Raw genomic sequence first — 57671 nt, 5'->3', positions numbered from 1 at the left:
ACGCTAGTCCGGTTGTCGCGATGGCGGTAGCGATTGCGAGGATCCGCATAAGGGCGATAAACGTCAGCCGACTGGTTTGCGAAATACTTTGCCCGCGCAGCGAATTGGAATTTCAGCTCGCGGGTGTGGCTTGTTTGTGCGTCACGCGACGACGCGAGCGCAGATAACGTCCGTGCACGACGCCGAAAAAGTCACCGACGGCGTCGGCCGTCAGCCGGGACCGGACGGTCCCGACGATATCGAACGCGTGGTGGGCATTTGGCAGCTCGGCATAGCACACGGTGCGGGCGCCGGCGTCGCGCAGTGCAGCGCAAAATGTTTGCGCCTGCGCGCGGGGAATGAGCGAATCGTTGGCGCCGTGCAGCACGAAAAATGGTGGAGCTTCGCTGTGCGCGTGCGATATCGGCGACGCGAATTCGAACAACCCGGGATCATCGACGTAGCGCTTTTGCATCACGAAGCGCTCCAAAAATGGCAGCATCAGCTCGTGCATTTTTTCGGCATCGGTGAAGTCGTAGACCCCGTAATACGGCGCGGCCGCCTGCACCGTGGTGTCGGCGTCTTCGAAGCCGGGCTGTAGCCGCGGGTCGTTGGCGGTGAGCGCCGCCAACGAGGCCAGGTGCGCGCCCGCCGAACCTCCGGTGACCGCGACGAAATGCGGGTCGCCGCCGTAGTCCGCGATGTTCTCGCGCACCCACGCGATGGCCCGTTTGACGTCGACGATGTGCGTCGGCCACGCCTTGCCCGGACTCTTGCTGTAGTCGATCGACACGCAGATCCAGCCGAGTTCGACCATCCGGCCCAGCAGTGGGTAGGCCTGGCCCCGTTTGCCGTTGAGGGTCCAGGCGCCGCCCGGGATTTGCACCAGCACCGGGGCCCGGCAGCCTTCGGACAAGTCCGGACGACGCCAGATGTCGAGCAGGTTGTCCCGCCCCGCCGGCCCGTAGGAGATGTCCGAGGTCTGCGACGCGTACCGACGGCGGTGGCCCGCAGCGTGCAGCAGTCCGCCGCGGCGCGCGCACTCGGCCTGATCGGTGACCGGATGCGACACCCGGTCGCGGTAGTTGGCGCCGAAAGATTCCTCGAGCGCCGCGGACAGGATGCGGTCTGCGCGTTGCGCCGCCCACGTCGTGGCGACCCGGCCCACCGACAGCGGAGTCACCCCCGACAGCGCATGCGCGGTGAGCACCTGCGGCGAAAACTCGGCGGACAGCCATCCCGCGAACCAGGCGGCCGCGAACGGCGAACCCTGCAGCAGCAGGGCAGCGGCGCGATAGGTGTCGACCGCCTCGGCGGCCAGTTGCGCGCCGTGGCGCAGCGCCAGGGCGCCGGCCCGCGAGCACTTCGTGGTCACGCTCATCGCCATGCTCATGGCAACGCCACTCCTTGACGTCGGCCCACACGTCGCCGGTCAGCGTACGTGTGTCGCGCGTCACAGGTTAGCGAATCACTAATCCCGCCAAGGGGATTTCGATCGGCGTTGCGCGTCGGGACTTGGCGTGTCGCGGCGTTGGATACACTGACCTGCGCGTAAGTCTTTCCGGCCCCCGTAGCTCAGCTGGACAGAGCGCATGACTTCTAATCTTGTGGTCGCAGGTTCGAGTCCTGCCGGGGGCACTCGTCAGGCTGATCACTGTTCGCCGTCGACGGCGAACGCGCGCGGCACCGGTTCACCCGCCAGTTTGAGTATCTCGTCGAAACCCTCACGCAGGCACCGGGCAAACAATTCCTGTTCCCGGATGGCGGCTCTGTCGTAGTTGACGGTGACGGTGCACCGGTCGCCGGCAGACAACAGCACCACGACCATTCCCACGCCGGGCACCGACGCGAGACCATGCTGCCGTAGCACTTTCGCTCCCGCGAGGTAGATATCGCCGCGGTACGAAGGCACATTGCTGGCCACCACATCGACGAATCCCCCGCTGCTCATCGCGGTCAGCAGGGCCGCCGGCAAAACGCTCACCAGGCGTGCAATCGAGTGGCTGACGTCGCGCGCGGGCTCGTTTCGGCGCTGTGTCATCTGTGCACGGATCTTGCCCATGCGAGTGACGGGATCGTCCTCGCCGACCGGGGCTGCCAGCATGACGCTACTGACCTGGTTGGCGGCGGTGAGGTCCGCTTCACCGCGCACGTTCACCGGCACCGCCATCGGCAGCGCGTCGATCGGCGCGCCAAGCGCCCGGTGATAGCGCCCCAGCGCGCCGCACAGGGCGGCCAGATAGGCGTCGTTCAAAGAACCGCCGCCGGCTTTGGCGGCGCTGTGCAGGGCGGAGAGACCGATGTCGAGCGCTTCGCTGCGGCGTACCGAGCCGCGCTGGCGCAGCAACGGTGACGGCTCGACGGGCCGGCTCATCACTCGCACCGCCGACCGGGCGTAGCCCACGCCGCCTACCAGCGCCGACACCGGATTGCGCATCAACCGGCCAACCGCGCGCAATGCGCCCCACAGCGCGCGCCGGACTCCCTCGACGAGGGCTCGGGGCTGGCGTCTGATGCCCTCCCACATCAGGTCGTCGGGGGACAGATTCTGCGGAATCGGTGCCGGAGGTGGCGACTCGCCCGGCGGATCGCGCTCCAGAGTGGGGACCTGCGCGAACATCTCGAGGGCGCCGATCCCGTCGGTGAGCGCATGGCCGATGCGGAAAAGCAGCGCAGACGTACCGTCGGCAAGGCCCTCGACCAACGTGGCGATCCACAGCGGTCGCGACGTGTCCATCGGTGACCGCAGCAGCTCGTCGGCCAGGTCGAAGACTTCCCGCGGAGTGCCAGGCTCAGGAACACGCATCCGACGCACGTGAAAGTTCACGTCGAAGTCCGGATCCACCACCCAGCGCGGTGCGGTCGTCGGGAGGGTGGGCACGACTACTTTCTGCCGCAGCCGCGGCACCCGACGGGAGGCACCTTCGAAATGGGCGCGAAACCGGTTCCAGTCCGGCACGGCGTCGAGGAAAACGACTCCCATGCTGCCCAACCGTGCATGGCTATGGGCTTCGCGCCGATGCATCAAATAGTCGGCGGGTCCCAGCTCGCTGGGCATTTCGGCGGCGTCAACCATCGTCGCGACTCCGCCCCGGTCCAATGACCTTTCTCGCCGACCACGTCACCGCCGCCGCCGCACCTTTCAACAGCGTTGGGCCGCTGCCAAGCTCAAGCTAAACCGGCCGAAGCGCGGACGGAGCTAATTGTGCGAATTTGCTGAATGGTTGAACGGATCGCCCGCTGGCCTACGACCTACATTGGAAATATGTCGAATAGCGGCCGCGGTCCGCGGTTCGGCTCGCCGGCGACACTTGCATGGCAATGAAACATGCTCCTCGACGGCGCGCTGAGCGCGGGTCGCCGATGGCAATCCTACTACTCTGAGCTCGCCTGGCCGGATGTTTAGCTCGCGGAGGTGGCACATGGCCCAGCCCGATCTGGTTCTCTACCGCGCCGATGACCGCGTCGCGCTGATCACCGTCAACGATCCGGAACGGCGTAACGCCGTCACCGCCGCGATGTCGGCCCAGTTGCGGGCCGCGGTCGAGCGGGCCGAGGCAGATCCGGACGTGCACGCCGTCGTGGTCACCGGGGCCGGCAAGGCGTTCTGCGCAGGTGCCGACCTCAGCGCCCTGGGCGAAGCCGCCGAGGAAGGGCTGCTGGCCCTCTACGACGGGTTCATGGCCGTCGGCAAGTGCACGCTGCCGACGATCGCGGCGGTCAACGGCGCGGCGGTCGGCGCCGGGCTGAACCTGGCGCTGGCCGCCGATGTGCGCATCGCCGGGCCGGCCGCGTTGTTCGACGCCCGCTTCCAGAAGCTTGGCCTGCACCCCGGCGGCGGTGCGACGTGGATGCTGCAGCGCGCCGTGGGTCCGCAAGTCGCCCGCGCCACCTTGCTGTTCGGTATGCGCTTCGACGCGGAATCCGCTGTGCGCCATGGCCTTGCGCTGTCCGTTGCCGACGACCCGGTGGCCGCTGCGCTGGAACTAGCGGCCGGGCCCGCTGCGGCGCCGCGGGAGGTGGTGCTGGCGACCAAGGCCACCATGCGCGCCACCGCCAGCCCCGGATCGCTCGACGACGAGCAGCATGAACTGGCCAAGGACACCGAGCTGGGCCCGCAGGCCGCGTCGATCCGCTCACCGGAGTTCGCGGCCCGGCTGGCCGCCGCCCGGGGCAACAACGCCTAAAGGTCCAGCAGCGCCGTCTCCGGTGACTCGAGGAGGCCCCGTAGCTCGCCCAGGAACGCGGCGACCTGCGCGCCGTCGGCAACGCGGTGGTCGAATGCGCAGGTCAAGGTCATCTGGGGGCGCACGACGACCTGGTCGTCGAGGGCCATCGGCCGCGGCTTGAGCGAGCCCATGCCCAGGATGGCCGCCTCCGGATAGTTGATCACCGGCACGCCCTCGTCGAGTCCGAGCGCGCCGAAGTTCGACACGGTGAACGTGGAGCCTCTCAGCTGCGCGGGCTTCAGCGTGCCGGCGCGCGCCTGTTCGGTCAGCCGGGCCACCGTGTCGGCGAGCTGCCTGGTGGTCATCTGCTGCGCGTCGGCGACGACGGGCACCAGCAGACCCCGGGGTGCGGCGACCGCGAAACCCAGATGCACCGCGTGGTGACTGCGCACCTGCGGGCCGTCGGGCCCGTCGACCCAGGTGGAGTTGAGGATCGTGTGGTGCTGCAGCGCGAGGGCCACGAACCGCAGGGTGAGCGCGAACGGCGTGACCTGCAGTCGCTCGTGCAGCCGCACCAGATTGGTGCAGTCGGCCTGCACGCTGGCATGGGCGTCGGGAATCTGGCTGCGGGCCAACGTCATTCGTTGGGCCATCTCGGCCTGCACGCCGCGCACCGGCAACACGTCGTAGGCGACGTCCGTGTGTTCGGCCGCCGCGAGTACGGCCTCGCGACTGATCAGGCCGTCGGGACCGGGCGGCACGCGGGCCAGGTCGACACCCAGCTCGGCGGCCAGTTTGCGCACCGGCGGCTTGGCTTTCGGGCGCCTGCTCGCGTCGAGCGTGTGATCGGCGCCGTATCCCACGAGCACCGGTGTGCGCGTGGGTGATTCACCGTTCGATGCGGTATCAGACAGGGTGTCGATCCGCACCAGCAGCGCGCCGACCGGCAGCACGTCGCCTTCGGCGCCATGCGTTTCGACGATTCGGCCCGCGTACGGGCTCGGGATTTCGACTTCTGCCTTGGCAGTCTCCACCGAGCACAGCGGCTGGTTGATTTCGACGTCGTCACCGACGGCGACGTTCCAGCTCGACAGCGTCACCTCCTCGAGCCCTTCGCCGAGATCCGGGACGACGAACGGTTTGACGCTCACGGAAGCTCCAGGGCTCGCTCGACGCAGTCCATCAGCCGGTCGGGCCCGGGCAGCCACAGCTTCTCGAGCCGCGCCGGCGGGTAGGGGGTGTCAAACCCGCACGCGCGCAACACCGGAGCCTCCAATTCGTAAAACATCTCCTCTTGGATGCGGGCAGCCAGCCCGGCGCCATAACCCAGGCTTCGCGGTCCCTCGTGCAGTACCACGCAGCGCCCGGTGCGGCGGATCGACGCGGCCACGGTGTCGAAGTCCAGCGGCACCAGCGACCGCAGGTCGACCACTTCCAGACTCCAACCCCGTTGGGCCGCAGCCATTTCCGCGGTGGACAACGCCGTGGCCACCAAACCGCCGTACGTCAGCACGGTGACGTCGGTGCCGTCACGGCGCACCACCGCCTGCCCGATCGGTGGCCCGGGCTGCTGGGTGTCGACGACCTCGCGGCCCCAGTAGCGCCGCTTGGGCTCTAAGAACATCACCGGGTCCGGACAGTTGATGGCATGGCGCAAAAGCCAATACGCGTCCGACGGCGACGACGGGACCACGACCTTCAAGCCGGCGGTGTGCGCCCAGTACGACTCGGTGGACTCCGAATGGTGTTCGACCGCACCGATTCCGCCGAACGACGGGATCCGCACGGTGACCGGCATGTCGATTTCGCCGCGGGTGCGGGTGCGGTACTTGGCCAGATGGCTGACTATCTGGTCGAACGCCGGGTAGGCGAAGCCGTCGAACTGGATCTCCGGCACGGGCTTGAATCCGCGCAGCGCCAGGCCCACCGCGATGCCGATCACCGCGGACTCCGCCAGCGGGGTGTCGAAGCAGCGGTCGGAAGCGAACGTCTCGGCCAGCCCCTCCGTGACCCGGAACACGCCGCCCTGGGCCGCGACGTCCTCCCCGAACACCAGCACCCGATCGTCGGCGGCCATCGCGTCGTGCAGCGCGCGGTTGAGCGCGGCCACCATGGTCAGCGTCTGCTCGGCACCTGGCAATGTCGCGGCGCGAGTGGGCGGTTCGACGATCTGCGTCATCGCGGCTCCTCCCCCAGTTCCACCCGCAGATCTCGGCGCTGCGCCTCCAACGCGGGCGTCATCTCCGCGTAGACCGTGGTGAACACCTCGTCGATGTCGACGTCGGACGCGCCGAACAGCGTGTCGCGCAACTCGGCACACAGCCGCCGGGACCGCGCCGCCACCCGATCGGCAAGCCGCTCCGACCACAGCCCCCGGCCCTCAAGATAGGCCCGGTAACGCGGAATCGGGTCCAGCGCCAGCCAGTGCTCGAGTTCGTCACGGCTGCGGTAGCGCGTCGGGTCGTCGGATGTGGTGTGCGGGCCGAGCCGATAGGTGACCGCCTCGATCAGTGTCGGACCGCCGCCGGCCCGGGCCCGGGCGGACGCCTCGGCCATCAGCGCATAGCAGGCCAGCACGTCATTGCCGTCCACCCGAATGCCCGGCATCCCATAGCCGATCGCCTTGTGCGCGATCGACGGCGCAATGGTCTGCCGGCACAGCGGCACCGAGATCGCCCACTGGTTGTTCTGCACGTAGAACACACACGGCGCACCGAAGACAGCCGCGACGTTTAACGCCTCGTGCACGTCGCCCTCGCTGGTGGCGCCGTCGCCGAGGAAGGCGACCGTCATGGAATCCTCGCCGAGGCGCTGCGCGGCCATCGCCGCCCCGACGGCGTGCAACGCGTGTGTGCCGACCGGAATCGAGATCGGAGCGCAACATTTTTTGATGAATTCCAGGCCGCCGTGCCACGTTCCGCGCCACATGGCGCCGACGTGGCTGGCCGGGATGCCGCGCACCAGGAACGCACCCAACTCGCGATACTGCGGGAACAGCCAGTCCGACTTACGTAGACAGGCCGTCGCCCCCACCTGCGCCGCCTCCTGGCCGCGGCATGGCGCATACAAAGCCAATTCACCCTGGCGCTGCAAGTTGACCAGCTCGGTGTCCAGATCGCGGGTGACCACCATCATCTCGTAGAGCCAGCACAGGGTTTCGTCCGGAAGCTCACGGCTGTAACGGTCTTCAGCGGTCGGCGTCCCATCCGGCGCGACGAGTTGCACCGGATCGAGGTCGACAGTCATCGGGCTCTGGGCAAGCTCGGCCACACCGCCTCCTTCCCGCGGTCACGCGGGTGCGCGGCGGGTCAGAGCAAACCCGGACGACCGGGACTGCTACGAGCCGGAGTCAGTCGCCAGCTGCACGATTCGCTCGGCTCGCCGCAACACTGGCGCATCTACCATTATGCCTTCAAATGCGAAGACACCGCGTTCATCGGCGGCCGCGGCGAGCACGTGTCGCGCCCACTGCACTTGGTCCGGCGTCGGGGCGTAGCCGGCCCGGATCACCGGCACCTGGCTGGGATGGATAGCAACCTTCGCGTCGAACCCGACCGCCACCGCGTCGTCGACCTCGGCGCGCAGCCCGTCGAGATCCTTGATGTCGAGGTAGACCGAATCCAGCGCCAGACGGCCGTAGGCCTTGGCGGCGAGCAGCGACTGCGACCGGACGTGGCGGGCCACCTCCCGGTAGGTGCCGTCCGGGTAGCGGTTGGCGGTGCCGCCCAGCACGGCGAACAGGTCCTCCGCTCCCCACATCGCCGCGACGGCGTTGTCGGCACGGACGTTGTCGGTGACGGTCAGCGCGCCCAGCGGCGACTCGACGAGCACGACGACGTCCAGCGGTGCCAGCGCGGTGACCTGTTCGGGCGCTTCGCATTTGGGAAGCATCACGGTGTCGTAGCTTGTGCGGGACAGGGCGTCGAGGTCTTTGGCTTGGTCGTCCGTGCCGAACGGGTTGACGCGCACCACGGTGCGGGCCGGGTCGAGAGCAACGTCGACAAGGGCTTTGCGCGCGGCCGCCCGATCTGCGGCAGCACATCCATCTTCCAGGTCGAGTATCACGACATCGGCTGCAGCAGCTGCCTTTTCGAACCGCTCCGGCCGATCGGCCGGGCAGAACAGCCACGCCGGGCCCGGGTTGTCAAGCGTCATCGGCCGGCCTCATGCGCACCAGGGTTTTGCGTGTCGCGGTGGCGACGACGTCGCCGTGCTGGTTGCGCCCAGTGTGGGCGAACGTGAGGATGCCCTCCCCTGGGCGGCTCTTGGATTCCCGTTTGCCGGTGATCACGGTCTCGGCGTACAGTGTGTCGCCGTGGAAAAGTGGCTTGGGGAAGGCGATTTCGGAGAATCCGAGGTTGGCGACGATGGTGCCCTGGGTCAGTTGCGCGACGGACAACCCGACCAGTGTCGACAGCGTGAACATCGAGTTGACCAGCCGCTGGTGGAACGGTGGCAGCGCGTCGGAAAACGCGGCGTCCAGGTGCAGCGCTTGGGTGTTCATCGTCAACGTGGTGAACAACACGTTGTCGGCCTCGGTGATCGTGCGGCCGGGGCGGTGCAGATAGCGCACCCCGATCTCGAATTCCTCGAACCACAGCCCGCGCTGGACTACGGCGCGCTGCTCCTCCGTCACAATCCCACCTCTCTGGCGATCACCATCAGTTGCACTTCGCTGGTCCCTTCACCGATTTCCAGGATCTTGCTGTCCCGGTAATGCCGAGCGACCGGGAACTCGTTGATGAACCCGTAGCCGCCGTGGATCTGGGTGGCGTCGCGGGCGTTGTCCATGGCGGCCTCGCTGGCCACCAACTTGGCGATCGCTGCCTGCTTCTTGAAGGGCTTACCGGCCAGCATCAGAGCCGCGGCGTCGTAGTAGGCGGTGCGGGCCGTGTGCGCACGGGCCTCCATCCGGGCGATGGTGAACTCGATGGCCTGATAGCGGGCGATCGGTTGACCGAATGCCTCACGCTCGCGGGCATACTTGATGCTCTCGTCCACGCAGCCCTGCGCGGCGCCGGTGGACAGCGCGGCGATCGCGATTCGGCCCTCGTCGAGGATGCGCAGGAAGTTGGCATAGCCGCGGCCGCGTTCGCCGAGCAGGTTTTCCTGCGGCACTCGCACGTCTTCGAACGTCAGCGGATGGGTGTCGGAAGCCTTCCAGCCCACCTTGTCGTAGGCCGGTTCGACGGTGAAACCCGGTGTGGGCACCGGTACCAGGATCGACGAGATCTCCTTGCGGCCACCCTGTTCACCGGTGACGGCGGTGACGGTGACCAGCTTCGTGATGTCCGTGCCGGAGTTGGTGATGAACTGCTTGGATCCGTTGATCACCCAGTGCCCGTCGTCGAGGCGGGCGGTGGTCTTGGTGGCGCCGGCGTCGCTGCCACCGCCCGCCTCGGTCAGCCCGAACGCGCCGAGCGCGCGGCCACTGGCCAACTGCGGCAACCACTCTCGCTTCTGCTCTTCGGTGCCGAACCGGTAAATCGGCATGGCACCCAGCGACACCCCGGCCTCCAGCGTGATCGCCACGCTTTGGTCCACCTTGCCCAGTTCCTCGAGCGCCAGGCACAACGCGAAGTAGTCGCCGCCCATGCCGCCCCACTCTTCGGGGAACGGCAGGCCGAACAGCCCCATCTCGGCCATGCCGGCCACCACCTCGTAGGGGAAAGAGTGCTCGGCGTCGTGGCGGGCAGCGACCGGCGCGACCACGCTCTGCGCGAAGTCGCGGACCGTCTTGGCCAACTGCTGGTACTCGTCGGGAAGCGTCCCGGTGGCAATAAAGTCAGGCACAGCTTAGCCTTTCGTGTTCGCCTTGATCCGGGCCAGCGGCTGGCCTACCTTGACCTGGTCGCCGACCGCGACGAGAAGCTCCACGACGCCGTCGACGGGCGCCGTCAGCGCATGTTCCATCTTCATCGCCTCGACGGTGACAATCATCGCCCCGGTCTGCACGTCGACGCCGTCGTCGACCCCTACTGCGACGACCGATCCCGGCATCGGGCTGGTCAATTCGGCGTCGCCGCTGTGCGCGTCGTCGGGGCGCACCGGCGCTTCCCGCACCTCCTCGAGCACGGCGGTGGTCCCGGCACCGTGCAGCCAGATCTGGTGCTCCGCCGACGCGACGGCGTACTCCGTTCGCACGCCGTCGAGTGTCAGCACCAGCCGCCCGTCCGCCAGATGTGCTTGCAGCGAATGGTTTTCGTCGTCTTCGATGCGAGCAGCCGCGTCGGCGGGGGTGCCGGTGATGTACACGTGGTCGGTGCGTTCGCCGGCCCGCAGCCGCACACTGACGGGTGCGGCGGCGCCGACGCGCCAGCCGGACGGCACCTGCCACAGGTCGGCGCCGGGCGCCGGCCACAGCCGCAGCCACCGGTAGGCTGCCGCGGCGATGAAGTGTTCGTCTGACGGCGGCGCCGCGACGAAATCGCCGGCCCTCCGGTCCAGCAGCCCGGTGTCCAACCGCCCGGCGACGACGTCGGGATCGGTCAGCAGGAACCGGGCGAACTCCACATTGGTCACCACACCGAGCACTGCGGTGTCGGCCAGCGCCCGGTCCAGCGCTCTCAGCGCGGCGGGACGGTCGGCGGCGTGGGCGATCACCTTGGCCAGCATCGGATCGTACTGGCTGCCGACCACCATCCCGGCCGACAGACCCGAATCCACCCGCACCCCAGGGCCTTTCGGCTCCACCTGCGTCAGCACGTCGCCGCCGGTCGGCAGGAATCCGCGGGCCGGGTCCTCGGCGTAGATCCGGGCTTCGATCGCATGACCGTGCAGGGTGATGTCGGATTGGGTAGCGGTCAGCTTCTCCCCCGCGGCGATGCGGACCTGCCACTCGACCAGGTCCCAGCCCGTGACCATCTCGGTGACCGGGTGCTCGACCTGCAAGCGGGTGTTCATCTCCATGAAGAAGAACTCCTCCGGCTTGTCGGCGGAGACAATGAATTCGACCGTGCCGGCCCCGGTGTAGTCCACACTGCGCGCGGTGTCACAGGCGGCGGCGCCGATCCGGGCCCTCGTCGTCGCGTCCAGCAGCGGCGACGGCGCCTCCTCGACGACCTTCTGGTGCCGCCGCTGCAGGCTGCACTCCCGTTCGCCGAGGTGTACCACGTTGCCGTAGGTATCGGCCAGCACCTGGACCTCGATGTGTCTGGGCCGCAGCACGAATCGTTCCAGGAACAGTGTGTCGTCGCCGAAGGCGGCGGCTGATTCGCGGCGGGCACTGGTCAGTGCGGCGGGCAGGTCCGCGGCCCGTTCGACCAGCCGCATGCCCTTGCCGCCGCCGCCGGCCGACGGCTTGACCAGCACCGGGTAGCCGACCTCCTCGGCGGCGGCGATCAGTTCGGCGTCGGTCAACCCGGGCCGGGCAATGCCGGGCACTACCGGAACCCCGAACTCCGACACCGTCGCTTTGGCGGCGATCTTGTCGCCCATCGTCTGGATCGCTGTGGTGGGCGGGCCGATGAAGGTCAACCCGGCGGACGCCAACGCCGAAGCGAAATCCGCGTTCTCCGAGAGGAAGCCGTATCCGGGGTGTACCGCCTGCGCCCCGGTGCGCACCGCAGCGTCGACGACCGCGGCGATGTTGAGATAGCTGTCGCGGGCGGGTGGCGGCCCGATGCGTACCGCGACGTCCGCCTCGGCGACGTGACGTGCGTTGGCGTCGGCGTCGCTGTACACCGCGACCGATCGGATGCCCATCGCCTTCAACGTGCGGATCACCCGGACGGCGATCTCCCCGCGGTTGGCGACCAGAACCGTGTCGAAGCCCATCACCCTCACATCCTGAACACGCCGTAAGAGACCGGCTCGACGGGCGCGTTGGCGACGACCGAAAGAGCAAGGCCTACAACGGTCCTGGTGTCGGCAGGGTCGATCACGCCGTCGTCCCACAGCCGGGCCGTCGAGTAGTACGGGTTGCCCTGGTGTTCGTATTGCGCACGGATGGGCGCCTTGAACGCCTCTTCCTGTTCGGCCGTCATCTCCCCGCGCACCGTCGCCAGCACCGATGCGGCCTGCTCGCCGCCCATCACCGAGATCCGCGCGTTCGGCCACATCCACAGGAATCGCGGCGAATACGCCCGCCCGCACATGGAATAGTTACCCGCCCCGTAGGAGCCGCCGATCACCACTGTCAGCTTGGGCACCCGCGCGCAGGCCACCGCGGTGACCATCTTGGCGCCGTGTTTGGCGATACCGCCGGCCTCGTAGTCGCGGCCCACCATGAAGCCGGAGATGTTCTGCAGAAACAGCAGCGGCACCATCCGCTTGTCGCAGAGTTCGATGAAATGTGCGCCTTTCAAAGCTGATTCGCCGAACAGCACGCCGTTGTTGGCGACGATCCCGACCGGGTGGCCGTGGATGCGGGCGAATCCGGTGACCAGCGTGGTGCCGTATTCGGCTTTGAATTCGCCGAATTCGCCGCCGTCGACGATGCGGGTGATCACCTGGTGTACGTCGTAGGGAATCCGGGGGTCGACGGGCACCACGTCGTAGAGCTCGGTCTGCTCGGCGATGGGGTCGACGGTCGGCAAGACGTCCCATGCCCGCGGCTGGCCGGGGCCCAGGGTTGCGACGATGCGCCGGATGATGCTCAGCGCGTCGCGGTCGTCGTGGGCGAGATGGTCGGTGACGCCGGAGGTTTTGGAGTGCAGGTCGCCGCCGCCGAGCTCCTCGGCGGTGACCACCTCTCCGGTGGCGGCCTTCACCAGCGGCGGGCCGCCGAGGAAGATCGTGCCCTGGTTGCGCACGATCACGGCCTCGTCGCTCATCGCCGGAACGTACGCCCCACCGGCAGTACACGATCCGAGCACGGCGGCAATCTGCGGAATGCCCTCGGCGCTCAGCTTGGCCTGGTTGTAGAAGATCCGGCCGAAATGCTCACGGTCGGGAAACACCTCGTCCTGTCGCGGCAGGAACGCGCCGCCGGAGTCGACCAGGTAGATGCAGGGTAGCCGGTTCTGGCCCGCGATCTCCTGTGCCCGTAGGTGTTTCTTGACCGTGATCGGGTAGTAGGTGCCGCCTTTGACCGTGGCGTCATTGGCCACGATCATGCATTCGCGGCCGGAGACCCTGCCGATGCCGGTGATGATGCCCGCGCCGGGACACTCGTCGTCGTACATGCCGTTGGCGGCCAGCGGCGCCACCTCCAGCAGTGGGCTGCCGGGATCGAGCAGTCCGTCGACCCGGTCGCGCGGCAGCAGCTTGCCGCGGCCCACGTGACGCTCGCGGGCGCGTTCCGGCCCGCCCAGCGCGGCCGCGGCCAGCTTCTCGCGAAGCTGCGCCACCAATGCTTGGTGCGCATCGCGATTCGCCGCTGAAGAAGTCACCCGCTGCCCGCCGAATTTCGGTTAATGACGACTAACTCATGCTATGTTAGTGGAGATTAACCGAGCTGTCCAGGAGGCCGTTCATGACACCGTCTGCTCCAGCTGACAACCGCCGCAGTCGGCTGAAGTCCGACCGGCGGGCGCAGCTGCTGGTTGCAGCCGAGCGGCTGTTCGCCGAGCGCGGGTTTTTGGCGGTGCGGCTGGAGGACATCGGCGCGGCCGCCGGCGTCAGCGGTCCGGCCATCTATCGGCACTTCCCGAACAAAGAGTCTCTGCTGGTCGAGTTGCTGGTGGGCATCAGCACCCGGCTGCTGGTCGGCGCCCGAGAGGTGAAGTCCCGCAGCGCTGACCCCGCCGAGGCTCTCGACGGCCTGATCGACTTCCATCTCGAATTCGCCTTGGGTGAACCCGATTTGATCCGCATCCAGGACCGCGACCTCGCGCATCTGCCCGCTGCCGCCGAGCGCCAGGTGCGACGCGCGCAGCGACAGTACGTCGAGGTGTGGGTGGATGTGCTGCGCGAGCTGGAACCCGGCCTCGCCGAGGCCGACGCCCGGCTGATGGCGCACGCCGTGTTCGGGTTGCTGAACTCGACCCCGCACAGCCTCAAGCGCGCCGAGAGCAGGGCCGCGCGGTCGCGCACGGTGATGCGGGCGATGACCGTCGCCGCGTTGACCGCCAGGGCAGGTACCCTGCCAGGGTGAGGTGGGCATGAACGATCCGCGTCGATCCGAGTACACCCGTCCGGCTCGGCCCGGCGGCGAACCGACCGAACGGCTCCGTCAGCCCTACCCGCCGTACAGCGACCCGGCCTACGCCGGTCAACCGCCCTACGGACCGCCCCCCTACCAGGGTCTTCCGCCGCGTCCCGGACCGACCGAGACCAACCCGACCGAGAAGTTGCCGCAGTATTGGCTGCAGGACCAGACGCCGGATCAGCCGACCACGCCTCCGGCCGGGCGGCCGAGGCCACCTCGCTGGTTGTGGGTCGCCGCGGCGGCAGCGGCGTTGCTGGTCGCCGCGCTCGTCATCGCACTGGTGATCGCCAACGGCGCCGCCAGAAAACAGACCACGGTCGCACCGCTGCCCGCGATGCCGGGTTCCAAGACCTCCGGGTCGGCGGCGTCGCCGTCGACAACCACATCGGCGCCCGGCGCCACCACCTCGACGTCCGAGCCTCCGGAATCGAGCGAGACCACCAGTGCCGCCGGCGAAGAGGCCGTCGTCTACAACGTCAGCGGGGAGGGCCGGGCGATCAGCATCACCTATGTCGACACCGGCGGCGTGATGCAGACCGAGTTCAACGTGGCGCTGCCGTGGAGCAAACAAGTCAGCCTGCCCAAGTCCGGCGATCGCAAGGCCAACGTCACGATCATCAACATCGGCAACAAGGTCACGTGCACGGTCACCGTGGCCGGTGTCCAGGTGCGCGAGCACACCGGCTCGGGTTTGACCGTCTGCGACGCTCCCTCTTAACCGGCGCTTTGCGGCACGACGGCGGCGCGGCGCGGTGCGCGCACCATCACCATGGCCGCCAGCCCGATGCCGAGGACCAGGCACAGCCCGCCCATCCCGGCGCGGACCGCGCCGAACACGTCGACGAAGACCGAAAACAGCCACGGCGCAAGGAAAGACACCGCCCGCCCGGTCATCGTGTAGAGCCCGAACGCCACACCTTCCTTGCCGTGTTTGGACATTCGCAGCAGCAGCGTGCGCGCCGAAGCCTGCGCCGGCCCGATGAACAGGCACAGCAGAAGCCCGCACGCCCAGAACGCGCGTGGACCCGACAACGTCATCAAGACGAGCCCCATCGTGATGATCGCGGCCAGTGACCCCACGATGACGGTCTTGGAGCCGAGCCGGTCGTCGACCAGCCCGCCCAGCACCGCGCCGAATGCGGCGACCACGCTGGCGGCCACTCCGAAGATCAGCACGTTGGCCTGCGAGATGCCGTACACATTCACGCCGAGGACAGCACCGAAGGTGAACACCCCGGCCAGACCGTCCCGAAAGACGGCGCTGGCCAGCAGGAAGTACACCAGGTTATGGTCGCGCCGCCATTCGGCGGTCAGGTCGGCCCACAGTCTGCGGTAGCCGCCCAGTACGCCGGCGACGGGCGGCACGGTCTCGGTGGATGCCGGCAGCCGGTGGGCGGTCAGCAGCAGCGGCAGGGCCAGCAGCGCCAGCCACGCGGCGGCGAGCAGCATCGCGGCGCGCACGTTCATGCCGTCGACGCTGGGCAGGTGCAGCAGACCGTGGGCGTCGCCTTTGCCGGAGATGAAGCCCAGGTAGACGACCAGCAGCAGCACGACGCTGCCGACATAGCCGGCGGCCCAGCCGAACCCGGAGATCCGTCCGGAGGTCTGCGGGGTGGACAGCTGACGCAGCATCGCGTTGTACGGGACGCTGGCGAGGTCGCCGCAGGCAGCGGTGCCGGCCAGCAGCGCCAGGCCGGGCCACAGGTAGGCGGGTTGGTCGCGGATGAGGCTCATTGCGCTGGTCAGGACGACGGCGAGCACGGTCATCAGCATCAGTGCCGTGCGCCGGCGGCGCGGGGATTCCACCCAGACGCCGATGACCGGTGCGAGCAGCGCGATGGTCAGCCCGGCGACGGCCAGTGCGCGTCCCAGCCAGCTGGCCGGTGAGCTGCCGCCGGGCATGCCCTCGCCAACGGTGCTGGTCAGATACACCGAGAACACGAAGGTCACCACGATCGCGCTCACGCCGGTGGCACCGCAGTCCCACAGTGCCCACGCCAGCACCCCGGATCGCCCGGGTGCGTGCCCGCCCGGCTCCGGGTTGCTCATGCTGGGAGGGTAACCGCTGGTAGCGACCCGCATGCTTACGATGGGCCGCATGCCTGTACCCGCTCCCAGCCCCGATGCGCGGGCCGTTGTCACCGGCGCGTCGCAGAACATCGGCGAAGCGCTGGCCACCGAATTAGCTGCGCGCGGCCACAGCCTGATCGTCACCGCGCGACGCGAAGACCTGCTCAACGAGCTTGCCGCCCGCCTGGTCGACAAGTACGGGGTCGCGGTGGACGTTCGCCCGGCCAACCTGGCCGACCCCGCAGGCCGGGCGAAATTGTGCGACGAGCTGGCCGCCCGTCCCGTGTCGGTCTTGTGCGCCAACGCGGGCACCGCGACGTTCGGGCCGGTGGCCGGCCTCGACCCCGAGGGTGAAAAGGCTCAGGTGCAACTGAATGTCCTTGGGGTGCATGATCTTACGTTGGCTGTGCTGCCGGGCATGGTCGAACGCCGGTCCGGCGGTATCTTGATTTCCGGTTCGGCGGCGGGCAATTCGCCGATTCCCTACAACGCGACCTACGCGGCCACCAAGGCGTTCGTGAACACCTTCAGCGAATCGCTGCGAGGCGAACTGCGCGGCTCCGGCGTGCACGTCACGCTGCTGGCGCCCGGCCCGGTGCGTACCGAGCTACCCGACGAGGCCGAGGCCTCGCTGGTGGAGAAGCTGGTGCCCGAATTCCTGTGGATTTCGACCGAGCACACTGCCCGCGTGTCACTGGATGCGTTGGAGCGCAACAAGATGCGCGTCGTCCCGGGCTTGACGTCCAAGGCGATGTCGGTGGCCAGCGGGTACGCGCCGCGCGCCATCGTGGCGCCGATCGTCGGCAGCTTCTACAAGAAGCTCGGCGGCGGATAGGTTTGTTTCGTCGCGAAAGTGCAACTGCCGACGCTGGCTCTCGAACAACGCGTCGCTAGTTGCACTTTCGCGGAGCGTAAATCAGTGCTAGCGGCGCCGCTTGCCGGTGCCCATCATGCTGCGCACGAGTTCCCGGCCAAGCGCGTTGAGGAACGTCTGGAAGCCCTTGCTGTTGACGAACCGCTTGAACCAGCCGGGCTTCTTTTCAACTGCCGCGGGCTTTGATGGCGCCGACTGCGCGGGCGGGCCGGCCTGGGCAGCTTGCGCTATTTCGGCTTCGATCTTCTCGTAGGCCGACTCCCGGTCCTTGGTCTCGCCGTACGTCGCCTGCAGCGGACTGGACTTGGCTGCTTTGCCGATCGCGTCGTTGCCGATCGCGGCCATCAGCGAACGGGGTGAGCGCAGCCTGGTCCACGCCACCGGGGTCGGGGCGCCGCGCTCTGACAACACCGTGACCACGGCTTCGCCGATACCGAGCGACGTCAACGCCGAAGCCAGGTCGTAGACATCGGTTTTCGGATACGTGCGAACCGTTTTCGTCAACGCCTTCTGGTCGTCGGGCGTGAACGCGCGCAGCGCATGCTGGATGCGCGCGCCCAACTGCGACAGCACGCTGTTGGGGATATCGGTGGGCAGCTGGGTGCAGAAGAACACGCCGACACCGCGAGAGCGGATCAGCTTGACGGTCTGCTCGACCTGCTCCAGAAACGCCTTTGACGCTTCGCTGAACAACAGGTGGGCCTCGTCGAAGAAGAACACCAGCTTGGGTTTGTCGACGTCGCCGATCTCGGGCAGGGACTTGAACAGATCGGACAGCACCCACATCAAGAAGGTGGAGAACAGCACCGGCCGCGCCGCCTGGTCGCCCAGCTCCAGCAGCGAGATGACCCCGCGGCCTTTGTCGTCAAAACGCAGCAGATCCTTGGGTTTGAGTTCCGGCTCACCGAAAAACGTGTCGGCGCCTTCGGCTTCCAGGTTGACCAGAGCACGCAGGATGACGCCGGCAGTTTGCGCGGAAACGCCACCAAGCGCTTTCAGATCGCCCTTGCCCTCGTCGCTGGTGAGCTTGCTGATCACCGCGCGCAAATCTTTCAGGTCCAGCAGCTCGTAGTTTTTCTGCTCGGCGTAGTGGAATATCAGGCCCAGTGTCGATTCTTGGGTAGCGTTGAGTCCCAATACTTTCGACAGCAAGACGGGCCCGAAGCTTGCGATGGTGGCCCGCACCGGAACGCCGATTCCCTTGGTGCCCAGCGACAGGAAATCCACTGGAAAGGCGCTCGCCTCCCACGTGTCGCCGGTTTCCTTGGCGCGCGCGGTGATCTTGTCGCTGCTCTCTCCGGGCCGGGACAGCCCGGACAGGTCGCCCTTGACGTCGGCCATCAGCACTGGCACGCCGGCCGCCGAGAGTTGCTCGGCGAGCAGCTGCAGCGTTTTCGTCTTTCCGGTACCGGTGGCCCCGGCCACCAAACCGTGCCGGTTGACGGTGGCAAGCGGGATGCGGACCTGCGCGGCGGGGTCCGCGGCGCCGTCGACAACGACGGTGCCCAGCTCCAGCGCCTGGCCGTCAACGGCGTAACCGGCCGCGATCTGCTTTGCGGGAGTTGCTGTCGATTCGCTGCTCATAACGCGCGTGTCCTCTCCCCTGATTCATGCCAGCACTGGTCGACATTACTGCCAGCTGCGTGTGTCGGCAGGTGGTGCGGCTAACGTGTGTTGGTTGTGAACGCTGTGCGTGACCACCTGGTGTGGATCGACTGCGAGATGACCGGGCTTAACCTGCGCACGGACAAACTGATCGAGATCGCCGTCCTGGTTACCGATGGCGAGTTGAACATCCTCGGCGACGGTATGGATGTGGTGATCCACGCCGACGATGCGGCGTTGTCGTCGATGATCGACGTGGTCAAGGACATGCACGCCCGTTCGGGGCTGATCGACGAGGTTCGCGCCTCCACCGTCGACCTGGCGACCGCGGAAACGATGGTGCTCGACTACATCCGGGAGCATGTTAAACAACCCAAGACGGCGCCTTTGGCGGGCAATTCGATCGCGACCGATCGCGGCTTCATCGCCCGCGACATGCCGGCTCTGGATTCCTACCTGCACTATCGGATGATCGACGTCAGCTCGATCAAGGAGCTGTGCCGGCGCTGGTATCCGCGCATCTACTACGGGCAGCCGGCCAAGGGTCTGGCGCACCGCGCGCTGGCCGACATCCACGAGTCGATCCGCGAACTGCAGTACTACCGGCGGACCGCGTTCGTGCCGCCGCCGGGACCGGCTACCAGCGAGATCGCGGCGGTAGCCGCCGAGCTGGGGGCGCCGGTGAACTCGGCGGAGGGAATCGATTCGGCTGCCGAGCACCCGAGCGGCTAGTATCGACGTCGCCGCCGGCTGGGCTGGCGGCAATGGTGGCTGTAGTTCAGCTGGTAGAGCACCAGGTTGTGATCCTGGGTGTCGCGGGTTCGAGTCCCGTCAGCCACCCCAAGAGCACGACGGCCCTTCATTGATCGCGGTCATCGAGGTAGGCCACAATCGCGTTGGTCAGGCCGCGGCGAGCTTCGTCAAGGTCGAAGTAGGTGCCAAGTTGCCTTTCGGAGGCAATGCCCCGCATCGCGCCGGGAATCAGAAACGCCACTTCGCGAACGCGACGAGGATCGATGTGCAGGTCGGCGAATGCCTTCTGACACGTTTCCAACCACCCTTGCCCCCACGAATACAGTTCGGATGCCGTCTGCGGATAGAGCCGCTCAAGCTCGGCAGGATCGCGCGGCAGCGCGGCCCGAAGATGCTCGATTGCTCGTGAATCGCGGTTGGTCAGGCCGTCATAAAGCGTGTCGATGATGTCGGCTACGCGCTCACGCAGGCTGCGCGAAGTGTCCGGATCGGTGAAGAGATCGGCTCGTCGCTCGGCTGTGTAACGCAGCACCGCCGCCCAGAATCCGTCGGTGTCGCCGAACTGGTACTGCACGGTGCCCCACGTCGCGCCGATCTCTCGCGCAATGTAGTTGGCGGAGATCGTGCCAGGATCTCCCGAGGCCAACGCCGTTAGCGCAGCTTCGAGCAGGTTCTCACGGGTCGCCGCTCCTCGACGGTTGGGCCGCCGGCGAGCGCTGTCGGCTTTCGTTGACCGAGCCATAAAATTATCATAGAGTCTCCTATGATTCTGGTGTCGATGGGAAGGGACTCCGCTAGGCCATGGCCAAACCGCCTCTGTCGATGACGCCCAGCGGGTGGTTTCAGGTCGCCTGGTCTGACGAGATCGGCATCGGCGACGTCCACCGGATGACGTATTTCGGGCGCGAAATGGTCGCCTGGCGCGCCCAATCGGGCCTGCTGACGGTCATGGACGCCTACTGCGAGCACCTGGGCGCGCACCTCGGATACGGCGGGCGGGTCGAAGGCGAGGTCATCCAATGCCCGTTTCATGGTTGGCAGTGGAACCACGAGGGCCGCAATGTCTGCATCCCGTACCAGGACCGCCCCAACCGCGGGCGCCGCATCCGCACGTATCCCGTGGTGGAACGCAACGAATCCGTCTATATCTGGCATGACATCGAGGGACGCCAGCCGTACTTCGACGTTCCCGACGTGTTCGCCAGCTTTGACGACGGCACCAGCGCCGCTGACTACTACCCGCAAGCCCGCCTGTACCGCCCGCAGCTGGAACTGCATCCGCAATATGTGCTTGAAAACGGCGTGGATTTCGCGCATTTCAAGTTCGTCCACCAGACGCCGATCGTCCCGGTGTTCACCCGCCACGACTTCGACGAGCCGGTGTCCTACGTCGACTTCACAATCACCTTCGAAGGTGACGATGGCCAGTCGATCGACGACGTCACAAGCGGTGTCGAGGCGATCAACGGCGGACTGGGTGTCGCGGTGACGAAAAGCTGGGGCATGGTCGACAACCGCACGATCTCGGCGATCACCCCGGTCGACGAGCACACCTCGGATGTGCGGTTCATGGTCTACATCGGCCGCACTCCCGGCAACGATTCCCCCAAAGCCGAAGCCAGAGCACAACAATTCGCTCAAGACGTCATCGACCAGTTCCTTGCCGACGTCAACATCTGGCAGCACCAGCGGTACTCCGACCGCCCCGCGCTGGCCGCCGCCGAAAACGAGGGCTTCACCGCAATCCGCAAGTGGGCCACCCAGTTCTATCCCCCAGCCACAGCAAGCTCCGTTTAGAAAGGTCTACGGCAGTGCAGAAACCGATCCGTGTCTTCCAGGTCGCCACCGGCAATGTCGGCACCGAAATGATCAAGCGCATCGGCAACCATGCGGATCTCGAGTTAGTCGGATTGCACTGCTACACACCGGAAAAGGTCGGTCGCGATGCGGGGGAGATCGCCGGCCTGGCGCCCATCGGCGTCATCGCGACCGGATCGGTCGACGACATCATCGCCGCCAAACCCGACGTGCTGACGTTTCACGGTGTCTTCCCCGACGAAGATCTCTACGTCCGCGTGCTCGAAGCGGGCATCAACGTTGTGACGACCGCAGACTGGATTACCGGCTGGCACCGCGACACCAATCATCCCCATCCGTCGGGCAAGCCCGTGACGCAGCTTTTGCAGGAGGCGTGCGAGAAGGGCGGCGCGACCTTCTATGGCACGGGCATGAACCCTGGCCTCAACCAGATCCTCGGGATCGTATGCTCGGCCGACGTCGCCGAGATCGAGAACATCACCACGATCGAATCGGTCGACGTGTCCTGTCATCATTCGGCCGACACGTGGAAAGAAGTCGGATACGGTCGGCCCGTCGACGACCCGGAAGTCCCGGGGATGCTGGAGAAGTACACCCGCGTCTTCGCCGACAGCGTGCTGATGATGGCCGACTGCTTCGACGTGCACCTCGACGAGGTCACGTTCAACTACGAACTGGGCGCGTGCACCAAAGACGTTGATCTGGGCTGGTATCGGCTGCCGAAGGGGTCGCTCGGCGCGAACTACATCAAGTACCAGGGCATGGTGGACGGGATTCCGCGCATCGAAACGCACCTGGAGTGGCAGATGACCCCGCACACCGACCCGAGTTGGGATATCAAGGGCTGCTACATCACCCAGATCAACGGCGATCCGTGCATCTACAACAAGCACATGATCTTTCCCAAACCCGGTGTGGACCTGTCTGATCCGGCGTCGTTCGCCTCGATCGGGATGACGGTCACCGGGCTGCCGGCGCTCAACGCGATCGCATCCGTCGTCGCGGCACCGCCCGGACTGCTCACCAGCGCAGACCTTCCGCTGCGCGGCTTCGCCGGACGGTTCAAGCGATGACGGGTCATGTCTTGGCGTTGCCGGCGTGCCACTGGTCCCACGGGATGTTCCAGTCGCCGAGCCCTTCGGTCCCGGGTAGCGTCGGACCCACCGTGTGCAGCACCTCGACGATGTCGCCGCGCTTGGTGTGGTCGTAGAACCATCGCGCGTTGCTGGGGCTGACGTTGAGGCAGCCGTGGCTGGTGTTGGTGTGGCCCTGGGCGCCCACCGACCACGGCGCCGAGTGCACGAACACGCCGCTGTAGGACATCTGCGTCGCGTAATCCACTTCGGTGCGATACCCGTTGGGCGAGTTGACCGGAACCCCGTAGGTCGACGAGTCCATGATCATGTGGGCGAACCGCTCGCCGATGATGTAGATCCCGTTGGCGGTAGGGGTGCTGTCCTTGCCCATCGAGATCGGCATCGTCTTGACCACTTCGCCGTTGACCCGCACCGTCAGCGTCTTGGTAGTGTCGTCGGCGGTCGCGATGACCTGATCACCGATGGTGAAGTGGGTGCTCATGTTGTCCTCACCGAACAACCCGTCGCCCAGGTCAACGCCGTAGGTGTTGACCGCCACGTTGACCGACGTGCCGGGCTTCCAGAAATCCTTTGGCCGCCAACGCACTTCGCGGTTGTTCAGCCAGTAGAACGCGCCCTCGACGGGCGGATCGGTAGTGACCGTGATGGCCTTTTCGGCCGCCTCGCGGTTGCCGATGTTCTCGTCGAACCGGATCGCAACCGGCTGGCCGACGCCCACGACCTCGCCGTCGCGGGGCACGACGTACGGCATTGTGAGGTAATCCGGCGACTGGGTTTCGAAGGTCATCTGGCGAGTGGCCACACCGCCGAGACCGCGTGCCTTGGCGGTCAGGGTGTAGCGGCGGTTGTAGCCGAGCGGTTCGTTGGTCTTCCAGTGCACACCGTCGGGGCTGAGTTGACCGTCGATCGACCGGCCGTTCTCGTTGACCATCGTGACCGAGGCCAGCACACCGTTGTCGGCGCTGACTGTCACCGGGGCGTCGACGCCCACCCCGACGGCGCCGTCGGTCACCGAGGCCGTCACCTTGGGAACCAGCAGGTCGGCGAACGGGGTGCCCTTGTCGAAGATGGCGTTTTCCGGGGGCTTGTTGCCGCCACTGCTGCACGCGCCGAGGCCCAATACGACAAGAGGGACCATCAGCGCGGCCAACCAGCCGCGATGACCTGCCATCTAGCTTTGTCCCCCTTGTGACCCACCGACTCGGCACTACTGGCGAGTATTCTAGTGGCTGCACGAGCGACCACCGTTCTCCCCGTCGGGGATTTCACCCCGCGGCCGCGGGCTTGTTATGGTTGCGTGGCTAGAAAATCCAGGCGCCGTTAGCTCAGTTGGTAGAGCAGCTGACTCTTAATCAGCGGGTCCGGGGTTCGAAACCCTGACGGCGCACCACCCCGCATCACAAGGCCGCGTTCAGCGGTTGCGGATCCTGCGGACCACCAGCACGGCGGCCAGTGCCGCGATACCGGCCAGTGAGACGGCCACCGCGGGCTTCTTGACGAACGCGATCGCCCGGGCCTTGGCGTCGTCGGCGATGCGGCGGGGATTGGCCCGCTCAGCCAGTGAATCGACGGTCGAGGCCAGCTGTTCGCGGGCCTGGTCGATCTCCTGCTTGATGGTGTCGGGATCCCGGTCCGCCACTGTTGTCCTCCCTGTCCTCCTGCACCGCAGGCCTGGCCCGGGTGCACCCGCACTACCCTAGATCAACCGACGCTGATAGCCGATGCACCGGTGAGTAGAAAGGGACCCGTGTTGACCGAGACTCCACGCCTGCAACCCGGCGACAAAGCTCCCGCTTTCAGCCTGCCCGATGCCGACGGCAACGCGGTGTCGCTGGCCGACTACCGCGGCCGTCGCGTCGTCGTGTACTTCTACCCGGCCGCGTTGACGCCCGGATGCACCAAGCAGGCTTGTGACTTTCGCGACAATCTGCGCGAGCTCAACGACGCCGGCATCGACGTCGTCGGCATCTCCCCTGACAAACCGGCCAAGCTGGCTGAATTCCGCGAAGCCGAAGGTTTGACCTTTCCCCTACTGTCCGATCCGGACCGCAAGGTGCTGACGGCCTGGGGCGCGTACGGGCTGAAGAAGCTGTACGGCAGGGAAACCCAGGGCGTCATCCGCTCGACGTTTGTGGTTGACGAGAAGGGCAAGATCGCCGTCGCGCAGTACAATGTCAAGGCCACCGGCCACGTGGCCAAGCTGCGGCGCGACCTGTCGGTCTAGCGTCGTGAGTCGTTAATTTGGATGCAGTGTCGCTCCTGCCCGCCGAACGTGGGCGCTATGGACGAAAAGCGATGGTGATTCGTCCTTAAGCCCCACGCTCGACGCTCTCGCGATGGTGCTCAAATGCCGCGCCGCGGTGGCGTCGCATTTATGACTCACGACACTAGGCCAGATTGGCCAGCAGCAGCGCTTCGGTGATCGCCGCCCGTTCCAACACCCCGAGGTGCAGGCTCTCGTTGACGCTGTGCGCCTGTGTGGCCGGATCCTCCACGCCGGTGACCAGGATCGTGGCCTGGGGAAATGCCCCGGCGAACTCCGCGATGAACGGGATCGAGCCGCCCATTCCCATCTCGACGGGCTCGGCGCCCCAGGCTTGCCGGAACGCGGCGCGCGCGGCGTCGTAAACCGAACCGCTGGCATCGATGACATACGGCTGACCGACGTCGCCGGGCGTGACGGTCACGTGCGCGCCCCACGGCGCGTGCTGCTCCAGATGTGTGCGCAGCGCCTCGAGGTGCGCGACGGCGTCGCCGCCGGGAGCGACTCGCATGCTGACCTTGGCGCGGGCCCGCGGGATCAGCGTGTTCGACGACGCCGCAACCGATGTGGTGTCGATGCCGATCACCGTGATCGCTGGCTTACCCCAAAGTCGTTGCGGCACCGAGCCGGAACCGATTTCGTTGACCCCTTCGAGTAGCCCGGTTTCGGAGCGGACCCGCTCGACGGGATAATCCACGGCGGCAACGGCGCTTTCGTGCAGACCGGGCACCGCCACGTTGCCGTCGTCGTCGTGCAAGCTGGCCAAAAGGCGCACCAGCACGCTCAGCGCGTCGGGCACCACGCCGCCCCACAGTCCCGAGTGCAGCCCGTGGTCGAGGGTGGCGACTTCCACCACGCAGTCGGCCAGCCCGCGCAACGACACCGTCAGCGACGGGACGTCGATGCTCCAGTTCTCGGAGTCGGCGATGACGATCACGTCGGCGGCCAGCGCGTCGCGATGCGCTGCCAGCAGCCGTCCCAGTGACGGCGATCCGGACTCCTCCTCCCCTTCGACGAATACCGTCACCCCCACCGGCGGGTTGCCGTCATGTGCCCGAAACGCCGCCAAATGTGTTGCGATACCGGCTTTGTCGTCGGCGGTGCCACGCCCGTAGAGCCGGCCGTCGCGTTCGGTCGGCTCGAATGGCGGCGACGCCCACTGGGCATGGTCACCTTCGGGCTGCACGTCGTGGTGCGCGTAGAGCAGCACAGTCGGCGCGCCCGGTGGTGCCGGATGCCGAGCGATCACGGCCGGCGCACCGTCTGCGCTGACGATCTGCACGTCACCAAATCCGGCCTGCGCCAACAAGTCTGCGACGGCCTGAGCACTGCGGTGCACCTCGCCACGACGCGCCGGGTCGGCCCACACCGATTCGATGCGGACCAGGTCCTCCAGGTCGCGTCGCACCGACGGCAGTACCTCGCGGACGCGTTCGATTAGCTGGCTCATGCCCTCGAGGTTAGTGGGCCACCTTTGAGCGCGAGCGTGCGCAAACCCGGGCAGATGGTCGGCGTGTCGGCCGGGGACACGCACGCTCGCGCAAGAAGGGGCGCGAAGGTCACACCTCGAGGATGGCGACCGCTGCGGCGGTGTCCGCCTCGTGGGTCAGCGACACGTGGATCGTCACGTCTTTCAGATGCTCTGCGATGGCGCCGGTAAGCCGGACTCGCGGCCGGCCCCACATGTCGGTGACCACCTCGATATCGCGGTGAATACCCTCCGGCAGCACCGGCCGCTGCGCGAACCGCGACCCGGACCACGCCTTGATCACCGCCTCCTTGGCCGCCCAGCGGGCGGCCAGGTGGCGCGCGGCCGACGAGCTCTTGTCCGAGGCGTCGCGCCGCTCACCGGGCGTGAACGTTTCCGCGAATACCGTTCCCGGCTGGTCGACCTGCTCGGCGAACTCCGGAATGGACACCAGGTCGATCCCGATTCCGACGACGCTCACCTCTGGTAGACGTCCCCGTCGCCCAGCCGCGCCGCCGCGTCGAGCAGCATCGCCGCTTCCTGCGGCTTTTCGGCCGTCGCGTGGTCGAACCGACGGTCGGCGGGCCGTTCGTACATCGGACGGCCGCCGGCGATAGCCGAAGCGAGGCGCCGCTGCCCGGCCAGCAGCCGGGCGTCGGCGCGCTGCCGGTAATCCTCGCGCTGTTCGGGACTCAACGTGGCCAGGAACGCCTGCGGGTGCACCAGCGCGACCAGGCCCGACACATGCCCGAAGCCCAAGCTGGTCACCAGGCCGGCCTTGAGCGGGAACTTGCCGCCGAGCCGCAGGGTGTCGCGGACCCAGACGAAGTGCCCGGAGCCGGCCAGCTCGTCGTCGACGCAATCCAGGCTGCGGTTGGGCGGGATGACGCCGTCGCGCAGGATCTGGCACAGTCCCATCATCTGGAAGACCGCCGCGCCGCCCTTGGCGTGCCCGGTCAGGCTCTTCTGCGACACGATGAACAGCGGCGCGCCGGGCGAGCGGCCCAGCGAATCGGCAAGCCGCTCATGCAGTTCCGTCTCGTTGGGGTCGTTGGCCAAGGTCGAGGTGTCGTGCTTGGAGATCACCGCGATGTCGTCGGCGCCGACGCCGAGTTTGGCCAGCGAGCGCGCCAGCGGCGAATCCTTGCCGCCGCGACCGGCACCCAGCGCACCGAGGCCGGGCGCGGGAATCGAGGTGTGCACTCCGTCGCCGAACGACTGCGCGTAACCGACCACGGCCAGCACCGGCAAGCCCATCTTCAGAGCCAGGTCGCCGCGGGCCAGCAGAATGGTGCCGCCGCCCTGGGCTTCCACGAAGCCCAGTCGCCGCCGGTCGTTGGGCCGGGAGAACTTCGAGTCGCTGATGCCGCGGCCGCGCATCATCTCGGTGTCGGCGGTAGCCGCCATGTCGCCGAAGCCGATGATGCCTTCCAACGTCAGGTCGTCGATTCCGCCGGCCACCACCAGTTCGGCCTTGCCCAGCCGGATCTTGTCGACGCCCTCCTCGACCGACACCGCGGCCGTCGCGCACGCGGCGACCGGGTGAATCATTGCGCCGTAGCTGCCGATGTACGACTGAACCACGTGCGCGGCAACGATATTCGGCAGAACTTCCTGGAAGATGTCGTTGGGCTTGCTGCGGCCCAACAGGTTTCCGTGGTACATGGTCTGCATCGAGGTGCCGCCACCCATGCCGGTGCCCATGGTGTTGGCCACCAGCGTCGGGTGCACGTAGCGCATCACCTCGGCCGGGCTGAACCCGGCGGACAGGAACGCGTCCACGGTCGCGACGATGTTCCACACCGCCAGCCGGTCGATCGAGCTGGCCAGGTCTGCCGGAATCCCCCAGACTGTCGGGTCGAAGCCGGTCGGGATCTGGCCGCCGACAATGCGCGACAGCTTGTTCTTGCGCGGCACCCGAATCTCGGTGCCCGCCTTGCGAGTCACCTGCCAGTCGGTGGAATCGGGCACCGGCCGGACGACGGTGTGCTCGGGGTCGAACTGCACGAAGGCGCGCGCCTCGGCCTCCGACGACACCACGAACGTGAAGTCCTTGTCGAGGAACACGCTCACCAGCAGCGGTGAGGCGTGGTCGGGGTCGATCGAGCCGTCGTCGACCCACTCGCGGATCCCGACGCGCTCCACCACGGCGTCGTGGTAGCGCCCGACCAGCTCGGATTCGTCGACGAGTTCGCCGGATTGCGTGTCGTACCAACCGGGTTGGGGGTCGTCCTCCCAGCGGATCAGCCCGGTGGTCCAGGCCAGCTCCAGCACGCCGGCGGCCGACAGTTCGTTTTCGACCTCCATCTCGAAGCGGGTGCGCGACGACCCGTACGGCCCGAGCTCGGCGCCACCGACGATGACGACCAGGTCGGCGGGGTCGACGTCGAGGTCGTCCCACTCCGGAGGCGGCGCCGGCGTGTAGCCGCGCGGCGGCGACGGTAGCGCGGCGATGGTGCCCTCGGGCGCGGCGTCGTCGTCGGCCGCGGCCTCGGACGTCATCTCCTCGCGGGCCTTGGCGGCCAGTTCCGCCATGTCAAGCTCGACATCCCCGAGCCCACCGGTCAGGTCGACCTTGAGCGGCGCGTTGGCGGCCGCGGCCTTGGACTCGACGTCGCACAGGCCCAGCAGCATGGCGGCCATCTCGTCGGTGGAATACGTTGTGACACCGGCTTCTTCGACGGCGCTGACGATCGCGTCGTTGTGGCCCATCAGCCCGGTGCCGCGGGTCCAGCCGATCAGCGCGTGCGCCAGGCTGACCCGCTGCGCCCACGACGACTCGGCGTGCCAGCGGGTGACCACGGCGTCTAGCGCCGACTTGGCTTCGCCGTAGGCGCCGTCGCCGCCGAACATGCCGCGGTTGGGTGAGCCCGGCAGGACCACGTGCAGCCTCGACGCGATGTCGCGCTCGGCGCCGATGGCCGACAGCCCGCCGATGAGCCGCTGCACGGCCCACAGCAGCACCTTCATCTCCATCTCGGCCCGCGAGCCGGCCTCGGACAGGTCGCCGGCGACCCGCGGCGCCGCGAACGGGAACAGCAGCGTCGGGGTTTGCGCGTCCTTGACGTGAATCGACAGCGGCCCAAGGCTTTCCACCTGCTCGCTGCCGACCCACTCGACCAGCGCGTCGATGTCGGAATACGACGCCATGTTGGCCGGCACCACCCACAGGGCGGCGTCGTAGCGGGCGTGGTCGCGATACAGCGTGCGGTAGAACGCCAGCCGCTCGTCGTCCAGGCGCGAGGTCGTCGCGATCACGGTGGCCCCGCCGCCGAGCAGCTGGCCGACGACGGATGCGGCGATCGAGCCCTTCGACGCGCCGGTCACCACGGCGACCTCGTCGCTGTAGCGGCCCTTGTCTGGGTTCTCCGCGCCCGCGGCGATGCGGCCGTACAGCGAGGCGTGGATCTGCCGCCCGGCGGCCAGCGCCTTGCCCTGCCACCAGGTGGCCTGGGTCGCCACTACGTGTCCGGCCCCCTCGAACCGTTCGGAGAGGCGCGCCCAGTCCGCGTCGATGTCGTCGTCCTCGGCCAGCCACAGCTTGACCAGGTCTTCACGGGCACTGGCCCAGCGGTCGTCGAACACCACCGCCTTCTTGGCGTCGAACGCCGGCGCCACCAGCCGCGGCCAGTCCGCACCCAACTCGGCGGTGACCAGGTCGATCAGTTCGGCGTCGGTGGCTGTCGCGGGCGCGCTGACCGGGTCGTCGAGCCCCAGCTGGCCCAGCACCAGGCGTGCGGCCGACGCGAGAACGCCGTCGCGGCCGGTGATCTGGTCGGTGAATTCGGAGAGCGCCGCGGCGTCGACGGTCGCCCCGCCGCCACCCGAGGACGGCAATGCCACCGAAACCCCTTGGCGCGCAGCCACTGCCGCCACAGCAGCGTCGATGGCCTTGTCGACCGAAGCGGCGTCGGCGAGCGCACCCTCGTGCAGGTGGCCCAGTGCGCCGCCGCGGACACTGGTGCCCTCGCGGGTTCCGAGCGCGACCTCGACCGTGACGTGCTTGACCCACCCGTCGCCCAGTTCCCAGGTCTTCTTGACCCGTTCGGCAATGGCGGCCGGCCGCTTGCCCGACGGGCCGAATACGGTGCGCAGCTGGTCGTTGATCGCGTCGGAAAGCACTGGGCCGAAAGGCTTGTAGGTGCGGGCCAGCTTGGTGACCTGGGCGCGCAGCCCGGCCAGGTCGGCCTCGGCGGCGCCGTCGATGGCGCCCAGGTTCAGCTCCGAACCCAGGTCCACCAGCAGCTGGTTACGCCGCGACGACGCGCCGTCGGTGATCGACTCGATGGAATCCAGCGGCTCGATCTGGTCGATGCGCATCTTGGCCGACAGCGCGATCAGCGCCAGCGTGGCGTCGGCGGCGTCGAACGGAATGTCGTCGGGGCGTGGAGCGCCGGACGGGGCTGTGGCCGGTGCGGGTGCAGGTGCCGCATCCGCGGCGGGGGTCGCCGCGGCTTCCGGCGTCTCCTCGATCTCCGGCTCCGGCTCAGGGTCGGTGTCGGTGGCGAACAGCACCGCGGCGTCACGCTCGGCGTTGAGCACTTCGACTGTGCTGTGCGCGTATTCGGGCAGCTTGAGGGTGTTGGTGGCCAGCCCGGCGACGGTCGGCGCGGACTTCACGCCGATCTCGACGAAGCGCTCCACACCCAGGCCGCCGGCGGCCTCCTCGGTGAACAGCAGGTCCTGCGTCTCGATCCACCGCACCGGGCTGGCGAACTGCCAGGCCAACAGCTCGATGAACACCGTGCGCGCCATCTCGCGGGGCCGTTCGCGACGCCAGGTGTCGTAGTCGGCCAGGATCGGGTCGAGCGGCTCGGCCGGCACCAGATCGCGGATCTCCTGGATGAAGTCGCGGTCGAGGGTGAACGGGCGCGGGACCAGGTTGGGGATGTAGCGCCCGATGATCAGGCCCGGATCCGCGTCGCGCGGCATGACCCGGTCCAGCGACCGGCGGAACTCGGCCACGCCGACCCGCAACACGCGCGAGTGGAACGGCACGTCGATGCCCGGCACCAGGATGAAAGACCTTTTGCCGCCGGTGATTTCGCGGCGGCGCTCGACCTCGGCCTCCAGTTCCTCGAGGCCGCGGACCGTGCCGGCGATCGCGTACTGCGAGCCGCGCAGGTTGTAGTTGACGATCTCGAGGAATTCCCCGGTCCGCTCGGCGATTTCGGCGACGAACCCCGGCACATCGGCGTCGGCGAGGTCGATCTGCGACGGGCGGATCGCGGCGAGCCGGTAGTTGGAGCGGCCCAGCTCGTCGCGCGGCACGATGTCGTGCATCTTGGAGCCGCGGTGGAACACCATCTCCAGCAACGCTTCCAGCTCGTAGATGCCGGTGACGCAGGCCAGCGCGGTGTACTCGCCGACGGAGTGGCCGCAGGCGATTGCGCCTTCCACGAACGCGCCCTGCTCACGCATCTCGGCGACCTGGGCGGCCGCCACCGTCGCCATCGCGACCTGGGTGAACTGGGTCAGATACAGCACTCCCTCGGGGTGCTGGTAGTGCACGCCCGACGCGATGATGCTGGTCGGGTTGTCGCGCACCACGTGCAGCACCGAGAAGCCCAGAGTCTCGCGGGTGAACTTGTCCGCGGAGTCCCACACCTTGCGGGCAGCCTTGGAGCGGGCCCGGACCTCCATGCCCATGCCCTTGTGCTGGATGCCCTGGCCGGGGAACGCGTAGACGGTCTTGGGCGCGGCCAATCGGGCCGTCGCCGACATGACGAGATCCGACCCGATTCGTGCGGCGACCTCCAAAACCTCTGCGCCCTGGTCGATTCCGACCCGGTCGACCCGGAAGTCCACCTCGTCGCCGGGACGGACCATGCCCAAAAAGCGCGCGGTCCAGCCGACCAGCCGGGCCGGCGGCCGGGCCTGGCCGTCGGTGGCGGTCACCACGTGCTGGGCCGCGGCCGAGAGCCACATGCCGTGCACGATCGGCGTTTCCAGGCCGGCCAGCAGCGCGGCGGCCCGGTCGGTGTGGATCGGGTTGTGGTCACCGGAGACGACCGCGAACGGCCGCATGTCGACCGGAGCGGTCAGCGTGACGTCGCGGCGGCGGCGCCGCGGGGTGTCGGTGGCGTTGTCGGACACCGCACCACCGGCCCGCAGCGGGTCGGTCAGCTCGGCGGCACCGGTGCGGCCGCGGATCGCGAAGCGTTCCTCGAGGCTAGCCAGCGCCCGGCCGTCGGCGTCGGCAACGGTTACCGACACCGGGACGACCCGGCCGACCTCGGTGTCAGTGGCGGTGGAAGCCGTTGCGGTGACGGTCAATTCGGTCGGGACGGTGGGCAACTTGCCGACCAGGTGAGCGGCGTGGTCCAGGTGCACCAGGCTCAGCAGGCCCTCGACGACGGGCACGCCGCTGTCGGTCACCGCCGAGCCGATCGCGGCGAACACGGCAGGCCAGCAGCTGCCGACCAGTGCATCGGGCACGGTGGTCAGGCCGGGAGCCAGCGGCTCACCGAAGGTGGCGGTGACGCCGGTGTGGTCGGCGACCCGCTCCGGGTTCCACTCGACGGTGACGGTGGCCGTCCCGTCGTGTACGGGCGGCAGCGCGTCGGGCCCGTCGACACCGGCCGCGATCGCCAGCACGGAACGCATCGCGGCGGCCGCGTCGTCGGTGCCGATCACCGGGATGCCGCCGTCCATGGTGACATCAGGCAGGGTGAAGCGGATGTCGATCCAGGTGCCGGAGATCGGCACGCTCAGCACGACCTGCTCACCGTCGGTCTGGAGCCGCGCTCCGGTGGAAGAGTGTGTGGCGGTGCGGTTTTCGTTCACCTGCCAGTCGGCCGGATCGGCGATGCGGTGGACCGGGTTGGTGGCGGCGCGGCCGGCCCACAGCACGTCGGGCGCGTCCAGCACGACGGCCAGCGGCCCGCTCACGTCGGTGCGGCCCTGCCGGCGCGCGGTCACCGGCTGGGGCTGCCCGTTGGATGCGAGCACGTCGTCAATGGCGGCCTGCTCGAAACGGTCCAGCAACTCGCCGACGGGCTCGTCCATCCGGGTGATGCCGGCCACCGACGCGGTGCCGGGGATGATGCACACCTGGTCGGCGTCGTAGCGGGCGTCGTGCGCCTGCCACAGCGAATCGCTGCGCCACCAACGGCGGACGTCTTTGTCGATGACGGGCACGAAATTGACCGGCTTGCCCAGCGTCTTGCACAGCGTGACGAAGAACGGCACGTCGGCGGGGTGCAGCTGCACGGTTTCGGCGTCGGGGTAACGGCCCAGCAGCGCATCGATCGCCTCGGCGGGGCGGTCCAGCAGTTCCGGATCGGTGAACAGCGTCTCGATCGGACCGAAATCCTTGGGGTGCAAACGCGCTTCGGTGCGCTTGAGCATCTCTTCGAAGCGGTCGCGCCAGGTGTCGGCCAGCCAGGGGCTGCCCGGTGAGGCGGTGTCGGCGGTCGACTTGCCGTCTCCGATGGTCAATTCCACGTAGCGGCGCAGCCACTGCGCATAGGTCATCTCACGGACGTCGCCGAAATACGGCTTGGCGGTCTTGTTCAGCGCGGCGATGATCTCGTCGCGGCGCTTGGCGACCGCTTCGGCGTCGCCGGCGACCTCGTCGAGCAGCCGGCCGCAGCGCGAGGCGGTGTTGTCGATCTCGTGGATGTCGGCGCCGAGCTGGCTGCGGCTGGATGCCATGCCGCCCTGGGCTTTTCCGGCGCTGATCCACTGGTCGGTGCCCTGGGTTTCGACCAGCATCCGCTTGACCGACGGCGAGGTGGTGGACTCGAGCGTGGCCATCGCCGCGGTGCCGACCAGGATGCCGTCGACCGGCATCAGCGGGAAGCCGTAAGCCTGTGCCCAGCGCCCGGAGAGGTATTCGGCCGCCCGCTTCGGGGTGCCGATGCCGCCGCCCACGCAGACGGTGATGTTGGGCCGCGACCGCAATTCGGAGTACGTCGCCAGCAGCAGGTCGTCGAGGTCTTCCCAGGAGTGGTGGCCGCCGGCGCGCCCGCCCTCGATGTGCATGATCACCGGCTTGGTCGGCACCTCGGTGGCGATGCGGATGACCGAGCGGATCTGCTCGACGGTGCCGGGCTTGAACACCACGTGGCTGATGCCGATCTCGCGCAGCTCATCGATCAGCTCGACGGCCTCTTCAAGCTCGGGGATGCCGGCGGACACCACCAGCCCGTCGATCGGCGCGCCGGACTGACGGGCCTTCTGCACCAAGCGTTTTCCGCCGACCTGCAGCTTCCACAGATACGGGTCGAGGAACAGCGCGTTGAATTGGTAGGTGCGGCCGGGCTCGAGCAGGCCGCCAAGTTCTTCGATGCGGTTGTTGAAGATCTCTTCAGTGACCTGCCCGCCGCCGGCCAGCTCGGCCCAGTGCCCGGCGTTGGCCGCGGCGGCGACGATCTTGGCGTCGACGGTGGTGGGCGTCATGCCGGCCAGCAGGATCGGTGAGCGCCCGGTGAGCCGGGTGAACTTCGTCGAGAGCTTGACCCGGCCGTCGGGCAGTTGCACCACGGACGGGGCGTAACTCGACCACGGGCGGGCCACCTCGGGAACGGCGCCGATGGTGAACAGGTTGCGCTGGCCGCCGCGGGTGGCCGCGGGCACGATGCCGATGCCCAGGCCGCGGATGACCGGCGCGGTCAGCCGGGTCAGGATGTCGCCGGGCCCCAGGTCGAGAATCCAGCGGGCGCCGGCCTCGTGCAGCGAGACGACCTCGTCGACCCAGTCGACGGGTTGCACCAGGATGGCTTCGGTCATCGCGCGCGCCAGGTCGACGTCGATGCCGACCTTTTCGGCCCAGCCACCGACAAGGTCGATACCGTCGGACAGCCGCGGCGTGTGGAAACCCACCTCCACCTGGACGGGCTCGAAGACCGGCGCGAACACGTCGCCGCCGCGGACCTTGTTCTTACGGTCGGCTTCCTCTTTGTCCGAGATCTGCTTGCAGTAGAGCTCGAAGCGGGACAGCTGCTCGGGGGTTCCGGTGATGACGACCGATCGCCGGCCGTTGCGGATGGACAGCACCGGCGGCAGCACGGTCCGGACGTCTTGCGAGAATTCTTCGAGCAGCCGGTGAATGCGCTCGGGGTCGGCGTTGGTCACCGACACCATCGGCGGGCGGTCGCCGAGGATCGAGATGCCGCGCCGGCGGGCCACCAGGGTGCCTGCGGCGCCGATCAGCTGCGCCAGGGCCAGCAGCTCGGCGTCGCGGGCACCGGCGGTCTTCAGCGACTCGACGCCCAGAACGCCTTGCGAGTGTCCGGCCACGGCCACCGGTGGGGTTGCTGAGAGGTCCAAGCCCTGGCGCGTCAGCGCGCGCACCGCGGCGATCTGGGTGAGCAGCACGCCGGGCACGGATACCGCGGCCGAGGTCAGCTGCTTGGCCGACGGTACCGGGTCCTCAGCGGCCAGCGCGCGCACCCAGCGCAGCGGCTCAAAGCCGATGGGGCGCACCACGACCAGCTCTTTGGCGACCGGCTCAAGCAGCAGGTCCACCTCGCCGACCAGCGTCGCCAACTCCGACTCGATGCCGGCCGAGGACACCAGCTCCTCAAGGGTCTCCAACCAGGCGCTGCCCTGCCCGCCGAACGCGACGGCATAGGGCTCGCCCGCGGTCAGACGATCGACCAGAGCATGGGTGCCCTGCGTGGCCTCGGCGGACATTCCGTCGCGGTCGGCGGACACCCGGTCGTGCTCGTGGATCGTCACGTTGCGTATCTCCCTGTACGTATCGCTTGTCTGTCAGAGCTGCGCTGCCCTGGGCGTCGTCTGATTCCCCGTCGAATCCGGCCGATTCCCCGCTGACCCGAGCGCTGCGGCGGGCCGGCCCGGGGACTGCATCGGCTGCAATAAGAGTGTCATAAGAACCCTGGGGTTTTCCCGCCCAGATCGGTTACTGGCGAGTTCTACGCACGGGTAGCGGTTACGTGGGTAACACGGCGTTCAACCGCGCCCGGCAGCGCGCGGAACAAACCTGCTGCGTGCAGGTGGTTACGGTCGAGTAGGCACAACGGCGCTGATCAAGGCAGTATTGTTATAAAATCGTTATGTCTGATTTTTCGGCTTCGTTGCGTGCTCCGCGAGGCGTCGGCCGCCGAGCCGCGCCGTCGGCGACGTAAATCGGGCCGCCGGAGGGCGTCTGAGAAGTTTGCTGGAACCTTACCCGCGAGTCAGGTGTGCGAGCCGTCGCGTCAGTCCCACTGGCCGAATTGCGGCTTCATGATGTGGTTGATGTCCACCCCGACGCCGCCGACGCTGCGCTTGTCGATCTCCACCTGGTGGAGATTGGCGGCCGGATGGGTGTATCCGCGCGGCGAACCCCAGTTGTGCTGCCAAAAGTAGGATCCCAGCCCGTCCTGCAGCGCCCAGTCGATCGTTTTCGAGTTGGCGTAGACCCCGACCCGTTGATGGCCGAGCACCGACTCCCAGCCCCGCAGATACGGCGCCACCAGCTGCTTGTACTGCTCGTAGGACGGATCGTCGTCGATCGAGGCGTAGATCGGCGCGCCGGTGGGTCCGCCCGCAGCGGTGTGCAACTGCCAGCCCCGCTGGGCGTGCGCGACGCCGGCGCCCTGACCGCCCAGCCAGTCGGCGGTGTCCTGCTTGCCGTACTGGTAGCAGGACACGATCTTGAGCCCGCTGCCGTACAGGTCACGGGCTTCGGCCAGTTGGATCGGCTTGCCGAGCATCCAGGCGCCACCCGGCCGGCGGTCCGACACGTACCGGATCGACCCTGCCGCGCCCGCCGCCTTGATGTCGCTGGCGGGGATGACGCCGGCCGCATAGTCCAGCAGCACGCCCAGCGGGCCGGCCGAGGCGATCGCGGCGCGCAGCGACGAGGCCGCAACGCCCAAACCGAACAGGGCTGGCGTCGCGGCCGCGTACTTGAGCACCTCGCGCCGGGACACAGGCACGAGTCACAGGATACGACAAATGCATCAATTACCACTTCGGCAATACTGGCCGCGCCAGTATCAGAAGTCCTATTACGCCACGGCGGTGACACATGCCAAGGACCGAATTACATCTGTAGTATTCGCCCATGCCGTTGGCGAGCGACACGACGTGTGCCGGTTTCCGCATCGTCCGGCACCTGGGGTCGGGCGGGATGGGTGAGGTCTACTTGGCCCAGCACCCGAGGTTGCCGCGCCGCGATGCGCTCAAGGTGCTTCCCGCCGACGTGTCCGCCGACCCGGAGTTCCGCGAGCGGTTCAACCGGGAGGCCGATCTGGCCGCGGCGCTGTGGCACCCACACATCGTCGGCCTGCACGACCGGGGCGAATACGAGGGCCAGTTGTGGATTTCGATGGATTACGTCGACGGCTCCGACGCCGCCAAGCTGCTGCACGACAGGTATCCCGACGGCATGCCGGCCGACGAGGTGATCGAGATCGTCAGTGCAATTGCCGACGCCCTTGACTACGCCCACGACAGTGGTCTGCTGCACCGCGATGTGAAGCCGAGCAACATCCTGATCACCCAGCCGGTCTGCGGCTGGCGACGCATCCTGCTGGCAGACTTCGGCATCGCCCGGCGGCTGGATGAAATCAGCGGGCTGACGGTGACGAACATGGCCGTCGGCACCATGAGCTACGCGGCACCCGAGCAGCTAGTGGACGCCCCCATCGATGGGCGGGCCGACCAATATGCGTTGGCCGCCACCGCGTTTCATCTGCTGACCGGGTCACCACCGTTTCGGCACAGCAATCCCGCGGTGGTGATCGGCCAGCATCTCAACGGGGTCCCGCCCAAGCTGAGCGACATCAAGCCGGAACTGGCGCACCTCGATGCCGTGCTGGCCCGCGCGCTGTCCAAAGACCCCGCCGACAGGTTCGCCTGCTGCCGGGATTTCGCGAAGGCGCTCAAGGGGGATCGCTGCAAACGGGGGCGCCGTCTGCGCACCCGACTGGCGGCCGGGAGGCCTTCGGCATCGCGGATCCACCCGCTGGTGCGGGCCGCCGTCGTCGTCCCGATGCTCGTGACCATGATGCTGACCGGATCGGTCATCGTCACCGGCACTCGGGTGAGCGACGCGCGGCGATCTGCGTCGCTCACTGCCCACGCCGCCGGCATCCTCGGCCAGCCCCGCGCGACACCGTCGGCGGTTCCGGCCGCAGAGCACGGCAGGCCACCGATCGGTGCGCCGTGTGCCCGTGAGGAAATCAACACGACCACGTTCTCGAACTCGAACACCCCGATTCGCTGTATGAGGGTGCGGCACGGCTCGTTGTGGCAGCCCAACGCCGAGGTGGAACGGATGTATCCGCTGATCGCCGGCGAATACGGCTGGCGCAACTGCCTCAAGGAATTTCCGCGCGACAAATGCGAGGCCGCCGCGGCGGTCCTGGCGGGTGCGCCCGGGTCCACCGGGCCGTTCATCCCGCCCGGGACGTATGCGGTGCCCGGAGAGATGTCGCCGGGCCTCTACGCGGCGGCGAACGGGGTTGCCGGTGCTGGCTGCTCGTGGCACACCTACGACAACGCCGGCAACCTGCTGGAGGCCGGCAACGACAGCCAGGACGTGGTCATCGGGCCCCTGGTCGCGCGGTTCAGCACCGCCGGGTGCTCGCCGTGGGTCCGCAAGGGCCGAGCTGAGGGGTCAGTCGCGCGGCCACCTGCCGGCGGCTGGCCCTAGTTTTCGTGCACTACCCGCGCAGTGTGCCGGTGACCACCCGGTTCACTGAGCCTGAAATTCTGGTCTGCGGGCACCAGCTTGTACGATCCTCCCCATGCCGCTGGTCACTGGTGCGACGGCAGCCGGATTCAGCATTGTCCGGCCGCTGGGCTCTGGCCAGCACGGCGAGGTCTATCTAGTCGAGCGCCCGAGGCTGCCGCGCCGTCACGCTCTCAAGCTCCTGCCCGCCGACGTGTCCGCCGACCCGGAGTACCAGGAGCGGTTCTACCGCGAGTCTGACCTGGCGGCGGCGCTCTGGCATCCGAACATCGTCGGCCTGTACGACCGGGGCGAATTCGAGGGCCGGCTGTGGCTCTTGACGGACTACGTCGACGGCGCCGACGCGACTCAGCTGCTCAGCGATGCCTATCCCGATGGCGTCCCGCCCGACGAGGTCCTCGAGATCGTCACCGCGGTCGCGGAGGCGCTTGACCACGCCCACGGCCATGGGCTGGTGCACGGCTATGTGAAGCCGGGCAACATACTGCTGACCAGACCCGAATCGGGTATGCGGCGAATCCTGCTGGCAGATTTCGGTGTACCCCGGCAGACGGACATGACGATCGGCGCCGTGAGCTATGCCGCACCCGAGCAGCTGATGGACGACTCGGTCGACGGCCCGAGCGACCAATATGCGTTGGCGTGCAACGCTTTTCACCTATTGACGGGGTCGCCGCCGTTCGCGCACCACAATCCTGCCGTAGTGATCAGTAAGCACCTCAACGAATCACCGCCACGACCGGGCGATGTCAAGCCGGAACTGGCCTACTTCGACGAGGCCTTTTCCCGCGCACTCGCCAAGGCGGCGGCCGACAGATTCCCGCGCTGTCGAGACTTCGCCGCAGCGCTCGAGGGGAATCACCGCGATAGGTCCGACCTGCAAGACGCCGACGCCACTGCAGTCCTTGGATGGCCGGCGCACGACGCGATGCCCGCGACTGAAGAAACTGCTTCACCAAATGTGTGGGAAGACACTGAGTACGAGGACGCCGCAACGTTCCCCGAAGCTGACGAAACCGCAGCAGCGCCACCAGATGTCTGGCACGACAACGAATTCGACGATGCCACCACGTTCCCCGAGCCTGCGGTGTCCGATGCAATGGCTGACGAAGCGGACGAGGCCGTCGCGGAGCCACCAGAAGAAGTCTGGGAAGACAACGAGTTTGACCAGGCCACGTTCTTCGAACCAGCGGTCGCTCGCGCGGCGACTGCGGACGCCTCGGCGACGGCGCGCCGTCGCCGGCTGCTGCAAACGGGGGCGTTCGCTCTCACAATCGTGGCGGTGGCGCTGCTCGGGTACTTCGCGGTCATGCTGCTGCGGTCGCGCTCGTTCCACGACACGCCAAGCGTCGAGACGCCGGCGCCGGTGACCACGATCCGGCCCGCTGTCCCGCCGCCGGCGAGGGCCACGCTGCCGACGCCCGCCCCTGCTGCGCCGGTACCCGCGCCGCCACTGCCGTCGGAAATCAGCACACCGCCGTCGTCTACTGCGACGACCACGGCGCCAACGAGCACATCACCGACGACCGAGACGCGCGCGGCGACGACGACCACGACGCCCTCAACCTCGGCGCCGCCTTTGGACACCCGGCCGGCCCTCGGCATGCCCTGCAGCCCTCAGCAGGCGGGCACGGCAACCGTCTCGAACACGGGGGTTCCGATCAGCTGCGTCGATACACCCGGCGGATTCGCCTGGCAACCGCCGGGTGGCTGACTAACTTTCCCTTGCCGGCGGCAGCACGATCACGCTGACCGTTTCCAGTCCGCGCCGGGCGGTCTCCCGGGTCAGTTCGTCGATGAAATGGGCCGCGGCGGGCGTGATCGACGCCGCCCAGGTCCGAAATCCCTGGACGATGACGGGGTCGCGTTCCAGCAGCGGCTGTACGCACCGCAGCGCGTCCACGACGTCGTCGGGCAGCGGGTCGGCCAACTGTTGGTCGATCCAGGTGTGTGCCAGTTCGGTTGCAGCCAAGTGGTTTTCGCCGAGAGCAACAACTTCGCCGGCAAGTTTGCGCAGTCGGTCGAACAGCACGTCGCGCCCCGGCGTCTCGGCGAGTTTCTCGAGCAGTGTGCTGGCCGCGGGCGGCAGGACCATCTGACCGAACAGCGCCGGAACCGGCAGCTCCCAGGCGTCGAACAGGTCGGTATACATCTCAGCGGTTGCCGGGGACAGCGGGGCGCTCAGCCGCCCGATGACACCGATGCTGTCGCGATGCGAGGTGGCCAGTCGCCGCAGGATGCGTTCGTTGACGTCGTCGTCTCGGATGGCGGTGGCGGCGTCGATGGCCGCGATCAGTCGATCGAGCCGGTCACGCTGGGCCACCAGCAACGCGCGGTGTTCGTCGAGGACGTCGGCCAGGGTGGTCTGGTCGGCCAACCGCTGGATGTCTTTGATGGCCAGGCCGAGGCTTCGGAGCAAGTCGATGCGCAACAGGTCGAGCACCTGCCCGACGTCGAAGACCCGGTAGCCGTTGGACAGATGCTCCGCTCGCAACAGCCCGATTTTCTCGTAGTGGCGGATGCGGCCCGGCGCGATCCCGGTCAAGGCCGTGACGTCGCCGATCAGCAACTGCTCAGCCACGCCTTGACATTACAACGGTGACAAGGTCTGTAGTGGAAGCATGGACCGCGATCAGCTGATCGACTTGACCCGGCGCGCGGTGAAACTGGCGCGCGACAACACCACCGACCTGGCGCCGGCCGAGCACGCGGTCGCCGCGCGCGAGTACACGTCGCTCGAGCGCCACGAGCGTGACGTGGCGATGCTGCTGGCCAGCCCGCAACTGGTCGGTTACGTCTCCGAGTTGCCGGCGCCGGGCAGCTACTGCACCAAGACCGTGATGGGCAGGTCGGTCCTGCTGACCCGGATATCCGACGGATCGGTCAAGGCGTTCGAGAACGTCTGCCTGCATCGGCAGTCGCAGGTGGTCAGCGGCTGTGGCACGGCGAAGCGGTTCAGCTGCCCGTATCACGCGTGGACGTACGACAACACCGGGCGGCTGGTGGGAGTGCCCGGCCGGGAGGGCTTTCCGGGGGTAGGCGTGAAATCCGACGGGCTGACCGAGTTGCCGGCCACCGAGTTCGCCGGATTCCTGTGGGTGTCATTGCAATCCGATGCCGAGCTGGACGTCGCCGCGCATCTGGGCTCGCTGGCCGAGGAACTCGACTCGTGGGGCATCGGGCGGTGGTCACCGCTGGGCGAGAAGGTCCTCGACTCCCCGATCAACTGGAAGCTCGCGGTCGACACCTTTTCGGAGAACTACCATTTCGCCACCGTGCACCGGCAGACGTTCGCGACGATCGCGCGCAGCAACTGCACGGTATTCGACGCTTTCGGCGCGCATCACCGGTTGATCTTCCCGCTCAACTCGATCCTCGAGCTGGAAAACGTTCCCGAGGAACAATGGGATCCGTTCCAGAACATGGTGGTGATCTACGCGTTGTTCCCCAACATCGTGTTGTCGGTGACGATCGCCAACGGCGAGCTTTTCCGGATCTACCCGGGCGAGAAGCCGGGCAGATCGATTACGGTGCACCAGAATTCGACGCCGCTGGATCTGTCCGACGAGTCCGTGGCAGCCGGCGCGCAGGCCGTGTTCGACTATGCGCACGCCACCGTGCGTGACGAGGACTACCGGCTGGTCGAAGGGTTACAGGCCAACCTGGAGTCGGGAGTGCGCGACCATTTGTTGTTCGGCCGCAACGAGCCCGGATTGCAGCATCGTCACAAGAGTTGGGCCGACGCCCTCGGCCGCGAGATCTACGCTAGCGCGGAAAAGTTCGAGTAGACGCCACGCTGACGTCGATCTCGGCGCATCCCAGGTAGCTCACCGGGCGAGCACATCGGCGAGTTCCCAGTCCCGGTAGAGCGCCAGCGATCGCTCATAGAACCCGAAGCCGCTCACCGGTTTTCCGCGCAGCGTTCCGCGGTAGCGGTACGGACCCTCCATGTATTCGATGGGCAGCGCATGTGCCGGCGCGGCCACCAGCGGCTCGCCGGTGAGGTCGAGTTGCAATGTGGCGCTGGTGAGTCGGTGGCGGTCCGGCATGTAGCGGACCTGCGACAGGGGCGGCACCAGGGGGCGAATCGACTCCGGCCAGCGCACATAGCTGTCAATTCTGACCTCGACGTCCTCGGCACACTCCGGGAGCGCATCGGGATAGCTCACGGTTACCCCGGAGAAGGGTTGCAGCGCATTGTGGTTGGTGCGGTCGAACTGTCGCCAGATGCTCAGGTCGACGCCGTTGTCCAGGTTGATCGTGCGCCACTCGTGGGAGCGGGCGCGCGGGTCTCCCCCGGTCCCGCCGCCGCCGGCATAGCGGGGAAACCACTGCCGGTCGACATGCCCCGCACTGCCGCTGACGTCTTCGCACACGTCGCCCCAGCGCAGCGTCCCGGTCATCGCCATTCGGGTCTGGAAATACGAATACGTGTCGTCCTGGCCGAAGCAGGCGATCCGGCCGTCGTACTTCGATGCGCCCAGCGGAACCGGCTTGCGCGTCGGCGTGACCGCCAGCTCCAGACCCATCGGCCCGCCGGCCTGATCGACGCCGACCAGGTTGAGCCGGTAGGTGTAGGGCAGCAGCTGGCCGTCGTCGTCGCGGCAGGTGGTCCACGTGGCCATGCCGGCGCCGCTTTCGTATCGGATGTCGAGGTGGCCTGCCGTCGCGGATAGTTTCGGCGTGGCCGCGTTGCGCGGCGGCATGTCGTAGTTAGTGTAGGTGCCGTATGTGCCTGCTTCGCAATCGAATAGCGCCATCGTGTAAAAGTCGGCGACCACCGATCCGCCCGGACGGTTCTTGTTGAAGATGGTCAGGAACGCGAACGACCGGCCAGACGCGGCAGTCAGTTCGCCCGCGACGAACCAGGTGTCGGACTCCTGGTCGGGGTGCTCGCCTTCGGCGGCGGGGAATTCCAGCATCGGGTCGTCGGGCACCAACGAATACGGGTAACAGCGCCAGTCGTCGCCCACACGGACTCCTGTTCCCACGTTTTCTTGCTATGTTAGCAGTAATAGCCATGTCACGAGGCGGTGCCGTATGCCCGAGCAGCTTGACCATCGTTGCTACGACGAGCTTTTCATCGGCGGACAGTGGCGCAAACCCTTGAACGGGGGCCGGCTGACGGTGATCTCGCCGCACTCCGAGGAGCCCATCGGCGAGGCGCCGGCGGGCGGCCCGGAGGATGTCGACGCCGCGGTCACCGCCGCGCGGCACGCCTTCGACCACGGGCCGTGGCCGCGGCTGGACCCGGCCGAACGGATGGCCAAGATCGAAGAGCTCGCCGCTGTCTACGCGCCCCACGTCGACGAAATGTCCGACCTCATCACCGCCGAGATGGGATCGCCGCGCAGTTTCAGCCGGCTGGGTCAAGGGGCCGGCGCGGCGTCGATGATTCACCTTGCGCTGGCGGCAGCGCGTGACTTCTCATGGGCGGAACGTCGCCAGGGCGTGCGCGGTGAGGTTCTCGTTCGTCGCGCCCCTGTGGGCGTGGTCGGCGCGATCGTGCCGTGGAATGTGCCGCAATTCCTGATCATGCCCAAGCTGATTCCCGCGCTGATCGCCGGCTGCACGGTCGTCGTCAAGCCGGCGCCGGAAACACCGTTGGACGCGCTGTGGTTGGCCGAGATGCTCGAGCAGGTCGGCCTGCCCGACGGGGTGGTGTCGGTGGTCACCGGTGGGCCCGACGTCGGCGAGGCGCTGGTCCGCCACCCGGGGGTCGACAAGATCGCGTTCACCGGATCCAGCGCCGTCGGCCGGCGCATCGCCGCCATCTGCGGGGAGCAGCTCAAACGGGTGAGCCTGGAACTGGGCGGCAAGTCGGCGGCGATCATCCTCGACGACGCCGACATCGACAAGACGGTCGCCGGGCTGAAGACCGCCGGGCTGATGAACAACGGGCAGGCCTGCGTCGCGCAGACCCGCATTCTGGTCAGCGAACGCCGTCGTGACGACGTCGTCGATGCGCTGGCCGACATGATGTCCGGCCTGCAGGTCGGTGATCCGTTCGACGAGGCCACCGATATCGGACCGCTTGTGGCCCAACGACAGCAACACCGGGTGCAGGACTACATCCGCTCCGGGCGCAAAGAGGGCGCCCGCATTGTGCTCGGCGGCGAAGATCCGCCCACCGACCGCGGCTGGTACGTGCGGCCGACGCTGTTCGCCGACGCCACCAACGACATGCGTATCGCGCGGGAAGAGATCTTCGGCCCGGTGCTTACGGTGCTGACCTATACCGACGAGGACAACGCGGTGCGCATCGCCAACGACAGCGACTACGGTCTGGCCGGGTCGGTGTGGACGGCCGATGCCGCCCACGGCATGGAGATCGCCTCGGCGGTGCGCGCCGGCACCTATGGCATCAACATGTACATGCTCGACATCGCCAGCCCGTTCGGTGGTTTCAAGCAATCGGGCATCGGGCGGGAATTCGGCCCCGAAGGCCTGGCCGAGTACGTGGAGCTGCAGTCGGTCGTCAGCAAGAGCCCGCTGAATTAGCCGATCCGCCGAATGTGGAGTTGTGTCACGCTACGCGCGAATTCGCGTGCCCCAAGCCCACACTCAGCGCCTACGAGGGCGGTACCTGCAAGGTGAGCTCGACCGGACAACACAACTCGCCGCGCTGGTTGCTCACCTCGATCTGCAGGTCCAGCAGGTAACGTGGCGGGTCGACGCTGGTGTCGGTGCGCTTGGCGACCACGCGTCCCCCGCCCACCATGGTGTCGCCGGCGTAGATCGGCCCGACCAGGCGCATCGTGCGGTGCACCACCCGGCTCCCCGGGCCGGCCCAGTCCGTGGCGATGCGATCGGCGAACCCGGCGAGGTGCATGGTGTTGACAAAAATCGTTGGATGGCCTTGGTTATAGGCGTACCCGGGATCGAAGTGGCCGGGGAAGTAGTCCCAGGTAGCACCGGAGTTCATGACGACTCGCTGGTAGTCGATCTCGTCGAGCACCACTGGTAGTTCAACCGGGACAGTGAGCCGGTCCCATTGCACGCTCATCTCGCCGGCTCGGGAGTGAAGCGGAACAACGTGTTTCGGTTGCGGGCCACCACCGCGTCGTCCTGGCGGGTAAAGGTGTCGAGCGTCTCGACGAAATGCCCGACCCCGAGGCGGGTCCGCTTTTCCGGTGACACCGACACCACCTCCTCGACAACGGTCAGCCGATCGCCTTCGACAATGGGCAGCAGGAATTCGGCGTCGTTGGCGGCGTTGACGAACGTGGTGCCGGGCAGCGGCACCCGCAGCGCGATCGCCGTCACCCGCGACGCGCCCGTCGGCAGCCACGGCGGTGGTATCAGCCAGCCCATCAGCAGCGCAGGCGGCGCCAGCAGGCCACCCCATGCCTCCGTGGCGAATTCGGCGTCCCAGTACGACGGGTTGGGGTCGCGGACCAGCGCGGCGAACATCTGGATGCGCGCCGCGCTGACCGCCGTGCCCGCGGTTCGTGGCTCGGACGTCACTCCGACCATCCGCAGCGCGTCTTCGTAGGTGCCGAACGCGAGTTGGATCCCCGTCATACCCGAGCTGGCGCCGAATCCCATTGCAGTTCACGGGAAGTGAAGTACCACCCGCCGCGTTCGTAGATGAGCCGATCGCGGTACGTGCCCGTGGCGCGCAGCGCGGCCACGCCGTCGTCACCAACAGCGTAAAGCAGCGCGACGCAGCGCTGGATGGCGTCGATGCCGTCGACGCTGATCTCGTGATCGACGCTGACCAGCCGCTGCCCGCCGCCGCCGTCGAAGGCGGCACGCAAGTCGCTGAACTCCTCACCGCCGCGGACGTAGCTGGCGCCGGAGTGCCGGAACGTCGCGATCCAGCCGTCGCGGTCGCCGTCGGAGTAGCACCGGTTGTGGCGGGCGGTCAGATCCAGGATGGCGTCGCGTCCCGTAGCGCCGTCGAGCAGGTACTGCTGCTGGTAGCTCATGCTCATCGTGGTTCCTCCCCACCTCATCGGCTGACGATGTATCCGTGACGTTCCCGGTCCCAGGCGCCCGGACCGAGCCCGCGGGCCCGCAAGACATCTTTGCGTATCCGCCCAATGATGGTCTTGGGAATCTCGTCCACGACCTCGATATAGCGGGGTACACAGAAATACGGCATCCGCGCCGAACAGAAGTCCAGCAACTCAACGTAGTCCACCGACGACTCCGGTCGCAGCGTCACGACCAGCAGGATGTCGTCCTCGCCCAACTCGCTGGGCACCCCGACCGCTGCCGCTTCGGCAACAGCCGGATGGCGTAGCACGGTTGCCTCGACTTCCACCGACGAGATGTTCTCGCCGCGCCGGCGCAGCGAATCCTTCACGCGGTCAAGGTAAGTCAGGTTTTCCTGGTCGTCCAGCACACCGAGATCACCGGTGCGAAACCACTGCGGGTGCGGCTCGACTCTGCCGTCGCTGCCGACATACCCCTCGCTCATCACATGCGGATACCTGGGCCGGCACGCGATCTCGCCGACGGTCCCGGCCGACGCCGGGTCACCGCTGGGGTCGAGGATTGTCACGTCGAAGCTCGGGTTGGGCCGGCCCGACGTTCCGGGCACCCCATCCTCGTCGACGCTCTTGACGGTGATCGGGAAGGCCTCGGTCAGGCCGTACATCGTGACAACGCGGCAGCCGTAACGCTTTTCGATGTCGCGGTAAATGGCGGCGTCGATGGGCGCTGCGGAGATGAACCGCAACGGCAGCTGCGCATCGCCTGGATGTGGCGGCTGGTTCCACAGCATCGACACCATGGCGCCGGCGCCGGCGAAGCCCACCGCGCCGCAGGCCCGCACCTCGTCCCACACCGAACCGGGATGAAAGGCACGTGCCAGCACGGTGGTCCCGCCAACCAGCATCGGCGCCAGCACCGACGGCGCCGCACTGAGATGGAACAACGGCATCGCCGTCCACAGCACCTCGCCCGCAACCAATTTCCACGCCGACGCGACCGTCGCCGCCGCGGTGAACAGGTAGTGCCAGCTGGTGGCAACCGCTTTGGACGCACCGGTGGTGCCGGAAGTGAAAAACAGCGATCCGACCTCGCCGCCGTCAGCCGGGTCGTCCGCCCCCGAAGCACCCTCGTCGAGCGAATCACCCTGCATCAGCAGCTCTTTGAGCATCGGCAACCGGTCTGACACCTCGTCGACGCGCGGGCGCCGTTCGGCATCGGTGAAAACAGCTTTCGCTTGCGAGACCCGCAGCGCGTGCAGCAGGAACTCGCCCTTGTTGGCGGCGTTGACGGCGGCGGTCACCGCACCGATGCGCGCGGCACCCAGCCAGAAGTAGATCCACTCCGGGCAGGTCGCGGTGAACAGCGCGACGCAATCCCCACGGCCAATATCTCGGTCCTGCAACACTTTCGCCGCTGCGGCGGATCGCCGTCGCATCTGTTCGAAGGTCACCGGCGTGCCGGCCACCGACATCATCACCCGGTCGGGAAACTGCTCGGCGCGCCGGTCGAGCACCGCCGGGACGCTGAATGCCTCGACGCCGAAATCAGCCGGCCCGATCGGCATCAGGCTTGTGCGGCTGCCGGGTCGGGCTGACCGTCCGGGGTGTATCCGAAGTCGCCGGGTGAAGGCTGTTCGCCCGGGTAGAAGCGGTGCGCCCAACGGCGCAGGGCCGCGTAGTCACGTGCTTCCTCCGGCGCCAGGTTCGGCTTCTCGAGGTACTTCATGTTCTCCCAGGTGAAGAAGTCTTGCTTGATGACTTCTTGTTGCAGCGCAAGGAATCTCGCGGCCCGCCCGGTGGGCACCTCACCGGTGTCGCCGGGCTCGCGAACCGAGGCCTGGGTGTAGAAGTAGTCGGTGTAGTCCTCGTCGACCGGGGTCTGCCCGGTGACCTGAATGGTGGCGACCAGATCGCCGGGGAACCGGACCACGCCCAGCCCGAGCGAGTAGTTGTCGTAGATGATCTTGGCGTCCACCGGGCCGTGAGGGGTCAGCCAGGTCTGCGCCCGGCCGCCACCGAAGTGGGCGTTGACGGTGGCGTGCAGGTGATAGCCGGACACCTCGAACGACGCGGTGTTCGCCGGGCTGGCGGCCTTGTGCACGTACTGCACGTGATACGGGTCCGCCGCGTTCTCGATGATCATCTGCGCGTGCACCTTGACCCGGTTGAGCATTCGGCTGTGCGGGTGCAGCGGGTAGTACTCGCCCGTCTCCAACTCGGGCAGCACCGGCGGTTGCCAGTACGGCGCACGGCCGTGGCGCTCGTGCCAGACCAAAATGAAGCCGTACCACTCGGTGCACGGGTAGGTGCGGATGCGCACGTTCTGTTTGCAGCCGATCTTGCTGTACGGGATCAGTGCGTTGCTTCCGTCGCCGCGCCAGCGCCAGCCGTGCCAGGGGCAGACGATGTTCTCGCCCTCCACGGTGCCGCCGACGCCCATGTTCGCGCCGAGGTGCTGGCAGTACGCATCGAGCACGTGCACCTGGCCGGACTCGGTGCGGAAGAGCACCAACTCCTCGCCGAAGTAATGCGCCCGCTTGACCTCGCCGGCAGGCAGCTCGGAGGCGAACCCGACGATGAACCACCCGGTCGGGAAGCGGTACGTCGACAGCGCAATGCCGGCCGCCCCGAATTCGCGTTCCGACGGATCCATGGTCGAGTTCTCCCTCTCCCCGGCCGAGCGTCGACTTGTCGGGGTGATTGCGTCACCAATCGCCCAACGACTCGACGTTGGCACTGACACCAATTGTTACTATCTTAGTCATTGCACGTCAACCGACCGGCAGGCTGGAGGTTGGGCATGACCACGGCCGAATTGGACCTGTCGGATTTCACATTGTGGCGCAATGGTTTTCCCGACGCGTTGTTCGCCGACCTACGGCGCAACAAGCCGATCTTCCGGCATCAACTCACCCCCGGCGTCGCCAAGGTCGGCGCCCAACGCGAGTTTTGGATCACCACCAAACACCGGCACGCCGTGCGCATCCACCGTGACGCCGACTCGTTCACGGCGAAGGACGGCCCGCTCGTCCAGCCGCTCGACACGTTCTCGTCGTACCCGACGATCATCAACATGGACCCGCCCGAGTTGAGCAAGCGCCGCAAGCTCATTTCCAGCGCGTTCACTCCGCGCGCGATCGCCAAGCTCGAGGACGGCATCCGCGCCCGCGCCGCGCGGATGGTCGACGACCTGCTGGCTCGCGGCGGCGGCGACTGGATCGCCGACGTCGCCGACGCGCTCCCGATGACGGTGATCGGCGACATCATCGGCATCCCGGATCAAGACCGGCCCCGTATCTTCGGCGTCTTCGACCGCATCCTGACCGCCCGCTCCCCCACGGCCCGGCTTTCCGAGCAGGAAGAACTGGATCTCTACGGCACCATCTTCGGCTACGCGCTCGAGCTCACCGCGGAGAAGCGGCACAATCCGGCCGACGACATCTGGAGCACGCTGGCCGCTGCGGAGATCGTCGGAGACGACGGCGAGCAGTTCCGGCTGCCCGCCAACGAGCTGGAGATCTTTTTCTTCGTGCTGGCCTTCGCCGGCAGCGACACCACCAAGAACGCTCTGGCCGCCGGGCTGCAGGCGTTCGTCGCCAACCCCGATCAGATCGAGCGCTACCGCGCCGAGGAGTCGGTGCGGACCGGCGCCGTCGAGGAGGTGCTGCGGTGGGCCACGCCGGTCGCGTACTGGACGCGCACCACCAATGTCGACATCGAGCTCGACGGCCAACACATCCCTGCCGGTGAGCGCATCGTGTCGATGCTGCGCTCGGCGAACCGCGACGAGGAAGTGTTCGACGAGCCGTTCGCCTTCGACATCGGCCGGGCGCCCAACCCGCATGTGGCGTTCGGCGGCGGCGGGCCGCACCATTGCCTGGGCGCGTTCCTGGCTCGCGCCGAGTTGCGCGCGGTATTCGACGAGCTGCTGTTGCGGGCCGACCGCATCGAGCTGGGTCCGCCGAAAGTTGCTTACCCCAGCCTGGTTACCAACATGTCGATCTACGACGAGATGTCGATCGCGTTACGGTGATCAATCGATAAGTCGCAGAGCGGCTTTCGGACACTGGTCGACGGCGGCGCGCACGTCGATCTCCAAGTGCTGCGGCACCTCGCCGTCGGCGATCTGCACCACGTCGGCGTCGCCGATTTCGAACACATCCGGGGCCAACGATTCACAGAACCCGTTGGCCTCGCACAGGGACTCGTCGACGATTACTCGCATCCGATGCTCCTTGTCTTTCAAAGGTAACGACGAGGGTACGCGTGCGTACTGGACCGATTCGCGCCCGGCTGGTTACGCTCGATTTCGAGCATGGATCAAAGGGACGCGCCCCAACACCCGTCGCGTGCGCTGAACGGGCGCTGGCCCATGTGGCAGCTGGACGCAGCATCTGGCGACCCTGCCGACCCGTCGTTTCACGCTGCGCCCAATCGATACCAGGTGTGGGAGGCGGCGCGCCGCGCGCATCCGGTCGCCTGGACCCACTCTGTCAGCCACGGCGAATTCTGGTCCGTCACCACCCACCAGTTGGCGCGTGAAGTGCTGCAGAATCCTCGAGACTTCGCCTCGGGCTCGGGCATGCGCCTGGGCTCCAACGCCCGGGCGGTCGCGTTGGCGTCGGGAAAAATGCTGGTCGTCACCGACGGCGCCAATCACCGCAGATTGCGCGCCGCACATTCGGCGTGGCTGTCGAGTTCCGCAGTTGACCGGATGCAATCCGCGATCGAGGACGACATCGAGAAGCTGCTTGCCGAGCTTATTGCGGGCGGGTGCACTTTTGACGCCGTCAAAGACCTGGGCGCCGTCATCGCGCGCCAGGTACTTGCGCGAGTGCTGGGAATTCCGCATGCGGACTGGGCGAAACTGGGCAGGCTGACCGACGCCGCCTACGCCACCAACGTTGCGCAGGACGCCGCCGAAGCCCACGGTGAACTTTTCATGTATCTCGACGAGCTGCTGCAGCAGCGCCGGGCTGACCCGCAGGACGACTTTGTCACCGCGCTGTCGCAGACAACCGTCGACGGCCGCCCGCTCAGCGACGACGAGATCTTGCTGAATTGCGACGGGATGCTCACCGGCGGCCTTGAGACGACTCCGCTGGCGGTATCCGGCGCCATCGTGGCCTTCGCCCGGGACCCCGGTTGCTGGCAACAGTTGCGCGAGCACCCGGAGCTGTTCAAGTCGGCGGTGGAGGAGATCCTGCGTTGGACGTCGCCGCCCGGACATGTGATGCGCACCGCCACCAGCGATGTCGTTCTCGGGGGCGCGCGGATCCGATCGGGCGATCGCGTCGTGGTGTGGATACCTTCGGCGAACCGCGACGAAGCTGCGTTCCCTGACGGTGAGCGTTTCATCGTGGACCGCGACCCGAATCCGCATCTGTCCTTCGGCGGCGGCCCGCACTACTGCGTCGGCGCGGTGTTGGCCCGTCTCGAGTTGCGCAGTCTGTTGACCGTGCTGGCACGCCGCGTTTCGTCGATCGCCGTGACGGGCCGCGAAGTACTCCGGCAGTCGAATTTCCTGCATGGCCAGGAAATCGCTGAAGTCACCGTCGCGCCGAATCCGCCTCCAGAAGGTGGCCCAAGGACGTAATGATGGACTACATGGCGGCCTTTGACATCGACAACATGCCGCGCGGCGGCCCGGACGCATCGTGGCTGGACCGACGGTTGCAGACCGACCGTCTCGAATACCTGGACCGCGACGACGTCGGCGACAAGAAAGCCAAAGTGATCCGCTCCCTGGACCGCAGCGGACGAATTTTCGGTTGGCACAAGAACTTCGCGCGCATCGCGCTGGCCGAAGTGACCGACGTGACCGATCCCAAAATCCTCGAACTGGGTGCCGGCCTGGGCGGCATATCGCGTGCGCTGCTGGCGATGAGTCCCACGGCCCGGGTGACCGTCACCGATGTCGAGCCCACGTCGGTGGCCGCCATCGCCGCCGGCGACCTCGGCAGTCACCCGCGCGCCACCGTACGGGAGATGGACGCCACCGCCATCGATGCGCCCGACGGGCGCTACGACCTTGCGGTGTTCGCGCTGTCCTTCCACCACCTGCCGCCGGCCATGGCTTGCCGGGCGTTTGCCGAAGGCACCCGCGCCGCGCGCAAGCTGCTGATCATCGACTTACCACGGCCGCCGTCATTGCTGCACCTCGTGGCCTTGGCGTTGCGCCTGCCGTTGGCGCCGGTGCGCCCCAGCGCGCATGACGGGTTCATCAGCTCGCTGCGCGCCTACAGCCCGTCGGCGCTGCGTGCGCTTGCCCGCCATGCCGATCCGGCCATCACGGTCGAGTTGCGCCGCGGGCCGTTCAAGCCGCAGATCGTGGTAGCTAGCCGGGGCTGATCGCTACCGCCCGTTCCGGAGCGCGGCGAGTCGCCTGATCGCCTCGTCAAGGGTTTGGTCTTGCTTCGCAAAGTTGAAGCGCACCAAGTGATTCCACACCGCAGCATGTTCAGCCGCCGGATCGCAGTAGTCCGACATGGGCATCGCGACCACCTGCGCCTTCTCGGCCAGCGCCGCGCAGAACGCCGTGCTGTCGTCGTAACCCAGCGGACGCGGGTCAGCGCACAGGAAGTAGGTGCCGGCGCTGTCGTGCATGCCGAACCCGATCTCGGTCAAGGCTGTCGCGAGCCGATCCCGCCTGGCCCGCAGCAAGTTTCGCCGTGCCACCAACCAGGCATCCTCGGAATTCAGCGCCAGCGCCACCGCGTGCTCAAACGGCGCGCCGCCCACGTAGCTCAAGTGCTGTTTGGCCGTGCGCACCCCGGCAACGAGTTCCGCTGGGCCGCAGGCCCATCCGATCCTCCACCCGGTGCAGTTGAACATCTTGGACGCGCTCGAGACGGTGATGGTGCGCTCGGCCATGCCGTCGAAGCCGGCCAGAGGCAGGTGGCGGTGCCCGCGGGGCGAGGGATATACGAGCTGCTCGTACACCTCGTCGCTGATCACCAGCAGGTCGGCGTCCGCCGCGATTTCCGCAACGGCGGCAAGCTCGTCCGCCGTCAGCACCAAGCCGGTCGGGTTGTGGGGCGAGTTGACGATCAGCGCCCTGGTCCGTGTTGTCACCGCGCGCCGCAGCGCGTCGACGTCAAGGGCGAAGCCATTGCCGTCGGGCACCAACTGTACGATCACCCGCCGGGCACCGGCCATCGCTACCACCGGCGAATACGAGTCGTAGAACGGCTCGATCAACACCACCTCAGACCCCGGCTCGACCAGGCCCAGCACCGCCGACGCGACGGCCTCGGTGGCCCCGACCGTCACCAATACCTCGCTGTCCGGGTCATATTCGACGCCGAAATGCCGCTTGCGCTGACCGGCGATGGCCTGCCGCAGGGCCGCGATGCCCGTTCCGGGCGGGTACTGGTTGAAGCCTTCGGCAATCGCGTGTTGGGCCGCCTGCAGCATCACGGGGGGTCCGTCCTCGTCGGGATATCCGACCCCGAGATCCACCGTGCCGTTGCGCGCGCCCAGCGCCGACATTTCGGCAAACGCCGGGGCCGCGTACGGCTGGAGCCGAGACACCGCCACGGTGGCCGGGCGCGACAGGCATGCGTGCTTGAGCCGGTCGCCGTACATGCCGAGCGCTTCCGCAGTCAGCATTTCTTGATGCGTGCAGTCGGTCGGGTGCACGGCGAGGTCGCCGGCCACATAGGGCCGCCAGCTTTGCCGAAGATACGAGCCCCGATGCGCGGCAGCAAATATGACGACGTTGCCCTCGAATACATCGGGCCGGTGTGCTTGATACAGCGCCACGTTGTCGTTGGTGTGTCGGACGATCGAATCCAGAACCTGGCGGTATCGGCCAAGCTCTCCGGCACCGCGCTCGCGCACCAGTTCTTCTGCCTGCTCGTACGTCAGCGGCTCGTCTTGGTCCGGAACGTCTATGCGATAGAGCCGCAAGACTTCTTCCAGTATGTCCTTCTCGGCCAGAGCATTTCGCCTAAGCATGCTGCTATCGAGGGCGGGTTGAGCGTCCAGGAGGACAAGGCCGGTGACGACGCACCCGCGACGCCGAAGCTCGACGGCGACTTCGTGGGCGACGACGCCGCCGAACGACCAGCCGAGAAGCTTGTAAGGCCCGCTCGGATAAATGTTCTGGATTCGGTTGGCATAGTTTTCGGCCATTTCGCGAATTGACCGGGGTTCGTCTTCTTCGCCCCGCAGGGTCTGTTGCAGGCCGATGATCGGGCAGTCCAGGTGAGCGCCGAGGGCTCGGTAGGGCCAGCTCACACCGCTGGCCGCATGAATGCAGAACAGCGGGACGCCGGTGCCGTTCTTCAGAGTCTGGACCGGAAGCAAGTCGGGCAGCGAAGCGGTATCTGTTTGGACCCGCTGGCTCAAACCTCGTACCGTGGGCGCCTCGAACACGGTGGGTATCGCGACGTCGGCGTCCAGCGCTACCTTGATGGCGGCCACCAGGCGCATCGCCGAAATGCTATCGCCGCCAATGTCGAAGAACGAGTCGTCGACGCCGACGCGCTCGACGCCGAGTATTTGGGCGTAGATGCCGGCCAGGGTCTCCTCGACAGCCGTGGCCGGGGCACTGTAATGGCCAGCGGTGTATTCGGGGGCAGGCAGGGCGCGGGTGTCGAGTTTTCCGTTGGGCGTCAACGGCAGTTCGTCAAGGGCCACCACCGCGGCCGGGACCATGTAGCCCGGCAGCCGCTCGGCCAATTGGTCGCGGATCCGGGCCGGGTCGGCGGTGCCGGTGATGTAGCCGACGAGGCGTTTGTCGCCCGGGCGGTCCTCGCGGGCGATCACCGCCGCCTGTGCTACGCCGTCCAAACCGCTTAAGGCCGACTGGATCTCGCCGAGTTCGATGCGATACCCGCGGATCTTGACCTGCTCGTCGGCGCGGCCCAGATAGTCCAGTTGGCCGTCGGGGCGCCAGCGCACCAGATCCCCGGTGCGATACATCCTCTGCCCGGGAGCCCCGAACGGGCACGCCACATACCGCGACGCGGTCAACCCGGACCGGTGCCAGTATCCGCAGCCCACGCCGCGACCGGCCAGATACAGCTCCCCGACCACGCCGGTCGGCACCGGACGCAACCACCCGTCGAGTACGAAGAACGCCGCGCCCGGCACCGGCGAACCGATCGGCGGCGCACCGGTTCCCGGCGTCAACGGTGCGCTCTTGGACGCCCACATCGTGGTCTCGGTGGGGCCGTAGACGTTGACCATCACCCGCCCGGGCGCCCAGCGATCCACCAGCTCGGCCGGGCAGGCCTCGGCGCCGATCACCAACGCCGTCGACTCCAACCCTTCGGGCGTCAAAACACCTACGGCCGAGGGGGTTTGGGTGAGGACGCTGACGTGTTCCGCGATCAGCAGGTCGTGGACGGCTTGCGGAGTGCGGGCCACCGACTCGGGCACCACCACCAGCCGGCCGCCGTGCAGCAGGGCGCCCCAGATCTCCCACACCGAGAAGTCGAAGGCATACGAATGGCATTGGGTCCACACCTGACCCGGCCCCAACTCGATGCCGGCGTCCAGCGAGTCGAAGAGCTGGGTGACGTTGTGGTGGGTGACCGCCACGCCCTTGGGCATACCGGTGGTGCCCGAGGTGTAGATGAGGTGGGCCAGATCGTCGGGCGCGGGCGCAGGCAAGGCCGTGCATGGATAGGCCGAGATTTGGGGATCGTTGACGTCGACGACCGGCACGTCATGGGCTTCCAGGCGGCCGGCCAGCTCGGTGGTGGTGATCGCCGCGATCGGCGCGGCATCGGCGAGCATGAACGCGATCCGCGTTGTCGGCAACGCGGGGTCGATCGGCAGATAGGCCGCCCCGGTTTTGAGCACCGCGACAATCGCCGTGATTGCCTCGACTGACCGCGAAAACATCAGTGCCACAGACTGTCCCGGACCCGCATCGTTTTCGGTCAGCCGGTGCGCCAGCCGGTTGGCGGCCTCATCCAGCTCGCGGTAGGTCAGTGCACGGCCCGCGCAGCTGACCGCGACCGCATCAGGGGTACGCGCCACCTGCGCGGCGAACAACACCGGAATCGCCATCGGACTGGCTGCCGGCTGGGTCAACACCGCCCGGTTGCCAACGTCATCGAGGCGGGCGTGCTCGGCGGCGTCGAGTAGATCGATCGACGACAGCCGCCCGGTCGGGTCCGTGGTCATCGCTCCCAACACCGTCTCGAACCGCTCGACGAGCGCCTCGATGCTGTCTTCGTCGAACACATCGGTGTCGTATTCGACGCGGAAACCGAGTTGGTGGCCCGGCAGCGCTTGCACCGTCAGCGGGTAGTGGGTGGATTCCCGCACGGCGAAGTCGGTGATGGTCAGTTCCTGGTCGTCGCCCAGCGGCACGCCGGTATCGATCGGGTAGTTCTCGTAGACGAACAGCGCGTCGAACAGCTGTTCCTGACCTGTGATTCGGTGAATCTCGCCGAGCGCCACGTGGTGGTGCTCCAATGTGTCGTTGTGCTCGGCTTGCAACTGCTCGAGCAGATCTGCGGTGGTGGTTGTCGCGGTGATGCGCGCCCGCACCGGCACCGTGTTGATCAACAGGCCCACCATCGAATCGGCGCCGACCACCTCTGCCGGGCGGCCCGAGACGGTGGTGCCGAAGGCGATGTCGTGTTGGCCGGTCAATGATGTCAACAGCTGCGCGAAGGCGGCCTGCAGCACGGTGTTGACGGTGGTGTGACACCACCGCGCCAGGTCGGTGAGCGCGCCCGTCGTCGTTTCGGACACCCGGAACGATCGAATGCGTCGCTGCCCCAGCGCAATCCGTCGGGCCGGACCTACCAGGGTGGGGGTCTCGAAGCCGGCGAGCACCTCGCGCCAGGCGGCACGCGCGGCGTCGAGGTCACGATCAGCCAGCCAGCTCACAAACCGGCGATACGACGACGCGGCAGGCAGTCGTTGTCCGCT

At 67.4% G+C, this 57671-nt stretch carries 43 protein-coding genes, 3 tRNA genes and 1 pseudogene; 18 read left to right on the top strand and 29 right to left on the bottom strand.

Translation table 11 applies throughout. The annotated features are described in order from the left end of the window. Positions 1-112: 112 nt before the first annotated feature. Complete coding sequence (gene lipQ, locus AWB95_RS09860; protein ID WP_085168121.1) at positions 113-1372, bottom strand: esterase LipQ; 1260 nt, start codon at positions 1370-1372, stop codon at positions 113-115. A 171-nt stretch (positions 1373-1543) separates the two neighbouring features. On the opposite strand from lipQ, the gene AWB95_RS09855 reads away from it, so the two are divergent. After that, positions 1544-1617 (top strand) — tRNA-Arg (locus tag AWB95_RS09855). Between the two features lie 13 nt (positions 1618-1630). Here AWB95_RS09855 and AWB95_RS09850 read toward each other — a convergent pair. Beyond that, positions 1631-3055 (bottom strand): wax ester/triacylglycerol synthase family O-acyltransferase, encoded by a 1425-nt coding sequence (locus AWB95_RS09850; RefSeq protein ID WP_062541651.1) that lies wholly within the window; start codon positions 3053-3055, stop codon positions 1631-1633. A gap of 346 nt (positions 3056-3401) precedes the next feature. Here AWB95_RS09850 and AWB95_RS09845 point away from each other — a divergent pair, with 346 nt between their 5' ends. Continuing rightward, positions 3402-4166: an enoyl-CoA hydratase gene (locus AWB95_RS09845; protein WP_085168119.1), complete on the top strand. Its 765-nt coding sequence runs from the start codon at positions 3402-3404 to the stop codon at positions 4164-4166. Here the strand turns inward: AWB95_RS09845 and AWB95_RS09840 are convergent. The 8 genes from AWB95_RS09840 to AWB95_RS09805 form a co-directional block, all read right to left on the bottom strand. Then, on the bottom strand, positions 4163-5299 hold the full coding sequence (locus tag AWB95_RS09840; RefSeq protein WP_085168118.1) for a dihydrolipoamide acetyltransferase family protein: 1137 nt from the start codon (positions 5297-5299) through the stop codon (positions 4163-4165). The two genes, AWB95_RS09845 and AWB95_RS09840, sit on opposite strands and share 4 nt — an antisense overlap. After that, positions 5296-6327 (bottom strand): 3-methyl-2-oxobutanoate dehydrogenase subunit beta, encoded by a 1032-nt coding sequence (bkdB, locus tag AWB95_RS09835; protein WP_062538417.1) that lies wholly within the window; start codon positions 6325-6327, stop codon positions 5296-5298. Before bkdB ends, AWB95_RS09840 begins: the two co-directional genes overlap by 4 nt. Continuing rightward, a complete protein-coding gene (gene pdhA / locus AWB95_RS09830) occupies positions 6324-7394 on the bottom strand; it encodes a pyruvate dehydrogenase (acetyl-transferring) E1 component subunit alpha (protein WP_084706902.1) in 1071 nt (356 codons plus the stop codon). Before pdhA ends, bkdB begins: the two co-directional genes overlap by 4 nt. A gap of 90 nt (positions 7395-7484) precedes the next feature. After that, a complete protein-coding gene (locus AWB95_RS09825) occupies positions 7485-8303 on the bottom strand; it encodes an HpcH/HpaI aldolase/citrate lyase family protein (RefSeq protein WP_062538419.1) in 819 nt (272 codons plus the stop codon). Then, positions 8293-8784 carry a MaoC family dehydratase gene (locus AWB95_RS09820; RefSeq protein ID WP_062538420.1) on the bottom strand — a complete coding sequence of 164 codons (492 nt, stop codon included), beginning with the start codon at positions 8782-8784 and terminating at the stop codon, positions 8293-8295. Before AWB95_RS09820 ends, AWB95_RS09825 begins: the two co-directional genes overlap by 11 nt. Further along, positions 8781-9941 (bottom strand): acyl-CoA dehydrogenase family protein, encoded by a 1161-nt coding sequence (locus AWB95_RS09815; protein ID WP_085168116.1) that lies wholly within the window; start codon positions 9939-9941, stop codon positions 8781-8783. Before AWB95_RS09815 ends, AWB95_RS09820 begins: the two co-directional genes overlap by 4 nt. A gap of 3 nt (positions 9942-9944) precedes the next feature. Continuing rightward, positions 9945-11924 (bottom strand): acetyl/propionyl/methylcrotonyl-CoA carboxylase subunit alpha, encoded by a 1980-nt coding sequence (locus AWB95_RS09810; RefSeq protein WP_062538430.1) that lies wholly within the window; start codon positions 11922-11924, stop codon positions 9945-9947. Between the two features lie 5 nt (positions 11925-11929). After that, positions 11930-13480 (bottom strand): carboxyl transferase domain-containing protein, encoded by a 1551-nt coding sequence (locus tag AWB95_RS09805; protein ID WP_062538421.1) that lies wholly within the window; start codon positions 13478-13480, stop codon positions 11930-11932. A gap of 83 nt (positions 13481-13563) precedes the next feature. Here AWB95_RS09805 and AWB95_RS09800 point away from each other — a divergent pair, with 83 nt between their 5' ends. Next, positions 13564-14184 carry an SACE_7040 family transcriptional regulator gene (locus AWB95_RS09800; RefSeq protein ID WP_062538422.1) on the top strand — a complete coding sequence of 207 codons (621 nt, stop codon included), beginning with the start codon at positions 13564-13566 and terminating at the stop codon, positions 14182-14184. Positions 14185-14191: 7 nt separating this feature from the next. Beyond that, positions 14192-14956, top strand: a complete 765-nt coding sequence (locus AWB95_RS09795) for an MmpS family transport accessory protein (RefSeq protein ID WP_062538431.1) — start codon at positions 14192-14194, stop codon at positions 14954-14956. Here AWB95_RS09795 and AWB95_RS09790 read toward each other — a convergent pair. Then, positions 14953-16287, bottom strand: a complete 1335-nt coding sequence (locus AWB95_RS09790) for an MFS transporter (protein ID WP_085168115.1) — start codon at positions 16285-16287, stop codon at positions 14953-14955. The genes AWB95_RS09795 and AWB95_RS09790 overlap by 4 nt on opposite strands. Before the next feature lie 49 nt (positions 16288-16336). On the opposite strand from AWB95_RS09790, the gene cmrA reads away from it, so the two are divergent. Beyond that, positions 16337-17143 (top strand): mycolate reductase, encoded by an 807-nt coding sequence (gene cmrA, locus AWB95_RS09785; protein ID WP_062538423.1) that lies wholly within the window; start codon positions 16337-16339, stop codon positions 17141-17143. Between the two features lie 87 nt (positions 17144-17230). Here cmrA and AWB95_RS09780 read toward each other — a convergent pair whose 3' ends face one another. Next, positions 17231-18766, bottom strand: coding sequence for a helicase HerA-like domain-containing protein (locus AWB95_RS09780; RefSeq protein WP_062538424.1), 1536 nt, complete (start codon positions 18764-18766; stop codon positions 17231-17233). A gap of 105 nt (positions 18767-18871) precedes the next feature. Here AWB95_RS09780 and orn point away from each other — a divergent pair, with 105 nt between their 5' ends. Together orn and AWB95_RS09770 are read left to right on the top strand one after the other, a co-directional pair. Beyond that, positions 18872-19519, top strand: coding sequence for an oligoribonuclease (gene orn / locus AWB95_RS09775; protein ID WP_062538432.1), 648 nt, complete (start codon positions 18872-18874; stop codon positions 19517-19519). 35 nt (positions 19520-19554) lie between these two features. Continuing rightward, positions 19555-19630, top strand: a tRNA-His gene (locus AWB95_RS09770). A gap of 16 nt (positions 19631-19646) precedes the next feature. Here the strand turns inward: AWB95_RS09770 and AWB95_RS09765 are convergent. Further along, positions 19647-20282, bottom strand: a complete 636-nt coding sequence (locus AWB95_RS09765) for a TetR/AcrR family transcriptional regulator (RefSeq protein ID WP_062538425.1) — start codon at positions 20280-20282, stop codon at positions 19647-19649. 59 nt (positions 20283-20341) lie between these two features. Here AWB95_RS09765 and AWB95_RS09760 point away from each other — a divergent pair, with 59 nt between their 5' ends. Together AWB95_RS09760 and AWB95_RS09755 are read left to right on the top strand one after the other, a co-directional pair. Then, positions 20342-21337: an aromatic ring-hydroxylating dioxygenase subunit alpha gene (locus tag AWB95_RS09760; protein WP_062538426.1), complete on the top strand. Its 996-nt coding sequence runs from the start codon at positions 20342-20344 to the stop codon at positions 21335-21337. A 14-nt stretch (positions 21338-21351) separates the two neighbouring features. Continuing rightward, positions 21352-22431 carry an NAD(P)H-dependent amine dehydrogenase family protein gene (locus tag AWB95_RS09755; RefSeq protein ID WP_099539529.1) on the top strand — a complete coding sequence of 360 codons (1080 nt, stop codon included), beginning with the start codon at positions 21352-21354 and terminating at the stop codon, positions 22429-22431. A gap of 4 nt (positions 22432-22435) precedes the next feature. On the opposite strand, the gene AWB95_RS09750 is transcribed toward AWB95_RS09755, so the two are convergent. Beyond that, positions 22436-23626 (bottom strand): L,D-transpeptidase, encoded by a 1191-nt coding sequence (locus AWB95_RS09750; RefSeq protein WP_085168113.1) that lies wholly within the window; start codon positions 23624-23626, stop codon positions 22436-22438. Between the two features lie 143 nt (positions 23627-23769). Here AWB95_RS09750 and AWB95_RS09745 point away from each other — a divergent pair. Next, positions 23770-23845, top strand: a tRNA-Lys gene (locus tag AWB95_RS09745). A gap of 21 nt (positions 23846-23866) precedes the next feature. On the opposite strand, the gene AWB95_RS09740 is transcribed toward AWB95_RS09745, so the two are convergent. Beyond that, entirely contained in the window at positions 23867-24094 is a 228-nt protein-coding gene (locus AWB95_RS09740) for a DUF3618 domain-containing protein (RefSeq protein WP_062538427.1), read from the bottom strand. A 111-nt stretch (positions 24095-24205) separates the two neighbouring features. Between AWB95_RS09740 and bcp the strand changes: the two genes are divergently transcribed. Then, positions 24206-24679, top strand: coding sequence for a thioredoxin-dependent thiol peroxidase (gene bcp / locus AWB95_RS09735; RefSeq protein ID WP_062538434.1), 474 nt, complete (start codon positions 24206-24208; stop codon positions 24677-24679). Between the two features lie 163 nt (positions 24680-24842). On the opposite strand, the gene AWB95_RS09730 is transcribed toward bcp, so the two are convergent. The 4 genes from AWB95_RS09730 to AWB95_RS09715 form a co-directional block, all read right to left on the bottom strand. Then, entirely contained in the window at positions 24843-26168 is a 1326-nt protein-coding gene (locus AWB95_RS09730; protein ID WP_062538428.1) for a dipeptidase, read from the bottom strand. 109 nt (positions 26169-26277) lie between these two features. After that, on the bottom strand, positions 26278-26667 hold the full coding sequence (acpS, locus tag AWB95_RS09725; RefSeq protein WP_062538429.1) for a holo-ACP synthase AcpS: 390 nt from the start codon (positions 26665-26667) through the stop codon (positions 26278-26280). After that, a complete protein-coding gene (locus AWB95_RS09720; RefSeq protein WP_085168111.1) occupies positions 26664-35870 on the bottom strand; it encodes a type I polyketide synthase in 9207 nt (3068 codons plus the stop codon). Before AWB95_RS09720 ends, acpS begins: the two co-directional genes overlap by 4 nt. A 482-nt stretch (positions 35871-36352) precedes the next feature. After that, the gene (locus AWB95_RS09715; RefSeq protein WP_062539469.1) at positions 36353-37075 is read right to left on the bottom strand and encodes a DUF1906 domain-containing protein; all 723 of its coding nucleotides are present in this window, start codon (positions 37073-37075) and stop codon (positions 36353-36355) included. A gap of 128 nt (positions 37076-37203) precedes the next feature. Between AWB95_RS09715 and AWB95_RS09710 the strand changes: the two genes are divergently transcribed. Both AWB95_RS09710 and AWB95_RS23945 read left to right on the top strand, forming a co-directional pair. Then, positions 37204-38796 (top strand): serine/threonine-protein kinase, encoded by a 1593-nt coding sequence (locus tag AWB95_RS09710; protein ID WP_084707041.1) that lies wholly within the window; start codon positions 37204-37206, stop codon positions 38794-38796. Positions 38797-38890: 94 nt separating this feature from the next. Next, a complete protein-coding gene (locus AWB95_RS23945; protein WP_085168109.1) occupies positions 38891-40549 on the top strand; it encodes a serine/threonine-protein kinase in 1659 nt (552 codons plus the stop codon). On the opposite strand, the gene AWB95_RS09700 is transcribed toward AWB95_RS23945, so the two are convergent. Further along, on the bottom strand, positions 40550-41416 hold the full coding sequence (locus AWB95_RS09700) for a MerR family transcriptional regulator (protein WP_062540290.1): 867 nt from the start codon (positions 41414-41416) through the stop codon (positions 40550-40552). 40 nt (positions 41417-41456) lie between these two features. Between AWB95_RS09700 and AWB95_RS09695 the strand changes: the two genes are divergently transcribed. Beyond that, on the top strand, positions 41457-42623 hold the full coding sequence (locus AWB95_RS09695; RefSeq protein WP_062540289.1) for an aromatic ring-hydroxylating oxygenase subunit alpha: 1167 nt from the start codon (positions 41457-41459) through the stop codon (positions 42621-42623). A 39-nt stretch (positions 42624-42662) separates the two neighbouring features. On the opposite strand, the gene AWB95_RS09690 is transcribed toward AWB95_RS09695, so the two are convergent. Continuing rightward, positions 42663-43808, bottom strand: a complete 1146-nt coding sequence (locus tag AWB95_RS09690) for a lipocalin-like domain-containing protein (RefSeq protein WP_099539528.1) — start codon at positions 43806-43808, stop codon at positions 42663-42665. 67 nt (positions 43809-43875) lie between these two features. Between AWB95_RS09690 and AWB95_RS09685 the strand changes: the two genes are divergently transcribed. After that, positions 43876-45336, top strand: a complete 1461-nt coding sequence (locus AWB95_RS09685; protein ID WP_062540288.1) for an aldehyde dehydrogenase — start codon at positions 43876-43878, stop codon at positions 45334-45336. Positions 45337-45406: 70 nt separating this feature from the next. Here the strand turns inward: AWB95_RS09685 and AWB95_RS09680 are convergent, their stop codons facing one another. From AWB95_RS09680 to AWB95_RS09660, 5 genes are read right to left on the bottom strand one after another with little or no spacing between them, the layout of a single operon-like run. Beyond that, positions 45407-45841 (bottom strand): MaoC family dehydratase, encoded by a 435-nt coding sequence (locus AWB95_RS09680; protein ID WP_062540287.1) that lies wholly within the window; start codon positions 45839-45841, stop codon positions 45407-45409. After that, on the bottom strand, positions 45838-46383 hold the full coding sequence (locus tag AWB95_RS09675; protein ID WP_373280781.1) for an FAS1-like dehydratase domain-containing protein: 546 nt from the start codon (positions 46381-46383) through the stop codon (positions 45838-45840). Before AWB95_RS09675 ends, AWB95_RS09680 begins: the two co-directional genes overlap by 4 nt. Continuing rightward, complete coding sequence (locus tag AWB95_RS09670) at positions 46356-46772, bottom strand: nuclear transport factor 2 family protein (RefSeq protein ID WP_062540285.1); 417 nt, start codon at positions 46770-46772, stop codon at positions 46356-46358. Before AWB95_RS09670 ends, AWB95_RS09675 begins: the two co-directional genes overlap by 28 nt. A gap of 17 nt (positions 46773-46789) precedes the next feature. Then, complete coding sequence (locus tag AWB95_RS09665; RefSeq protein WP_062540284.1) at positions 46790-48340, bottom strand: AMP-binding protein; 1551 nt, start codon at positions 48338-48340, stop codon at positions 46790-46792. Next, a complete protein-coding gene (locus tag AWB95_RS09660) occupies positions 48340-49428 on the bottom strand; it encodes an aromatic ring-hydroxylating oxygenase subunit alpha (RefSeq protein ID WP_062540283.1) in 1089 nt (362 codons plus the stop codon). The genes AWB95_RS09665 and AWB95_RS09660 overlap by 1 nt, the downstream gene beginning before the upstream one ends. A 147-nt stretch (positions 49429-49575) precedes the next feature. Here AWB95_RS09660 and AWB95_RS09655 point away from each other — a divergent pair, with 147 nt between their 5' ends. Beyond that, positions 49576-50808 (top strand): cytochrome P450, encoded by a 1233-nt coding sequence (locus AWB95_RS09655; protein ID WP_062540282.1) that lies wholly within the window; start codon positions 49576-49578, stop codon positions 50806-50808. Here the strand turns inward: AWB95_RS09655 and AWB95_RS09650 are convergent, their stop codons facing one another. After that, positions 50809-51000, bottom strand: coding sequence for a ferredoxin (locus AWB95_RS09650; RefSeq protein WP_062540292.1), 192 nt, complete (start codon positions 50998-51000; stop codon positions 50809-50811). It abuts the gene before it with no gap. A gap of 90 nt (positions 51001-51090) precedes the next feature. On the opposite strand from AWB95_RS09650, the gene AWB95_RS09645 reads away from it, so the two are divergent. Continuing rightward, entirely contained in the window at positions 51091-52371 is a 1281-nt protein-coding gene (locus AWB95_RS09645) for a cytochrome P450 (RefSeq protein ID WP_084707152.1), read from the top strand. Then, the gene (locus AWB95_RS09640; protein WP_373280780.1) at positions 52371-53126 is read left to right on the top strand and encodes a class I SAM-dependent methyltransferase; all 756 of its coding nucleotides are present in this window, start codon (positions 52371-52373) and stop codon (positions 53124-53126) included. The genes AWB95_RS09645 and AWB95_RS09640 overlap by 1 nt, the downstream gene beginning before the upstream one ends. 3 nt (positions 53127-53129) lie before the next feature. Here AWB95_RS09640 and AWB95_RS23480 read toward each other — a convergent pair whose 3' ends face one another. Both AWB95_RS23480 and AWB95_RS09635 read right to left on the bottom strand, forming a co-directional pair. Next, complete coding sequence (locus tag AWB95_RS23480) at positions 53130-54314, bottom strand: pyridoxal phosphate-dependent aminotransferase (protein WP_062540291.1); 1185 nt, start codon at positions 54312-54314, stop codon at positions 53130-53132. A 30-nt stretch (positions 54315-54344) separates the two neighbouring features. Then, positions 54345-57671 (bottom strand): annotated as a pseudogene (locus tag AWB95_RS09635) (non-ribosomal peptide synthetase); the annotation flags it as partial.

This window comes from Mycobacterium celatum (assembly GCF_002101595.1).
GTDB lineage: Bacteria > Actinomycetota > Actinomycetes > Mycobacteriales > Mycobacteriaceae > Mycobacterium > Mycobacterium celatum.
This window is presented reverse-complemented; position numbering and strand designations above follow the sequence as displayed.

Bases quoted from the DNA above. Each gene is read 5' to 3' on its own strand.
- AWB95_RS09665 (WP_062540284.1), bottom strand. From the start codon at position 48,340: ATGCCGATCGGGCCGGCTGATTTCGGCGTCGAGGCATTCAGCGTCCCG.
- AWB95_RS09765 (WP_062538425.1), bottom strand. From the start codon at position 20,282: ATGGCTCGGTCAACGAAAGCCGACAGCGCTCGCCGGCGGCCCAACCGT.
- pdhA (WP_084706902.1), bottom strand. From the start codon at position 7,394: ATGACTGTCGACCTCGATCCGGTGCAACTCGTCGCGCCGGATGGGACG.
- cmrA (WP_062538423.1), top strand. From the start codon at position 16,337: ATGCCTGTACCCGCTCCCAGCCCCGATGCGCGGGCCGTTGTCACCGGC.
- AWB95_RS09675 (WP_373280781.1), bottom strand. From the start codon at position 46,383: ATGGGATTCGGCGCCAGCTCGGGTATGACGGGGATCCAACTCGCGTTC.
- AWB95_RS09710 (WP_084707041.1), top strand. From the start codon at position 37,204: ATGCCGTTGGCGAGCGACACGACGTGTGCCGGTTTCCGCATCGTCCGG.
- AWB95_RS09850 (WP_062541651.1), bottom strand. From the start codon at position 3,055: ATGGTTGACGCCGCCGAAATGCCCAGCGAGCTGGGACCCGCCGACTAT.
- AWB95_RS09790 (WP_085168115.1), bottom strand. From the start codon at position 16,287: ATGAGCAACCCGGAGCCGGGCGGGCACGCACCCGGGCGATCCGGGGTG.
- AWB95_RS09670 (WP_062540285.1), bottom strand. From the start codon at position 46,772: ATGAGCATGAGCTACCAGCAGCAGTACCTGCTCGACGGCGCTACGGGA.
- lipQ (WP_085168121.1), bottom strand. From the start codon at position 1,372: ATGAGCATGGCGATGAGCGTGACCACGAAGTGCTCGCGGGCCGGCGCC.
- AWB95_RS09695 (WP_062540289.1), top strand. From the start codon at position 41,457: ATGGACCGCGATCAGCTGATCGACTTGACCCGGCGCGCGGTGAAACTG.
- AWB95_RS09680 (WP_062540287.1), bottom strand. From the start codon at position 45,841: ATGAGCGTGCAATGGGACCGGCTCACTGTCCCGGTTGAACTACCAGTG.
- AWB95_RS09655 (WP_062540282.1), top strand. From the start codon at position 49,576: ATGACCACGGCCGAATTGGACCTGTCGGATTTCACATTGTGGCGCAAT.
- AWB95_RS09750 (WP_085168113.1), bottom strand. From the start codon at position 23,626: ATGGCAGGTCATCGCGGCTGGTTGGCCGCGCTGATGGTCCCTCTTGTC.
- AWB95_RS09780 (WP_062538424.1), bottom strand. From the start codon at position 18,766: ATGAGCAGCGAATCGACAGCAACTCCCGCAAAGCAGATCGCGGCCGGT.
- AWB95_RS09645 (WP_084707152.1), top strand. From the start codon at position 51,091: ATGGATCAAAGGGACGCGCCCCAACACCCGTCGCGTGCGCTGAACGGG.
- AWB95_RS23945 (WP_085168109.1), top strand. From the start codon at position 38,891: ATGCCGCTGGTCACTGGTGCGACGGCAGCCGGATTCAGCATTGTCCGG.
- AWB95_RS09650 (WP_062540292.1), bottom strand. From the start codon at position 51,000: ATGCGAGTAATCGTCGACGAGTCCCTGTGCGAGGCCAACGGGTTCTGT.
- AWB95_RS09730 (WP_062538428.1), bottom strand. From the start codon at position 26,168: ATGAGCCAGCTAATCGAACGCGTCCGCGAGGTACTGCCGTCGGTGCGA.
- AWB95_RS09760 (WP_062538426.1), top strand. From the start codon at position 20,342: ATGGCCAAACCGCCTCTGTCGATGACGCCCAGCGGGTGGTTTCAGGTC.
- AWB95_RS09685 (WP_062540288.1), top strand. From the start codon at position 43,876: ATGCCCGAGCAGCTTGACCATCGTTGCTACGACGAGCTTTTCATCGGC.
- AWB95_RS09795 (WP_062538431.1), top strand. From the start codon at position 14,192: ATGAACGATCCGCGTCGATCCGAGTACACCCGTCCGGCTCGGCCCGGC.
- AWB95_RS09660 (WP_062540283.1), bottom strand. From the start codon at position 49,428: ATGGATCCGTCGGAACGCGAATTCGGGGCGGCCGGCATTGCGCTGTCG.
- AWB95_RS09845 (WP_085168119.1), top strand. From the start codon at position 3,402: ATGGCCCAGCCCGATCTGGTTCTCTACCGCGCCGATGACCGCGTCGCG.
- AWB95_RS09640 (WP_373280780.1), top strand. From the start codon at position 52,371: ATGATGGACTACATGGCGGCCTTTGACATCGACAACATGCCGCGCGGC.
- bkdB (WP_062538417.1), bottom strand. From the start codon at position 6,327: ATGACGCAGATCGTCGAACCGCCCACTCGCGCCGCGACATTGCCAGGT.
- AWB95_RS09800 (WP_062538422.1), top strand. From the start codon at position 13,564: ATGACACCGTCTGCTCCAGCTGACAACCGCCGCAGTCGGCTGAAGTCC.
- AWB95_RS09825 (WP_062538419.1), bottom strand. From the start codon at position 8,303: ATGACGCTTGACAACCCGGGCCCGGCGTGGCTGTTCTGCCCGGCCGAT.
- AWB95_RS09810 (WP_062538430.1), bottom strand. From the start codon at position 11,924: ATGGGCTTCGACACGGTTCTGGTCGCCAACCGCGGGGAGATCGCCGTC.